The sequence below is a fragment of the Nocardia sp. XZ_19_231 genome (assembly GCF_015355705.1).
Lineage (GTDB): Bacteria > Actinomycetota > Actinomycetes > Mycobacteriales > Mycobacteriaceae > Nocardia > Nocardia salmonicida.
On the sequence record NZ_JACUZI010000002.1, the window covers coordinates 1,256,749 to 1,312,970 of the forward strand.

51 protein-coding genes and 2 tRNA genes (2 of these 53 only partly in view) are annotated in these 56,222 nt (G+C 67.6%); 23 read left to right on the top strand and 30 right to left on the bottom strand.

Annotated features, from left to right (window positions below; translation table 11 throughout):
- The 4 genes from IBJ82_RS12880 to IBJ82_RS12895 form a co-directional block, all read right to left on the bottom strand.
- Positions 1 to 3,467, bottom strand: partial view of a non-ribosomal peptide synthetase gene (locus tag IBJ82_RS12880; protein ID WP_194826084.1) — the start only. It extends 4,108 nt beyond the left edge of the window; 3,467 of the gene's 7,575 nt are visible here — the first part of the coding sequence; it begins with the start codon at positions 3,465 to 3,467; the stop codon falls past the left edge of the window.
- A 67-nt stretch (positions 3,468 to 3,534) separates the two neighbouring features.
- Complete coding sequence (locus IBJ82_RS12885; protein ID WP_194826085.1) at positions 3,535 to 4,371, bottom strand: ABC transporter ATP-binding protein; 837 nt, start codon at positions 4,369 to 4,371, stop codon at positions 3,535 to 3,537.
- Positions 4,372 to 4,383: 12 nt separating this feature from the next.
- Complete coding sequence (locus tag IBJ82_RS12890) at positions 4,384 to 5,430, bottom strand: iron chelate uptake ABC transporter family permease subunit (RefSeq protein WP_194826086.1); 1,047 nt, start codon at positions 5,428 to 5,430, stop codon at positions 4,384 to 4,386.
- Positions 5,427 to 6,425 carry an iron chelate uptake ABC transporter family permease subunit gene (locus IBJ82_RS12895; protein WP_194826087.1) on the bottom strand — a complete coding sequence of 333 codons (999 nt, stop codon included), beginning with the start codon at positions 6,423 to 6,425 and terminating at the stop codon, positions 5,427 to 5,429. The genes IBJ82_RS12890 and IBJ82_RS12895 overlap by 4 nt, the downstream gene beginning before the upstream one ends.
- 156 nt (positions 6,426 to 6,581) lie before the next feature.
- Between IBJ82_RS12895 and IBJ82_RS12900 the strand changes: the two genes are divergently transcribed.
- Positions 6,582 to 7,295 carry a hypothetical protein gene (locus tag IBJ82_RS12900; RefSeq protein ID WP_194826088.1) on the top strand — a complete coding sequence of 238 codons (714 nt, stop codon included), beginning with the start codon at positions 6,582 to 6,584 and terminating at the stop codon, positions 7,293 to 7,295.
- Positions 7,296 to 7,412: 117 nt separating this feature from the next.
- Here the strand turns inward: IBJ82_RS12900 and IBJ82_RS12905 are convergent, their stop codons facing one another.
- Positions 7,413 to 8,972, bottom strand: a complete 1,560-nt coding sequence (locus tag IBJ82_RS12905; RefSeq protein WP_370585286.1) for an MFS transporter — start codon at positions 8,970 to 8,972, stop codon at positions 7,413 to 7,415.
- Positions 8,973 to 9,068: 96 nt separating this feature from the next.
- Here IBJ82_RS12905 and IBJ82_RS12910 point away from each other — a divergent pair, with 96 nt between their 5' ends.
- The gene (locus IBJ82_RS12910) at positions 9,069 to 10,226 is read left to right on the top strand and encodes a DUF5925 domain-containing protein (RefSeq protein WP_194826257.1); all 1,158 of its coding nucleotides are present in this window, start codon (positions 9,069 to 9,071) and stop codon (positions 10,224 to 10,226) included.
- Here the strand turns inward: IBJ82_RS12910 and IBJ82_RS12915 are convergent.
- From IBJ82_RS12915 to IBJ82_RS12925, 3 genes are read right to left on the bottom strand one after another with little or no spacing between them, the layout of a single operon-like run.
- Positions 10,223 to 10,459, bottom strand: coding sequence for a hypothetical protein (locus IBJ82_RS12915; RefSeq protein WP_194826090.1), 237 nt, complete (start codon positions 10,457 to 10,459; stop codon positions 10,223 to 10,225). The two genes, IBJ82_RS12910 and IBJ82_RS12915, sit on opposite strands and share 4 nt — an antisense overlap.
- A 19-nt stretch (positions 10,460 to 10,478) precedes the next feature.
- Positions 10,479 to 11,696, bottom strand: a complete 1,218-nt coding sequence (locus IBJ82_RS12920; protein WP_194826091.1) for an MFS transporter — start codon at positions 11,694 to 11,696, stop codon at positions 10,479 to 10,481.
- Between the two features lie 26 nt (positions 11,697 to 11,722).
- Positions 11,723 to 12,568 carry an NAD(P)H-binding protein gene (locus IBJ82_RS12925; protein ID WP_194826092.1) on the bottom strand — a complete coding sequence of 282 codons (846 nt, stop codon included), beginning with the start codon at positions 12,566 to 12,568 and terminating at the stop codon, positions 11,723 to 11,725.
- A 95-nt stretch (positions 12,569 to 12,663) separates the two neighbouring features.
- On the opposite strand from IBJ82_RS12925, the gene IBJ82_RS12930 reads away from it, so the two are divergent.
- Positions 12,664 to 13,596, top strand: a complete 933-nt coding sequence (locus tag IBJ82_RS12930; RefSeq protein ID WP_194826093.1) for an AraC family transcriptional regulator — start codon at positions 12,664 to 12,666, stop codon at positions 13,594 to 13,596.
- 7 nt (positions 13,597 to 13,603) lie between these two features.
- Positions 13,604 to 14,020, top strand: coding sequence for a thioesterase family protein (locus IBJ82_RS12935; RefSeq protein WP_194826094.1), 417 nt, complete (start codon positions 13,604 to 13,606; stop codon positions 14,018 to 14,020).
- Between the two features lie 129 nt (positions 14,021 to 14,149).
- Here the strand turns inward: IBJ82_RS12935 and IBJ82_RS12940 are convergent, their stop codons facing one another.
- From IBJ82_RS12940 to pdhA, 7 genes are all read right to left on the bottom strand, one after another.
- Positions 14,150 to 14,368 carry a hypothetical protein gene (locus IBJ82_RS12940; protein ID WP_056817977.1) on the bottom strand — a complete coding sequence of 73 codons (219 nt, stop codon included), beginning with the start codon at positions 14,366 to 14,368 and terminating at the stop codon, positions 14,150 to 14,152.
- A 126-nt stretch (positions 14,369 to 14,494) separates the two neighbouring features.
- Positions 14,495 to 15,298, bottom strand: coding sequence for an SDR family oxidoreductase (locus IBJ82_RS12945; protein WP_194826095.1), 804 nt, complete (start codon positions 15,296 to 15,298; stop codon positions 14,495 to 14,497).
- Positions 15,299 to 15,532: 234 nt separating this feature from the next.
- Positions 15,533 to 16,900 carry a uracil-xanthine permease family protein gene (locus tag IBJ82_RS12950; protein ID WP_194826096.1) on the bottom strand — a complete coding sequence of 456 codons (1,368 nt, stop codon included), beginning with the start codon at positions 16,898 to 16,900 and terminating at the stop codon, positions 15,533 to 15,535.
- A gap of 85 nt (positions 16,901 to 16,985) precedes the next feature.
- Entirely contained in the window at positions 16,986 to 17,444 is a 459-nt protein-coding gene (locus tag IBJ82_RS12955) for a hypothetical protein (protein ID WP_194826097.1), read from the bottom strand.
- Between the two features lie 356 nt (positions 17,445 to 17,800).
- Entirely contained in the window at positions 17,801 to 19,138 is a 1,338-nt protein-coding gene (locus IBJ82_RS12960) for a dihydrolipoamide acetyltransferase family protein (protein WP_194826258.1), read from the bottom strand.
- Entirely contained in the window at positions 19,138 to 20,112 is a 975-nt protein-coding gene (locus tag IBJ82_RS12965; RefSeq protein WP_194826098.1) for an alpha-ketoacid dehydrogenase subunit beta, read from the bottom strand. Before IBJ82_RS12965 ends, IBJ82_RS12960 begins: the two co-directional genes overlap by 1 nt.
- The gene (gene pdhA / locus IBJ82_RS12970) at positions 20,109 to 21,191 is read right to left on the bottom strand and encodes a pyruvate dehydrogenase (acetyl-transferring) E1 component subunit alpha (protein WP_194826099.1); all 1,083 of its coding nucleotides are present in this window, start codon (positions 21,189 to 21,191) and stop codon (positions 20,109 to 20,111) included. Before pdhA ends, IBJ82_RS12965 begins: the two co-directional genes overlap by 4 nt.
- Before the next feature lie 172 nt (positions 21,192 to 21,363).
- On the opposite strand from pdhA, the gene IBJ82_RS12975 reads away from it, so the two are divergent.
- Entirely contained in the window at positions 21,364 to 21,858 is a 495-nt protein-coding gene (locus IBJ82_RS12975; RefSeq protein ID WP_194826100.1) for an Lrp/AsnC family transcriptional regulator, read from the top strand.
- Between the two features lie 13 nt (positions 21,859 to 21,871).
- Here IBJ82_RS12975 and IBJ82_RS12980 read toward each other — a convergent pair whose 3' ends face one another.
- The gene (locus IBJ82_RS12980; RefSeq protein ID WP_194826101.1) at positions 21,872 to 23,074 is read right to left on the bottom strand and encodes a benzoate/H(+) symporter BenE family transporter; all 1,203 of its coding nucleotides are present in this window, start codon (positions 23,072 to 23,074) and stop codon (positions 21,872 to 21,874) included.
- 264 nt (positions 23,075 to 23,338) lie between these two features.
- Here IBJ82_RS12980 and IBJ82_RS12985 point away from each other — a divergent pair, with 264 nt between their 5' ends.
- A complete protein-coding gene (locus tag IBJ82_RS12985) occupies positions 23,339 to 24,157 on the top strand; it encodes a sulfurtransferase (protein ID WP_194826102.1) in 819 nt (272 codons plus the stop codon).
- Between the two features lie 25 nt (positions 24,158 to 24,182).
- Here the strand turns inward: IBJ82_RS12985 and IBJ82_RS12990 are convergent, their stop codons facing one another.
- Entirely contained in the window at positions 24,183 to 24,869 is a 687-nt protein-coding gene (locus IBJ82_RS12990; RefSeq protein WP_194826103.1) for an HNH endonuclease family protein, read from the bottom strand.
- A gap of 89 nt (positions 24,870 to 24,958) precedes the next feature.
- Positions 24,959 to 25,321: a hypothetical protein gene (locus tag IBJ82_RS12995; protein ID WP_194826104.1), complete on the bottom strand. Its 363-nt coding sequence runs from the start codon at positions 25,319 to 25,321 to the stop codon at positions 24,959 to 24,961.
- Between the two features lie 199 nt (positions 25,322 to 25,520).
- Between IBJ82_RS12995 and IBJ82_RS13000 the strand changes: the two genes are divergently transcribed.
- A complete protein-coding gene (locus tag IBJ82_RS13000; RefSeq protein WP_194826105.1) occupies positions 25,521 to 28,349 on the top strand; it encodes a DEAD/DEAH box helicase in 2,829 nt (942 codons plus the stop codon).
- Positions 28,349 to 29,098 (top strand): SWIM zinc finger family protein, encoded by a 750-nt coding sequence (locus IBJ82_RS13005; RefSeq protein ID WP_194826106.1) that lies wholly within the window; start codon positions 28,349 to 28,351, stop codon positions 29,096 to 29,098. Before IBJ82_RS13000 ends, IBJ82_RS13005 begins: the two co-directional genes overlap by 1 nt.
- 51 nt (positions 29,099 to 29,149) lie before the next feature.
- On the opposite strand, the gene IBJ82_RS13010 is transcribed toward IBJ82_RS13005, so the two are convergent.
- The 3 genes from IBJ82_RS13010 to icmF form a co-directional block, all read right to left on the bottom strand.
- Positions 29,150 to 29,557 (bottom strand): DUF3224 domain-containing protein, encoded by a 408-nt coding sequence (locus tag IBJ82_RS13010; protein ID WP_194826107.1) that lies wholly within the window; start codon positions 29,555 to 29,557, stop codon positions 29,150 to 29,152.
- A 53-nt stretch (positions 29,558 to 29,610) separates the two neighbouring features.
- Positions 29,611 to 30,678: an amidohydrolase gene (locus IBJ82_RS13015; protein WP_194826108.1), complete on the bottom strand. Its 1,068-nt coding sequence runs from the start codon at positions 30,676 to 30,678 to the stop codon at positions 29,611 to 29,613.
- 81 nt (positions 30,679 to 30,759) lie between these two features.
- Positions 30,760 to 33,969, bottom strand: a complete 3,210-nt coding sequence (gene icmF / locus IBJ82_RS13020) for a fused isobutyryl-CoA mutase/GTPase IcmF (RefSeq protein WP_228536869.1) — start codon at positions 33,967 to 33,969, stop codon at positions 30,760 to 30,762.
- A gap of 136 nt (positions 33,970 to 34,105) precedes the next feature.
- Here icmF and IBJ82_RS13025 point away from each other — a divergent pair, with 136 nt between their 5' ends.
- Positions 34,106 to 35,080: a DUF2157 domain-containing protein gene (locus IBJ82_RS13025; protein ID WP_194826110.1), complete on the top strand. Its 975-nt coding sequence runs from the start codon at positions 34,106 to 34,108 to the stop codon at positions 35,078 to 35,080.
- Between the two features lies 1 nt (position 35,081).
- Here IBJ82_RS13025 and IBJ82_RS13030 read toward each other — a convergent pair whose 3' ends face one another.
- A complete protein-coding gene (locus IBJ82_RS13030; protein WP_194826111.1) occupies positions 35,082 to 35,633 on the bottom strand; it encodes a hypothetical protein in 552 nt (183 codons plus the stop codon).
- Positions 35,634 to 35,729: 96 nt separating this feature from the next.
- Here IBJ82_RS13030 and IBJ82_RS13035 point away from each other — a divergent pair, with 96 nt between their 5' ends.
- Both IBJ82_RS13035 and IBJ82_RS13040 read left to right on the top strand, forming a co-directional pair.
- Positions 35,730 to 36,800, top strand: coding sequence for an enoyl-CoA hydratase/isomerase family protein (locus IBJ82_RS13035; protein ID WP_194826112.1), 1,071 nt, complete (start codon positions 35,730 to 35,732; stop codon positions 36,798 to 36,800).
- A gap of 85 nt (positions 36,801 to 36,885) precedes the next feature.
- Entirely contained in the window at positions 36,886 to 37,680 is a 795-nt protein-coding gene (locus tag IBJ82_RS13040; protein ID WP_194826113.1) for an enoyl-CoA hydratase, read from the top strand.
- Here IBJ82_RS13040 and IBJ82_RS13045 read toward each other — a convergent pair.
- From IBJ82_RS13045 to IBJ82_RS13060, 4 genes are all read right to left on the bottom strand, one after another.
- On the bottom strand, positions 37,677 to 38,729 hold the full coding sequence (locus IBJ82_RS13045; RefSeq protein WP_194826114.1) for a hypothetical protein: 1,053 nt from the start codon (positions 38,727 to 38,729) through the stop codon (positions 37,677 to 37,679). The genes IBJ82_RS13040 and IBJ82_RS13045 overlap by 4 nt on opposite strands.
- Before the next feature lie 25 nt (positions 38,730 to 38,754).
- Positions 38,755 to 39,342 (bottom strand): MarR family winged helix-turn-helix transcriptional regulator, encoded by a 588-nt coding sequence (locus IBJ82_RS13050; protein ID WP_194826115.1) that lies wholly within the window; start codon positions 39,340 to 39,342, stop codon positions 38,755 to 38,757.
- Positions 39,343 to 39,381: 39 nt separating this feature from the next.
- Positions 39,382 to 39,453 (bottom strand) — tRNA-Cys (locus IBJ82_RS13055).
- A 115-nt stretch (positions 39,454 to 39,568) separates the two neighbouring features.
- Complete coding sequence (locus tag IBJ82_RS13060; protein WP_228536870.1) at positions 39,569 to 40,195, bottom strand: hypothetical protein; 627 nt, start codon at positions 40,193 to 40,195, stop codon at positions 39,569 to 39,571.
- Positions 40,196 to 40,578: 383 nt separating this feature from the next.
- On the opposite strand from IBJ82_RS13060, the gene IBJ82_RS13065 reads away from it, so the two are divergent.
- Positions 40,579 to 41,610, top strand: a complete 1,032-nt coding sequence (locus IBJ82_RS13065) for an alpha/beta fold hydrolase (RefSeq protein ID WP_194826116.1) — start codon at positions 40,579 to 40,581, stop codon at positions 41,608 to 41,610.
- Here IBJ82_RS13065 and IBJ82_RS13070 read toward each other — a convergent pair.
- Positions 41,546 to 42,178, bottom strand: a complete 633-nt coding sequence (locus tag IBJ82_RS13070; protein ID WP_194826117.1) for a maleylpyruvate isomerase family mycothiol-dependent enzyme — start codon at positions 42,176 to 42,178, stop codon at positions 41,546 to 41,548. The genes IBJ82_RS13065 and IBJ82_RS13070 overlap by 65 nt on opposite strands.
- Before the next feature lie 73 nt (positions 42,179 to 42,251).
- Here IBJ82_RS13070 and IBJ82_RS13075 point away from each other — a divergent pair, with 73 nt between their 5' ends.
- From IBJ82_RS13075 to IBJ82_RS13095, 5 genes are all read left to right on the top strand, one after another.
- Positions 42,252 to 42,860: a TetR/AcrR family transcriptional regulator gene (locus IBJ82_RS13075; RefSeq protein ID WP_194826118.1), complete on the top strand. Its 609-nt coding sequence runs from the start codon at positions 42,252 to 42,254 to the stop codon at positions 42,858 to 42,860.
- Positions 42,861 to 43,277: 417 nt separating this feature from the next.
- A complete protein-coding gene (locus IBJ82_RS13080) occupies positions 43,278 to 43,919 on the top strand; it encodes an SgcJ/EcaC family oxidoreductase (RefSeq protein ID WP_194826119.1) in 642 nt (213 codons plus the stop codon).
- Positions 43,916 to 44,629 (top strand): SDR family oxidoreductase, encoded by a 714-nt coding sequence (locus IBJ82_RS13085; protein ID WP_194826120.1) that lies wholly within the window; start codon positions 43,916 to 43,918, stop codon positions 44,627 to 44,629. The genes IBJ82_RS13080 and IBJ82_RS13085 overlap by 4 nt, the downstream gene beginning before the upstream one ends.
- A gap of 12 nt (positions 44,630 to 44,641) precedes the next feature.
- Positions 44,642 to 45,082, top strand: a complete 441-nt coding sequence (locus IBJ82_RS13090) for an SgcJ/EcaC family oxidoreductase (protein ID WP_194826121.1) — start codon at positions 44,642 to 44,644, stop codon at positions 45,080 to 45,082.
- Positions 45,079 to 45,702, top strand: a complete 624-nt coding sequence (locus IBJ82_RS13095) for an NAD(P)-dependent oxidoreductase (protein ID WP_194826122.1) — start codon at positions 45,079 to 45,081, stop codon at positions 45,700 to 45,702. The genes IBJ82_RS13090 and IBJ82_RS13095 overlap by 4 nt, the downstream gene beginning before the upstream one ends.
- 133 nt (positions 45,703 to 45,835) lie before the next feature.
- On the opposite strand, the gene IBJ82_RS13100 is transcribed toward IBJ82_RS13095, so the two are convergent.
- From IBJ82_RS13100 to IBJ82_RS13110, 3 genes are all read right to left on the bottom strand, one after another.
- Positions 45,836 to 45,908, bottom strand: a tRNA-Arg gene (locus IBJ82_RS13100).
- A gap of 112 nt (positions 45,909 to 46,020) precedes the next feature.
- Positions 46,021 to 46,746 (bottom strand): DUF305 domain-containing protein, encoded by a 726-nt coding sequence (locus IBJ82_RS13105; protein WP_194826123.1) that lies wholly within the window; start codon positions 46,744 to 46,746, stop codon positions 46,021 to 46,023.
- Positions 46,746 to 47,633 (bottom strand): DUF3105 domain-containing protein, encoded by an 888-nt coding sequence (locus IBJ82_RS13110; RefSeq protein WP_194826124.1) that lies wholly within the window; start codon positions 47,631 to 47,633, stop codon positions 46,746 to 46,748. Before IBJ82_RS13110 ends, IBJ82_RS13105 begins: the two co-directional genes overlap by 1 nt.
- Before the next feature lie 89 nt (positions 47,634 to 47,722).
- Here IBJ82_RS13110 and argS point away from each other — a divergent pair, with 89 nt between their 5' ends.
- From argS to rho, 6 genes are all read left to right on the top strand, one after another.
- Positions 47,723 to 49,384, top strand: a complete 1,662-nt coding sequence (gene argS / locus IBJ82_RS13115) for an arginine--tRNA ligase (RefSeq protein WP_194826125.1) — start codon at positions 47,723 to 47,725, stop codon at positions 49,382 to 49,384.
- A 34-nt stretch (positions 49,385 to 49,418) separates the two neighbouring features.
- Positions 49,419 to 50,840, top strand: a complete 1,422-nt coding sequence (gene lysA / locus IBJ82_RS13120; RefSeq protein ID WP_194826126.1) for a diaminopimelate decarboxylase — start codon at positions 49,419 to 49,421, stop codon at positions 50,838 to 50,840.
- A complete protein-coding gene (locus IBJ82_RS13125) occupies positions 50,837 to 52,177 on the top strand; it encodes a homoserine dehydrogenase (protein ID WP_056817919.1) in 1,341 nt (446 codons plus the stop codon). The genes lysA and IBJ82_RS13125 overlap by 4 nt, the downstream gene beginning before the upstream one ends.
- Entirely contained in the window at positions 52,174 to 53,268 is a 1,095-nt protein-coding gene (gene thrC / locus IBJ82_RS13130) for a threonine synthase (protein WP_194826127.1), read from the top strand. Before IBJ82_RS13125 ends, thrC begins: the two co-directional genes overlap by 4 nt.
- Before the next feature lie 25 nt (positions 53,269 to 53,293).
- The gene (gene thrB / locus IBJ82_RS13135) at positions 53,294 to 54,220 is read left to right on the top strand and encodes a homoserine kinase (RefSeq protein ID WP_194826260.1); all 927 of its coding nucleotides are present in this window, start codon (positions 53,294 to 53,296) and stop codon (positions 54,218 to 54,220) included.
- A 268-nt stretch (positions 54,221 to 54,488) separates the two neighbouring features.
- Positions 54,489 to 56,222, top strand: the 5' portion of a protein-coding gene (gene rho, locus IBJ82_RS13140; RefSeq protein ID WP_194826128.1) for a transcription termination factor Rho. Its footprint extends 438 nt past the window's final position; the window shows 1,734 of its 2,172 coding nt (coding positions 1-1,734); the start codon lies at positions 54,489 to 54,491; its stop codon lies off the right edge, out of view.

Below are 56,222 nucleotides of genomic sequence, written 5' to 3' on the forward strand. Positions count from 1 at the left end.
GCCGCCGCGCGGCCACCGATCACGGAACCACTGTCGATCGATGCCCCCACCTGGGTGGCCGACTCGGGCGAGCCGACGCCGGGCTCGGTGCCGCGTGACCTCGGTGAGCCGCTCGACACCGGGGTCGATGGCGTTCCGAAACTCGGCGACGAGTCCTGGGTGGCGCCGAGGAGAACTCCTCCGGCGGCGGGGATCTCAACGGTCTCCGCTGCGTCGGCGGCCAACACCGCGAGGCTGCGGCGCGTCAGGAGTTGCTGGGGGAGCAAGGTCAGGCCCTCGGCCCGCAGGGCGCTGCTGACGGTGATGGCGGTGATGCTGTCGCCGCCGACGGCGAAGAAGTCGTCGTCGATGCTCACAGTGTCGAGGCCCAGGGCGGTCGAAACTGCTTGGTGGACAGCATGTTCAGCGGCAGTGGTGGGCGCGCGTCCGGTCTCGTCGGTCAAGGGGTCCGGTAGCGCGGCGCGGTCGAGTTTGCCGTTGACCGTGGTCGGCAGGGCATCGAGGACGACGAGCCGTGCTGGCACCATGTGCTCCGGCACGAGGTCGGCCAGGCGGGTGCGCGCGGCCGTGGTATCGAGTTCGCCGGTCGCGACGACGTAGCCGATCAGGGTGGGGCGGCCGGCGACCTCACGGATATCGGCTGCCGCGGTACGGATCTCGGGCAGACCTTCGAGTGCCGCCGCCACATCGCCGAGTTCGACACGGTGGCCCCGAATCTTCACCTGGTTGTCGACCCGCCCCAGGTACTCATAACCGAGTCCGGGAACCCAGCGCGCCCGGTCGCCGGTGCGATACATCCGCGCTCCCGCGGGCCCGTACGGATCGGCGACGAAAGACTGCGCGGTAGCGGCGAACCGGCCGAGATAGCCGCGCGCGATCTGCGGACCGGCGAGATACAGCTCGCCCACCTGCCCATCGGCGACGATCTGCAACCCGTTGTCCAACAGGTGAACTCGTGAGCCGGCCAACGGCAGCCCGATTCGCGGACCAGCCCCGTCGATCGGCGCACCGAGCACGTCCACCGTCGCCTCGGTCGGTCCGTACAGATTCACCGCGGCGAACCCACCGCGCTCGATCGCACCCCACAGCTCGGCCGAGCAGGCGTCGCCGCCGATCGCCAGCGTCAGTGGCGCCGCGCCGACACCGCTGGTCAAGCCGTGCTCGAGCAGGGCGGCGATCAACGACGGGGTGCCGTCGACGACGTCGACGCCGTCCCGGGCGAACGCTTCGACCAGGGCGGCCGGGTCACGCCGGGTGTCGCTGTCGTACACGTGGATGCGATGTCCGGCGGTCATCCACAGCAGAGGATCCAGCGAGGCGTCGAAGGCGAAGGACGTGGTGTGCGCGATGGTCAGTGGGCGATCACCCGCGCGCGCCGCGGCGGCACCGTAGATCCCGTGGCGGTGTGCATCGACGAGCGCGGCCAGCGAGCCGTGCTGGACGACAACGCCTTTCGGTTGCCCGGTCGATCCGGAGGTATAGATGACATACGCCGCGTGCTCGGGCCGCACCGCGTTGTCGAGCGTGTCGAACCGGTCATCAGTGGTGTCCTGTGCACGGCCCGATCGGCGCAGGCCACGGTCGGACACCTCCAGCCTCGCGCGGAACTCCGCATCGTCGATCGCGACGGCATCGTCACCGAGCCGACCCGCCAACTCACCCGCGCTGAGCACCACAACGGGTGCCGCGTCCGTGATCGTCGCGCGCAGCCGGGCGACCGGATGTTCCGGATCCAACGGCAGATAAGCGCCACCGGCCCGCCAGACGGCGAGCAACGCGACCACGAACTCCACATCGCGGGGCAGTGCGAGGCCGACGATCGCATCGGGCCCGACCCCGGTGGCACGCAGGAATCGCGCGAGCCGGTCCACCCGAAGCCGCAGTTCGGCTGCGGTGTATTCGGCCTGCGCGGAACTCAGAACCACCGCCTCGGGTCGACGCGCGAACAACTGCTCGAGGATGTTGGGCACCATCGCCGTCGGTTCGCCGATGTGGGTGACCGGTGCCGGGAATCGCCTGCCGGGTTCGGTGTTCGGCCTGTGCGCGTCACCGGCAGGTATCGGATCCGGTGGTGGCAGAGGAGGCTCACACCCTGTGAGTAGCATCGGAGTGGATCGCTGATCCAGCAGCCGCGTGCGCTCGGCCTGGTCGAGCAGTTCGAGTGCCCCCACCGCGATCTTGTCCGACCCGGTGAACCCCTCGATCACCCGGACCAACCCGGCGATCCGCCCGCGCACCGTATCCGCGTCGTTGGTCCGCGCGTCGGATTCGAATCCGAGTAGCACCGTGCCGTCGGGCAGCGGGGTGACGGTCAACCCGAGGTCCTCGGGGGGCCCGCCCGCCACATTGCGCAGGACGCCGCGCGCACCGTCGAAATCGAGGGTGAAGTCGAAAACCTTGAGGTTCATGCCGATTCCGTGCAGGAGTTCGCCCGCGCCGTGGCCGTGGAAGTCGCGGGCGAGATCGTCGCCGCTGTAGCGCTGGTGTTTGCGGACCTCGCGCAGGGTGTCGGCGATACGCGGGCCCAGCTCACCGAGTCGGTCGCCTGCGCTCACCGATACCCGCAGGGGAAGCACGTTCACCGCCATGGCGGGTGTGCGCAGGGCGGCGCGGCCGACGCGACCCATCAGCAACATCGAGACCACCACGTCGCCGGTGCCGAGAAGTCGGTGCAGGAACGCGGCGTAGCAGGCGACGAGCGCGTCGGCCCAGGTGATGCCGTGCCGTTCGGCGCTGTCACGCAGCGTCGCGAGCATTTCCGCGGTGAGAATCGCTTCGGCGCGGATAGTCCGCTCGACCGCACCACCCAGGTGGCGACCGCGACCGTCGAGGTCGGGCCACGGGGTGAGCTGGTTACGCCAGTAGCTGCGGTCGGCCTCGAATTCGGGCCCAGCGCGATAGGCCTGTTCCTCGGCGACGAGTTCGGCGATGGTGCCGAAAGTTTGTTTCGGCGAGGGGGTTCCGCGCCTGAGTGAGGTGTAGTGGGCGGCGACCCGGCGCGAGAGCAGCGCCGCGCTGTACCCGTCGACGATGAGGTGGTGGTAGAGCTGCACGCACCAGACCACGCAGTCGGAGATCCGGATCAGCGTGTAGTTGTACAGCTGCCGGTCGACCATGCCACGACACCGCTCGGCGGCCTGCGCGCGCTCGAGTGCGACAGCCTCGTAGGCCAACGCCATCGGCTCCGCCGCCGCGCGCAGATCGACGGTCGGCCGCAACACCGTCTCGGTCTCGCTCACGAATTGCCTTGGGCCGTCGGCAGTTTCGACGAATCGAAGCCGCATGTTCTCGGCTTCGGTGACGGTGCGACGGATCGCCTCGCTCAGCAGCTCGACATCGATCGGCGCGTCGCCGGTGATCTCGAGTACCTCGCCGACCAGGTAGCGCCCGGACTCGGGATCGAAACGCTGGGCGTTCCAGATGCCGAGCTGCGGTCCGGTCAGCGGCAACGCGAGACCATCGGTCACGGCAACTCCCTCCCTCATCACATACACAATCAGTTAGGTTAGCCTAACTTAACTAATAGCGAAATACCTACCTTTTCCCGATCGCATCGGCGCAGGTCCAGCGCACCTTCGCGGCGTCCTCGGCGAGCGGAATCACCAGTGGCGTACCGGTTTCGGGGTCGTCGACGATCCGGCACCGCAGCGAGAAGACCTCGTCGACGAGATCGGCGGTCACGATGTCGGCGGGCGCGCCTGTCGCGACCACTCGCCCGTCGCGCATGGCGATGAGGTGATCGGCGTAGCGGAAGGCGTGATTGAGATCGTGCAGCACGGCCACGACGGTGCGCCCCGACTCCCGGTTCAGCGACCGGCACAGGTCCAAAAGCTGGATCTGATAGGCGATGTCGAGGTAGGTCGTCGGCTCGTCGAGCAGGATCAGCGGGGTGTCCTGGGCGAGCACCATAGCGATCCACACCCGCTGGCGCTGACCGCCCGAGAGTTCGTCGACCATCCGTGCCGACAACTCGGTGATACCGGTCGCCGCCATCGCCGACGTGACCGCTTCCTCGTCGGACTTCGACCACTGCCGCAGCAGCGTCTGATGTGGATAACGGCCGCGCGCGACGAGATCGGCGACGCGGATGCCGTCCGGCGCGGTCGAGGTCTGCGGTAGCAGACCGATCTGCCTGGCGACCTGCTTGGCCGAATAGGAGTTGATCGGTTTGTCGTCGAGCAGCACGGTTCCCGAATCAGGGGTGAGCAGCCTGGCCAGCGCGCGCAGCAACGTGGACTTGCCGCACGCGTTCGGGCCGATGATCACCGTGAACTTGCCGTCCGGGATGTCCACCGACAGCTGGTCGCTGATCGTGGTGCCCTTGTAGCCGAGGCGAATCCGGTCGGCGCGCAGCCGTGAAGTGTCGTTCATCTTTTCGCTTTCCTAGTTCCGTCGCGCCTCGGCGACCAGCAGATACGCCAGATACAGGCCGCCGACCGAGACTGTGACGAGGCCGACCGGCACCGTCGTCGGCGCGAACGCGTGCTGGGCGATCCAGTCGCAGGTGATGAGCAACATCGCCCCCATCGCGGCCGAGGGCGCGAGCGCGATCGACGGCGTGCGAGCCAGCCTGCGCGCCAGATGCGGTGCGGCGAGCGCGACGAACGCGATCGGGCCCGCGACCGCCGTCGCCACCGCGGTGAGCGCGACGCTGAGCACGATCAGCCACAGCATCGCCCGGCTGACGTTGAGGCCGAACGCGCGGGCGGTGTCGTCACCGAGTTCGAGGATCTGCAAACGCGGGGCCGCGGGAACGAGCGCGATCGCCAGCAGGGCGAGGATCACCACCGCGGGACCGACCTGCGGCCACGAGAGTCCGTTGAGCGTGCCCGCGCCCCAGGCCGCCGCCGACATCGCCGCGTCCAGGTCGGCGCGCAGGATCAGCCAGGTGTTGATCGAGGCCAGCATGGCGCTCACGCCGATGCCGACGATGATCAGCCGGAACCCGGTGACGTTGTGCCGGAAGGCGAGTAGATGGATGACCAACGCGGCGCCGAGCCCGCCGATCACCGCACCCGTCGCGGTCTGGAGGTGCCCACCGCCCAGGGTCAGGATGGCGATCAGCGCGCCGGTGTAGGCGCCGGTGTTGAACCCGACGATGTCCGGGCTGCCCAGCGGATTTCGGGTCACCGACTGGAGAATGGCACCGCTCACGCCCAGCGCCGCGCCGAGGATCAAGGCGAGCAGGATGCGCGGCAGCCGCCAGTCCCACACCACCAGTCGGTCGAACCGCTCGTCGCCGATGACCAGCGCGCGCAGCACCCGCAGCGGCGGGATCAGATAGTCGCCGCTGCCGAGCGCGAGAATTGCCGTCACCAGCGAAATCGTCAGCAGGACAGCGCATACCACGAGGGTGCGCACACCGATCCGGGCCGAGATTCGTGATCCGGGCGGCCGAACCACCAGCATCGTGCGTCCGAAGTCGATCATGTGGCGGCACCTACTCTCGCGCGACGGGCCAGCCAGATCAGCACCGGCGCGCCGAGGAACGCGGTGACCAGGCCGGCGGGTACTTCATCGGGACGAATGACGAGGCGGCCCAGGATGTCCGCCGACAGCACGAGAATCGGCGCGAGGATCAGCGAGTACGCGAAGATCCAGCGCTGATCGGGCCCGATCAGCCACCGGGCTACATGCGGAACCGCGAGGCCGACGAACGCGATCGGGCCCACCGCGGCGGTCGCGGTGCCGCACAGCAGCACCACCGCGAGCGCGGTGAACAGGCGGGTGCGACCCACGTGCACACCCAGCGAGTGCGCGAGATCGTCGCCGAGCGCGACGGCGTTGAGCGAGCGCGCGCACAGCGCCGCGATGATCAGGCCGACCACGATGAACGGGGTCGCGCCGAAGAGGATGTCGAATCCGCGCCCGGTCAGGTTGCCGGAATCCCACTGGCGCATCTCGTCGAAAGCCTTGGGGTGCATCAGGATCAGGCCTCGGGTCAGGCCGCCGAGAACCGCGGTGGCGGCGACGCCTGCCAACGTCAGCCGCACCGGATCGGTGCCGGATCGGCCTGCGGTGCCCACGCGGTAGACGACCACCGACACCAGTGCGGCGCCGAGGAACCCGAACCAGACGTAGGAAGTGATCTCACTCACACCGAACACCGCGACCGCGATGGTGATCGCGAAGGCGGCGCCCGCGTTGACGCCGAGCAGTCCGGGGTCGGCAAGGGGGTTGCGGGTCAGGCCCTGCATCAGGCAGCCCGCGACGCCGAGCGCGAGCCCGACGAGCAGGCCGATCAGGGTGCGTGGCACCCGGTACTCGGTGATGGTCACGTGGTCAGGGGTCGTGCTCACGCCGAAGAGCGCCTGCCAGACATCGCCGATCGCAATAGCTTTCGTGCCGACCAGCAGGCTGAGTGCGCAGACTCCGACCAGTACGAATACGGCAAGAAGCCACCCGCACCAACGCGGATTTCTCATCAGGGTTCTCTCTCGCGGCAGAAACTCGGTCGCCTTGGAGGTTAGCCTAAGCAAGGTCTTGATAGGTGAGGCTTACCTAGCTATGGTCACATCTCGTTCGGACCACAGCTTGTGCGCCGCGCATCTCATGATGAGGAACACGAAAGGTTCACCCCCGTGAAAATCACAAAATTCGCTCTGCTGGCATCCACCGTCAGCGTTGCCCTCGGCATCGCCGCCGGAACCAGCCACGCAGCACCCGCGGCGGATGAGCCGATCAACTACACCTCCACGACCACCGAGACCTCGACGATCATCGGTACGGACGCGGGCTCGATGGTGGTCGAGGACGGCGTATTCAAGATCAAGGCGGCCAACGGCACCACCGTCGCGGGTACCGAATTGTCCTTCCGGGTAGACGAATTCGTCTTCCCGATCGCCGCCGACATCTCCGGCCGCACCGCCACGCTGACCCCGCAGTTCGACCTGGCGCACGCCACCTACAAGCCGGTCGCGCTGCCTTACGAGAACGTGGCTCCGTGGAAGAGCGAGTACGACCGTGAGCAGGCCGCGTGGAGCCGCATGACCGGCACCATCTCCCTGGGCGCCAGCATCGCGACCCTGGTCGGCGGCCTCGGCGGCGGCGCGATCGGTTGTGTGCTCGGCGGCATCGCCGGCGCCACTATCGCCTCGGCCACCATCGTCGGCATGTTCGGTCCGTTCATTCCGGCCGCGGCAGTCGGCTGCATCGCAGGTGTCATGGCCATCGGCGCGCTCGGCACCCTGGCGGGCCAGATCTTCATCACCGCTCCCGTCGCGATCATGGCTGCGGTGCAGTACTTCACCACGATCAACTCCCCGATGCCGAACAACCCGGCCCCGGCCAAGTAGGCGAAAGACCTCGGCCGAATCGGCCGAACCGAACCTCGCGGAGGGGACAACTCAGCGAGAAACGAACCCGCCCGGAATCAGCACCGGGCGGGATTCGTTGTGTCCGCACCGCACCGGTCAGTCGGCTGCCTTCTCGTTCGGCGCGGGGATGTGGCGCAACAGCGTCATGACCAGCACGGCGGCGACCGCGGTCAGCCCGATGCCGACCACCGAATTCACTTGCAGCGCATGGGTGTAGGCCTCGCGGGCGATCGTGGTCAGCTCGTCGCCGAAGGGTTCGGGCAGCGCTGACGCGACGTACAGGGCGCCCGCGAGCGTGTCCTCTGCGGTGTGGGTGATCTCCGGCGGAAGTCCGGCGGGCAGTTGCTCTGTCATCTGTCCGCGGTAGACGGCCGTACCGATGCTGCCGATCACCGCGACGCCGAGGGCGGCCGAGAGTTCCTGACCCGTTTCGGAGATGGCCGAGGCGGCACCGGCGCGTTCCGGGTCCACCGCGCCGACGATCAGGTCGAGCGCGAGCACGAACATCGGGCTCAGGCCGAGCGAGAACACGACCATGCCGGTAACGATCAACGCGAGGTCATCGCTGCCCGAGAGCTGGGTGAAGATCGCGTACCCGGCCATCGCGATCACCAGGCCGCCTGCCATCAGATACGCCGGGCGGATCTTGGGAGCGAGCGCGCTCACCACGCCCGCCGCCAGGACCATCGCCACCGCCTGCGGCACGGTCCACAGCCCGGCCTCGAACGCCGAAAGGCCGAGCACCAGTTGCAGATACTGCGAGAGCAACAGGAACAGCCCCCCCATCGCCAGCATGGCGACCATCAACGCGACCAACGAACCGCTGAACCGGACATTGCCGAACAGCTGTAGGTCGATCAGCGGGTTGGTCAGGCGCTTCTGGCGCAGGACGAACACCGTGCCGAGCACCAGACCGGCGACCAGGACACCGACGGCCTCGATCGACCAGCCGTCCTTGGCGAGCTCCTTGATGCCGTAGATGACAGCCATCACCGACAGCAGCGACAGCACCGCACTGAGAAGGTCGAGCTTGCCCGGATTCGGGTCCTTGTATTCGGGCAGCAGGAACGGGCCGGTCGCCAGCAGCAACACCATCGCGGGCACCGCGACCAGGAACACCGAACCCCACCAGAAATTCTCGAGCATCGCGCCACCGACGAGCGGTCCGATCACCATGCCGACCATGAAACTGGTCATCCACACGCTGATCGCGGCGGTGCGCTGGCGGTCGTCGTGGAACATGTTGCGGATCAGCGCCAGCGTGGACGGCATCAGCGTCGCGCCCGCGATGCCGAGCAGCGCGCGGGTGCCGATCAGCATGTTCGCGCTGGTCGAGTACGCGGCGATCACCGAGGCGATGCCGAAGGCGAGCGCGCCGATCATCAGGAGTTTGCGGCGGCCGATGCGGTCGCCGAGGGTGCCCATGGTGATGAGGAAGCCGGCGACGAGAAAGCCGTAGATGTCGAGGATCCACAGCAGTTGTGAACTGCTTGGTTCGAGCGCTTCGCTGATGCTGGGGATCGCCAGGTAGAGCACGCTCATGTCCATGGAGATGAGCAGCGTCGGCAGGGCGAGGACGGCGAGCCCGATCCATTCCTTGATCCCGGCCCTCGTGGTGGATTCCGGCGGGGACTGGTCGTGCTGAGTCGACGTCACACTACGACCGTACCGACGGGTACACCTCCGGTGCCAGTGAGTTTCCGGCAGTGCTCGCCGTAAGTCATTGGACATTCCCGGCGGAGGGCCACGATGATGGGCTCGGTGTCCACACGTAACGAACAGCTCAGGCTCGTCGATTCGCCGCGTCGACCGGAGGATCAGGGCGAGCCGTTCCCGTGGTCGGCGACCATCGACTCCACCTACTCGACCCGCGATGCGATCGACGCGTTGGCCCTTGCCCCGTTCCTGCGCGGCGACCAGCCCTTCGCCCGCCAAGCCCACCTGGACCGAGTGCGTCCTGACGCCCCGCTGCGGCCCACCGACTCGCGGATCGTGCGCTCGGTCGCCGACGACGACAGCAGTGCGTTGCTCGCGGCCGGTGACGGCTGGGCGCTGCGGGCCGTGCGGTGGGCGAGTGGTTCGGCCACGATCGAAGTGACCGCGGTGAGCGACGAACTCGCCGTCGAAGTGCTGGCCACGGCTACCGAAGGCGCGGCACTGTCACGTGACAGTGAAGCCACGGTCGAGATGGGGTTCTGGCACATGGACGTGCGTCGCCCCGCACGCAGACGCCGCCAGATCGCCGCGCCCGCCTGGTCGGAGATTCGTGGGAACTACACCGGCGGGGTGGCCGCGGGCATGGAGCGATTGATGGGGCTCGGTGTCGCCGATATCAAGGGTCGGCTGGTGCTGCTGCACGGCGAGCCCGGCACCGGCAAGACCACCGCGCTGCGTGCGCTGGCGCGGTCGTGGGCGCCGTGGTGTCAGGTCGACTGCGTCGTAGATCCGGAAGAACTGTTCAGCAATCCCGGCTACCTGATGGAAGTCGCGGCGGGTGCCGACGGCGACGACGAGGACGGCCGCTGGCGGCTGCTCGTACTGGAGGACTGCGACGAACTCATCCGCGGCGAGGCGAAAGAAGCCGCGGGCCAGAAGCTTTCGCGTCTGCTCAATCTCACCGACGGCATGCTCGGCCAGGGCCGCAATGTGTTGATCGCGATCACCACCAACGAAGACCTCTCCCGCCTGCACCCCGCCGTCGTGCGGCCGGGCCGCTGCCTGGCCCAACTCGAGGTGGGCCGGTTGTCGGCAGCCGAAGCCCACGAATGGCTCAGCCGCCAAGACGGTGTTCCCGCCGCGCCGAGCTTTCCCGACGGCGCGACCCTCGCCGAGTTGGTCGCCCACCGCGATGGCGGCATCCAGATCCAGTCGACCATCGACCACTCGACCGACGTCGGCATGTATCTCTAGCGATCGGCACCGCGTGCTTCGACGACATCCCTGGCCTCGACCAACGAGGCGTCGGGCCGAAGTTGTCGATACGCCCTGATCGCCTGGATCTTCTTGCCCTGGCGCACGAGATCATCGACCTCACTGAGGTCCAGCTCCGATGCGGGATCGGTGATTCCCAGGTGCCGCATGATCAGATCGAGCTTGCGTTCGATCCTCAGCAGTTTCGCTTCGTGCCTGTCTTGGGCGAACATTCCTCCAGGGTAGGTGATTTCAGCGGCGGACAACCGGCGCGGCGACGGCGCAGGCGAGGGTGAGTACGAGGGGTACGAGCAGCGCCGCGGTGAGGGGGACGACGGCGGTGAGCCAGCCGATCATGGCGGGGCCTGCCAGTAGGCCGAGGTATCCGATCGTGAAGACGCGGGACATGTCGGTGGCGGCTGTCGTGCCACCGAGATTGCCCGCAGTCGAGAAGATCTGGGGAACGCCGCCGGCGAGGCCGAGCCCGCACATCGCCCAGCCGAGGAGGGTGAGCGGGAGCCAGGGGGAGGCGATGACGAGGGCGAATCCTGCTGCGGCGAGCAGGCTTCCGTAGCGGACGACGGCTACCGGACCGAAGGCGCCGCTCATTCGGTCGGCGAGGAATCGGCCGAGGGTCATGGTGGCGGAGAAGGCGCCGAACGCGAGGGCGGCACCGGCCTCGGACGTGCCGAGGCGTTCGCGAACCTGCAGCGCGCTCCAGTCGGCTGCGACACCTTCCGCGAGCAGGAGAACGAACGCGATGCTCCCGAGCAAGAACACTTTTCGTGTCCGCTCGGTGCGGAGCCGAGTGGAATCGGCGGGATCGGCCTCGTCGGTCTTGTCGTAATGCTCTGCATGCGAGGGTGATTCAGCCCCTTGGCGGCCGACCAGGTGTGGTACCAGCACCGCAGTGACGAGCAACCCGCAGACCGACGCACAGGTCAGTGTCACCTGTGGCGCCCAGCCGGCGTGCAGAGCAGCCGCGCCCAACAGCGAACCGGCGAACCCGCCCGCCGAGAACATCGCATGAAACGCGGACATGATCGGTCGGCGATACGCCCGTTCGACCTGCACCGCCTGGGCATTCATCGACACATCGAGCGCGCCGTTGCCGATTCCGAAGCAGGCCAGAGCGATCGCCAAGGTGATCGGATCGGTCGCCAGTCCCGGGCCGACCACTGTCACCGAAATGGCGGACGCGGCCAGCAGGACGAGGGTGCGGCTGCCGAACCGGTCGGCGGCGGGGCCCGCGAGCCGCATACCGACCAGCGCGGCGCCCGCCATCAGCAACACGAGCAGGCTGAGCGTCGACGTCGACACCCCCGTCCGGCCGGTGATCGCCGGAATGTGGACTACCCACATAGCCAGCAGCAGCCCGTTCAGCGTGAAAGCCGCGAACACCGCCCCCCTGGCCAGCCGAAGAGGGCGGTCGATCGCTGCTGAACTCACCGCTTCGACGGTACCGGGCATCACCCAGGACTCGCCGTCGCGTTCTTCTACTGCTGGGGTGTCCAGGCTCCGGTGGCGGCGGTCTCCTTGGCGTAGTCGGTGAAATCGCGGGCTTCGCGGCCGAGGGCGCGGCGGACACCGTCGGCGGTGGGGGTGTTGCGCCCGTCGAGGATGGTGCCGAAGAGGTAGTCGAGCAGGCTGATCACGTCGTCGGGAACCTGGTACTCACTAAGGGCCGCAACGAATTCCGGCCGTGACACGGGGATGAAGGCGATCTCGCGACCGGTGGCAGCGGCGATCTCGCCGACCGCATCGGCGAAGGTCAGGGCGCGTGGGCCGGTGAGCTCGTAGAGCTGACCCTCGTGGCGAGGGTCGGTGAGCGCGGCGGCCGCCACCTCGGCGATGTCGTCGACGTGCACGAACGGCTCCGGCACATCGCCGTTGGGCAGCGCCACCGCACCGGCGAGCACGTCGTCGACGAAGGCGCCTTCGCTGAAGTTGTGGGCGAAGAAGGAGCAGCGCACGATGGTCCACCTCAGGCCCGAATCCCGCACGATCTCTTCGCATTCCACCGCTTCGGGTTCGCCGCGACCGGACAGCAGCACCACCGAGCGCACGCCCGCGGATCGGGCGGCGGCGGTGAACGCGCGAATGGTGTCCGGTGCGCCGGGAACGGCCAGATCGGGCTGGAAGGCGAGGTAGACGGAGTCGACGCCGGTGAGCGCCGGTGCCCAGGTCTCGCGGTCGGTCCAGTCGAAGGGGATTGCGGCAGTACGCGAGCCGTGGCGGACCGGCCGACCGGCGGCTTCGAGGAGCGCCGCCACTCGGCTGCCGGTCTTGCCCGTTGCGCCGGTGATGAGGGAAAGCTGCTGGTGAGAGGCTGTGTTCGTCATGAGATAAGTACACCGCCGCGCGGCTCGCGGCAACATCGTCGTGCCGCTCACGAACATGCGTTGTCGTCTACGCGTTGTCGTCTACTGTGGAAGGGATGGATGCGTTAGCCGGTCTGCTCGAAGGTCCACGCGCCCGCGGCGCGTTCCTCATGTGTTCGCTGTTGGACCCGCCGTGGTCGCTGCGCGTGCAGGATGAAGCCCCGCTCACGGTGCTCGCGATGATCCGCGGAAAGGCATGGGTGAGTACGGATTCGATGCCGCCGCGGCAACTCGGCGCGGGCGATGTCGCCGTTTTCCGTGGGCCGCAGCCGTATACGGTGGCCGACGATCCGGCGACCGAACCGCAGATCGTCATCCAGCCGGGGCAGGTAACTACGACGCCCGACGGTGAAATCCTTTGCGAGACATTGAGTCTCGGTGTCCGTCAGTGGGGCACCGATCCCGATGGTGAGACGCTGATGGTCACCGGAACCTACGAATCGGCGGGTGCGGTGAGCAGGCGGTTGCTGCGCGCGCTGCCGCAGGTCGCGGTGCTGCCGCGCGGCGAGCTCGATTCTCGACTGCTCGAGCTACTCGTCGACGAGGCGACCAAGGACCTGCCCGCGCAAACCGCCGTCCTGGACCGTCTGCTCGATCTGCTGCTCATCGCCGCCTTGCGCGCCTGGTTCGCCCGTGACGACGCCCCCGCCTGGTACCACGCCTACAGCGACCCGCTGGTCGGCAAGGCTCTGCGCCTGCTCCAGCACAATCCGGCGCATCCGTGGACGGTGGTGGCCTTGGCCGAGGCCGTCGGCATGTCCCGCGCCGCGCTGGCCCGCCGGTTCACCGAGTTGGTCGGGGAACCGCCGATGAGCTTCTTGACCGAATGGCGGCTCTCACTCGCGGCCGATCTGCTCGCCGAATCCGATGCGACGGTGGAATCCATCGCCCACCAGGTGGGGTACGGCAGCGCGTTCGCGCTCAGCACCGCCTTCAAACGGCACTTCGGGGTGAGCCCGCGCGATCACCGGCAGAAGAGCGCGGCATGATGGCCCGATGAGCTATCCCGTCCTGTGGCCGATGCCGACCCGGTGGGCCGACAACGACCAGTACGGCCACGTGAACAACGTGACCTACTACTCCTACTTCGACACCGCCGTGAACGCCTGGCTGATGCGCGCCACCGGCGCCGACATCACCGCGCTGCCCGCGCTCGGCGTCGTCGCGCAGACTTCGTGCCGGTTCCACGGATCGGTCAGCTTCCCCGACCAGTTGCAGGTGGGGCTGCGGATCGCCCGCCTCGGCAACTCGAGCATCACCTACGATCTGGCGATCTTCCGCGAGGGCGACGCCGGTCTGGAACTCGCCGCGACCGGCGAATTCGTGCACGTCTATGTTGACGCCGACACCCGCAAACCGGTCGCGATACCCGAGGTAGTGCGGGCGGCGGCAGCAGAACTCGTCACCGAGTAGCGCTCAGGACGCTATGACTCCTACCTCGGGGCATCGACTGCTCTGGAGCCCGTCGCGGTGTAGCGCTCAGGACGCTATAACCCCTACCTCGGGCCATCGACTGCTCTGGAGCCCGTCGCGGTGTAGTGCTCAGGACGCTATAACCCCTACCTCGGGCCATTCGCTGCCGCGGCGGGCGCGCAGGATGATCTGGCCCGCCGGCGAGTAGCCCGGCGGTCCGGGTAGCGCGGCGAAGGTAGTTTTGTCGATCACCACCGACGAGTCGAGTTGTTCTCGGCTCGGTCCCCAGTGGTACTCGACCTCGGTGCGCTCGTCGCGAACCTTCTTGAAATACATCAGGTGTGCCATCGCCGGATCTCCGCGTAGACCTCCACCGGGCAGCGGATCGTGACCGGCGGCTACCGACCATCGTGGCAGGAATCGAGCGATCTCGCCGCTACCTCGCCGAATTTTTTCTCGCGGACCGACCGGTTCTCATGCTCTGAGCATGGACTGGTATCGGCGCATGCCGGAAATCCACCGGTCGTAGTCGGAACCTTTGTTGCGGTACATCTGCAATACCTCGGGGTGCGGCAGGATCAGGAAGTGTTCTGCGGCCATCGCTTCGATGACGGTGTCGGCGACTTCCTCGGGGGAGAGCACCGCGCCCGCCGTCTTCACGGCCTTGATCGCCAGCGCGCCTGCCTCCGGGTCGTCGGGGATGAGGCCACCGGTGAGCAGCTGGGTGTCCACGCCCATCGGACACAGGCAACTCACGCGAATACCTTTGTCGCCGTAGGTGACCGAGAGCCATTCCGCGAAGCCGACGGCCGCGTGTTTGGTCACCGAGTAAGGGGCGGAACCGATTTGCGTGAGCAGGCCCGCCGCCGACGCGGTGGAGACGAAATATCCGCTGCCGCGCTCGAGCCAGCCGGGGACGAGCAGCTTGGCGGCCCGCACGTGGGCCATCACGTTCACCTCGATGGTGCTCGCCCACTGGGCCTCGGTGCTGTCGAGGCCGGGTCCGCCGCCGATGCCGGCGTTCGCGAAATACAGGTCCACCGGCCCGAATTCGCGTTCGGCGGTGGCGATCAACTCCGCGACGACCAGCTCATCGGCCACATCGCCACCGACCGCGATCGCCTTGTCGCCGAGTTCGGCCGCCACCTTCGCCGCGCTGTCCGCATCGAGATCGGCGACGACAACCCGCGCGTCACCGGCTACGAGACGATAAGCGAGAGCGGCACCGATGCCCGCACCCGCGCCGGTGACGATCGCGACCTTGCCTGCTATCTCCATGCCCGCAGCTTATATTTTTGGAGCGCTGGCGCGCTCGAGTTCGCGCCCCCGGCGGTCCCGTCGATCAGGCACCGTTGCTTGCTCCTTCGTCGCCTACACAACGGCACCTGATCGACGGGACGGGCGCGAACCGCCGACTGCGTCGGCGGACCCTCCTCGAGGTCGGGTCGTTCGGGCTGGGAATGAGGTCATGGCAGGGAGTGGATACGGTCGGGACTCGTTCTTTCGGCTCGATCAGGCGGTGACGGCGGGTTTCGGGGTGCTGGGCAGGGGTGGCGGTGGTGTGGTCGTGGCGCGAGCGAGGGTACCCAGACGGGTGTGGTTGAAGACCAGGTTGAGCAGGAACGCGGTGGCCGCGCCGAGGGTGACGCCACTGTCGAGAAGGATCTGGGCCGAGGTGGGGAACTTGTCGAACATGTCCTTGGTGAACACCGGCAGCAGGCCGATGCCGATGGCGGTCGCCGCGACGGTGGCGTTGACCCGGTCCGTCAAGTCGGCTTTGAGTAGCGTCGTGACGCCGACAACGGCCACCGTCGCGAACAACACCAGCCCGACCCCGCCGACCACCGGCTTCGGAATCACCGCGACCACCTCGCCGATGCGTGGCACCAGCCCGAGCACCACCAGGATCGCACCGCTCACCGCGGTCACATACCGGCTGTAGACCCTGGTCGTGGAGACCGCGCCCACATTCTGGTTGAAGATGGTGTCGACGAACGCGGTGAAGATACCGCCGAGCACGCCCGACAGACCGTCGCCGACCAGGCCGCGCGCGAGATCGCCTCTGCTGAGCGGTTTGCCGGTGATCTCGCTGATCGCCAGCATGCTCGCGGTCGACTCGGCGAACACCACGGCCATCACGATGCTCATCGCCACCACCGCGGTCACCGGGAACTGCGGTGACCCGAAGTGGAACGGCTGCGGGATGCCGATCCAGTCGGCAGTACCGACTCCGGCGGTGTTGACCAGACCCATCGGCAGCGCGATCACGATGCCCGCGACCAACGCGATCAGCACGCCGAGCTGCGACCACACGCCGCGCCCGAGGCACACGAAACCGACCGCGATCAGCACGACCACCGCGGCCAGCCCGATATTCGACGGCGAGGCGAAGCTCGACGACTTCGGATCGGTCCCGATGATCAGGCCACCGGCGACCCCGATCAGCGATACTCCGACCACGGTGAGCACGGTCCCGGTGACCAGCGGCGGGAAGAACCGCACCACCCGAGCGAACGGCCAGGCCAGCGCGACACCGACCACACCGCCGATCAGCATCGACCCGTACACAGCGTCGAGCCCGTATTCCTTGGCGATCAGGATCATCGGATTGAGCCCGACGAACGTGGCGCCACACACGATCGGCAGTCGCGCACCGGCCAGCTTGCCCACACCGAGGCTCTGCACCAGCGTGATGATGCCCGCGACCAGCAGATCAGCACTGATCAACAGCGCGATCGTCGCCCGGTCCAGCCCGGCGGCCGCACCGAAGACCAGCGGCACGGTGATGCAGCCGGTGTACATGATCAGGACGTGCTGAATGCCGAAAGCCAGTTGCCGAGCGAACGGCAGCCGGGTGTCGACGGGATGTGCCTCACTCATGTAACAGGTTGTAGTCCCCGTTTTTTACCGTGAGTGAGCGCCGTGTTTCGTCGGCGTTGCGGGTCGGATATATCACCCGCAGCGATTAATACCGCTGGTAATTGCCTTGCGGGTAGCTCGGTCGCTGCCGTGCCGCCTGGATCCAGCCTCCAGTTGACGGTGCGGCAGCCAGGGCGAGTAGCAATAGCGAGAGAAGGGGCTGAATTAGACCGATAAAGGGTCCATACGTTCCCTCAGGGCCGACGAATGCGGGTGTGAAGGTTCCGAAACCGACGAGTGCACTGACAGCCCCGACGATTATGACGATCACCCGTCCCGCCATCGTCCGGAGGAACAGCAGAATAGAGCCGACGAGAAGCAGCAGTGTGATGATTGCGGAGGCCACGATGTATGCGGTCGCCTCAGGGCGGAATGCATCGGTCGCACCCGAGCACCCGAAGGTGCCGTCCGGCTTCGCGACGAGTCGACCGGTGCACCAATCGAGCGCGGCGGTCGATTTGTAGGTGACCACAGCGCCGACCACGGAGAGCAGCGAAAGCAGCACGGCCAGAACGGCAGCGGTGATCGCAGCGGTAGCGCTGACCGGCCGCCGCGGGGCACCGTAGCCGGACCCGCCGTTCCCCGGAGCGCCGTAGCCGGGGACAAGCGTTCCGTACCCGGGCACACCGAACCCGGGAGCGCCGGGGCCTGGCGCTCCGTATCCGGGAGCGACCTGGCCGCCGTAGGGGTTGTAACCCTGTTGGCCTACAAGCGGATAGCCCGGACCTTGCTGCTGCCCATGCGGATACCCCATGACGCCCCCATTTGTATTCGTATACACCTGCCGACATTCGTTCGCGCGGTGTGTGGTCCGATCGAACTGCGTACCGACCCGAACTATACGGCCGATTTCCGGCGCTCTCAGATGCGGCTGAGTAGGGTCAGCGGGTCCTCCAGGAAGCCTGCCGTGGTGGCGAGGAAGCGGGCGCCGAGTTCGCCGTCGACCATGCGGTGGTCGAAGCTGAGGCCGAGGGTGGTGACCCAGCGGACAGCCAGTTCGTCACGGAAAACCCAGGGGCGCTTGCGGATCGCGCCGATGCACAGGATCGCGGCTTCACCCGGATTCACCAGGGGGACGCCGCTGTCGACGCCGAAGACCCCGACATTGGTGAGGGTGAAGGTACCCCCGCGCAGGTCGTTGGGGGTGGCGTTGCCGGAGCGGGCGGTGTCGGCCGCCCAGGTGATCTCGCGGCACAGTTCGCGCAGGCTCAGCGCTTGCGCTTCCTTGAGATTGGGCACCATCAGGCCGCGATCCGAGGCGACCGCGATCCCCAGATTCACATAGTGCTTGGTGACGATTTCCTGGTTTTGCTCGTCCCACGCGGTGTTGATCCCCGGGTACTCCGCGATCGCCGCCAACGTGGCCTTGGCGACCAGCGCCAGGGGCGTGAGGGTGAGGTTTTCGAAGGACTTCGTCGTGCGCAGGTGGTCGAGCAGTTCCATCGACGCGGTGCAGTCGACGGTGACGAAAGTGCTGGCCTGCGGGATCGTGCGTGAACTGGCCTGCATCGCGGCGGCGGTGCGTTTGCGGATACCCGTGATGGGAGTGCGTTCTTCGCGGGCGGTCGGCTCGATGAGCCCGTCGGCATCGGTGCCGTGGCCGTTCGACGGCCGCGCCGGCGCGATGTCACCGAGGCGGGCGGGGGTGCGCGGCTGTGTCACCGGCACGGCCGAGCGCACGTCGTCGACGGTGACCGCGCCCTCCGGCCCCGAACCCGCGACGAACCACAGGTCGATGCCGAGTTCCTTGGCCAGTTTGCGTGCCGCGGGGGTAGCCGCGGCGCGATGGGTGCTCGGCGTGCTCGCCGCCATCGACGGCGTGGCTTTCCTTCTCCTCGACGTCGATTCGGCCTCGGGGCCGTAGCCGACCAGCACGTCCGTGCGGGGCTCGGCGGTCGGCGGCGCCGCCACCTCGAGGTCGTTGCGCACCCGGATCAGCGGCGCGCCGACCGGCACGGTGTCGCCGGGCTCGGCCAGCAGTTCGACCACGACCCCGGAGAACGGCGACGGCAGCGCCACCACCGCCTTCGCGGTCTCCACCTCGGCGATGGTCTGGTTCAGTTCCACCGTGTCGCCGACCGCGACGGCCCAGGAGACCAGGTCGCCGTCGGCCAGTCCTTCGCCCAGGTCGGGGAGGCGGAACTCGAGAACATGACCGTCGTCGGTGTCGGCTGGTTCCGGCACGAGGGCACCTTTCATCACGCGGTGAGGCAGCGGTCGACCGCCGCCAGAATGCGGTCGGGGTCGGGCAGGTGGTGCTTTTCGAGCTTAGCCGGGGGGTAGGGGATGTCGTAGCCACCGACGCGCAACACCGGCGCCTCGAGGTGATAGAAGCAGCGTTCGGTGACGCGGGCGGCGATCTCGGCGCCGAGCCCGGCGAACACGGGCGCCTCGTGCACGATGACCAGCCTGCCGGTCTTGACCACCGACTCGGCGATCGTGTCGACGTCGATCGGCGAGAGACTGCGCAGGTCGATCACCTCGAGCGAATGTCCTTCCTCGGCAGCGATCTTCGCCGCGGTGAGCGCGGTGGCGACGGTGCCGCCGTAGGCGACGACGGTGGCATCGGCGCCGCGGGTACAGACCCTGGCCTTGTGCAGAGGCAAATCCGGTTCGCCTTCGAAATCTACGTCGGCCTTGTCCCAATAGCGACGTTTCGGTTCGAAGAAAACAACCGGGTCGTCCAGTGAGATGGCCTGGCGAATCATCGAATACGCGTCGGCGGGCGTACTCGGTGATACAACGCGAAGCCCCGCGGTGTGCGCGAAATACACCTCGGGCGACTCCGAATGGTGTTCGACCGCGCCGATGCCGCCGCCGAAGGGAATGCGGATCGTCAACGGGGCCTTGATCTTTCCGCCGGTACGGTTGTGGATCTTGGCTACCTGGGAAACGATCTGGTCGAAGGCCGGGTAGACGAAACCGTCGAACTGGATCTCCACCACGGGCCGGTATCCACGCAAGGCCATCCCGAAAGCCGTTCCGACGATGCCGGATTCGGCCAGCGGCGTGTCGATGACGCGGTTGTCGCCGAAATCCTTCTGCAGGGTGTCGGTCACGCGAAACACGCCACCGAGCCGGCCGATGTCCTCGCCGAGCAAGACGACCTTGGCGTCGTCTTCCATCGCGTTGCGCAGGCCGGTGTTGAGGGCGGCGGCGAAGGTGGTGATCATGACTGCGCTCCTTCGGCGAGGTAGGCCGAGAGCTGTTGGCGCTCTTCGGTCATCAGCGGGTGCTCGGTCGCGTAGACGTTGTCGAACATCCGCTCGGGATCGGGGTCGGGCATCTCGATCGTCGCGGCGCGCAGGCGGCGGGCGACATCGTCGGCCTCGTCGGTGACCTGCTGGGCGAGCTCGGGGGAGAGGTGGCCTTCGCGCTCGAGGAGTAGCCGCACGCGGTCGATGGGGTCGCGTTGGGCCCAGTACTCGGTGTCGGCGGCGGTCCGGTAGCGGGTGGGGTCGTCGGCGGTTGTGTGCGGGCCCATGCGGTAGGTCATCGCCTCGATGAAGGTGGGGCCGCCGCCGGTGCGGGCGCGTTCGAGGGCTTGCCGGGTGACAGCGAGGACGGCGAGCACATCGTTGCCGTCTACCTGGACTCCAGGGATGCCGTAGCCGTCGGCCCGGCGCACCAGCGGAACGTTGCTCTGAACGGTGACGGGCTCGCTGATCGCCCAGTGGTTGTTCTGACAGAAGAACACCACCGGCGCGCTCCACGCCGCGGCGAATCCCAGCGCCTCGGCGATATCGCCGGTGCTGGTCGCGCCGTCTCCGAAGTAGGCGATGGTCGCGATGTCGGCGCCGTCGAGGTGGGCGGCGTAGGCGTAACCGGTGGCGTGCAGGCCCTGGGAGCCGACGACGATGTTGGCGTTGGTGACGTTGAACTCGCCGGGGTCCCAGCAGTGGTGGGACACGCCCCGCCACAGGGCGGTGAGTTGCTCGGGCGGCACGCCACGGCAGTAGGCGACGGCGCTCTCGCGGTAGGAGCAGAAGGCGTAGTCGTCGGGGTGCAAAGCGTGTGCCGAGCCGACCTGAGCCGCCTCCTGGCCCAGCAGCGGCGGCCATAATCCGAGCTGGCCTTGACGTTGCAACGCGGTCGCTTCGACGTCGATCCGGCGGGTGACGACCATGTCCCGATACAGCTGCCGTAATCGCGCCGCATCGATATCGGCCACCAGCGCGCCGTGCGCCTTGTCGAACACCCGACGGCCGTCGGGCTGCACCAGCTGGACCGGGTAGGTCTGCTTCTGCGACATCGTGATCGCCTCCTCGTCACCGTGCCTTGTGGGCCGATGCAGGTACGCCACGCCGCTGAGCGCGATGTGTATCACTTCAGCATCCCCCATAACGCGGTGTGCGCAAGCGATACGCGCGCAAGTGAGCAGAATGCATGGTCTGCGGGGGTCGTGCGCTGTCATACTGCGTTGTATGACCAGTGGCGAACCCGACGCAGTGACACTCGACGCCACCGACGCGCGGCTACTGCGTGAACTGGTCGCCAACCCACGGGCCACCGGGGTGGAGCTCGCGGCGCGCCTCGGCCTGTCGCGCAACACCGTGCAGGCCCGCCTGGCCCGTTGGGACAGTGGCGGGGTGCTCGGCAGCTTCGAACGCCGGGTGGAACCCCGCGCTCTCGGCTACCCGCTGGCGGCGTTCGTCGCGGTCGTGGTCGACCAGCACCGACTCGACCCCGTGGTGGACGAGCTGGCCGACGTCCCCGAGGTCACCGAGGTCTGTGGCATGACCGGCGCCACCGACCTCACCGTCCGCATAGTCGCCCGCGACGCCGACGACCTCTACCGCATCGCGGGCCGAATACTGAAGATCCCGGGTGTGGAGCGCACCAACATGGCTCTGGTCATGCGCGAACTCGTCGGCCCCCGAACCGGACCCTTACTCGACCGGCTGGCCGACCCGAGTTGAACTCCACGAACCGTCAGGTGCCGGTGGGCAGGATGCGGCGGACGACGAGGCCGGCCACGAGAGCCCAGAAGGCGCCGCCGATGCCGAACAGGGTGGTGCCGGAGGCTGCTACGAGGAAGGTGACCAGGGCTGCCATGCGATGGGCGGGATCGCTGAGGGCGCCGGTCAGGGCAGCGGCGAGCGTGGCGAGCAGGGCAAGACCCGCGACGGTTTCGATGGTGCCCGCGGGAGCGGCGGCGATGAGGGTGACCAGGGCGGCGGACGCGAGCCCGAGGACGAGATAGGTGGCGCCCGCGGTGGCCGCGGCGATCCACCGGCGTTTCGGGTCGGGGCTGGCGGTGGGGGCGGCGGCCAGGGCGGCGCTGATGGCGGCGAGATTGATCGCGTGGCCACCCGCCGGGGCGCCGATGATGGTGCCGATGCCGGTGACGAGCATGGCGGGCCGCCACGGGACCTGGAAGTCGAACGAGCGCATCACCGCGACGCCTGGGATGTTCTGTGAAGCCATGGTGACGATGTAGAGCGGGACGGCGATGCCGATGACGGCCTGCCAATGCCATTGGGGGACAGTCCATTCCACCGTCGGAACCATGGCGGACAACTCCAGGTGCCGGTTGTTCACGACGATGTCGATGCCGGTGCCGACGGCCGCCGTGGCGAAGGCGACGAGCACGGCCCATTTGGGTGCGAACCGTTGCAGGACCAGCCACACCACGATGACCGGGACGACCACGGCGGGCGAGGTGCGCAGCGCCTGCACCGGAGCCAAACACAGCGGCACGAGGACACCGGCCAGCATCGCCTGGGCGATCGGCACCGGAATCGCGGCGACCAGCGAGCCGAGCCGTTGCCACAGCCCGGTGATCACGATCAACACGCCCGTCACCGCGAAGGCCGCGACCGCGCCGGGCCAGCCGCCCGCGACAAGCCCCGTGCTCGCGAGCAGGGCCGCGCCGGGTGTGGACCAGGCCAGGGTGATCGGGATCCGATACCGCGAACTCAGCAGCAGAATGCCGATGCCCTGCGTGAAGCACAACACCAGCAACCCCGACGCCGCCTGCGCCGGACTCGCCCCCACCGCGCGCAGCCCACTCAGCACCACCGCGAACGAACTGGTGAACCCGACCAGTGCCGTGATCGCACCAGCGCCGAGAGGCTGCGCGATTCCTGCCGGTTCGTCGGCGATATCGGGGGGCGTGGTGGAGACCTGCGACATTGTGCCGATATTGCCCGATGAATCCACCCTCGTCGCCTACCAGTCCCGCGATAGTGGACTGATTCATCAGCACCGCTCGTCGGTCCAGTTCCGTCGACCGGCCTCAGCAGACCTCGGGTCGTGAGGGTGCTGTGTCCGCCCCGGCAGCGTTGCCCGACGGCGCACAGAGAGGGCGGGAAGGGGAAAGTCCCGTGTCGTCGGGCGGCACGGTGCGTAAGGTGGCGGGAACTGTTTCGCAGGTGGGGGCCTCGGTAAGGAGTGGGATTGGGCGCGGTGTTGATTTCGTCGGCGGAGCTTCGGGAAGAGCTGGCGGACAGAGCGATTCATCTACTCGATGTGCGGTGGGCGCTGGGTGACCCGAATGGGCCGCAGCACTATCTCGACGGGCATATTCCGGGCGCGGTGTTCGTCGATTTGGAGACCGAACTGGCCGCGGCGCCGTCGCCTGCCCGCGGCAGGCATCCGCTGCCCGAGCCCGCCACCTTCGAGAAGTGCGCGCGCAGTTGGGGATTGAGCGATGGGGAGCCGGTGGTGGTCTACGACGCGACCGGCGCGACCGCGGCCGCGAGGGCATGGTGGCTGCTGCGGTGGGCGGGTGTGGACAACGTGCGCATCCTCGACGGCGGGCTGCCCGCCTGGATCGCGGCCGGTGGGGAACTCGCGACCGGCGCCGAAGTGGACCCGGTCGGCGGTGACCTGGTGGTTCGTCCCGGCGGGCTGCCGGTGATCGACGCCGACGCCGCCGCGAAGTGGCCGGGTGTGCTCCTCGATGCGCGAGCCGGCGAGCGCTATCGCGGCGAGGTCGAACCAGTCGACCCGCGACCGGGACATATCCCTGGCGCGGTGAGCGCGCCGACCGCCGAGAATCTGGATGGCACAGGACATTTCCGCAGTGCCGACGACCTGCGTGCTCGCTTCGCGGGGTTCGGCGAAGGTCCGGTCGCGGTGTATTGCGGATCCGGCGTCACTGCCGCCCACCAGATCGCCGCCCTCGCCGTCGCGGGTATCGACGCCGTGCTCTACCCGGGCTCGTACTCGCAGTGGTCGAACGACCCGAAGCGGCAAGTGGCCACCGGAGCGTGAGCGCCGGGGCAGTCCACGGCGTTTCTCACGGACAGCTCCGGGCGATGTCGTGGAGGGCGGCGTTGTCGGCGGCGGTGATCGGTAGGTCGTAGTCGACCGCGACGGTGAGGTACTTCGCCGCGTAGAAGCAGTGGTTCGGCCGCGCGGGTGGGAGCCATTCGGACGGGGTGTCGTCGCCTTTGGACTGGTTGGTCGCGGCGCCGGTGGCCAGGAGATTGATCGCGAGATCGTTGGCGAAGCGGCGGCGCTTGTCGGGGGTCCAGGCAGCCGCGCCCATGTCCCATGCGGCGGCCAGTGGGTAGACATGGTCGATCTGGATGCGGCCGCCGTCGGACTTGCTGAAGGCGATGTCGGTGCCGGTGTACGGGTCGGTGAGTATGCCCTCCACGACCACGCAGCGGCCGCGATGGACGACCTGGCGCAACTGGATGGCCAGGACGTTGTTGCGGGTGTCGCAGCCGTCGTGGCTGCCGGGGGCGTCGGAATCATCGGTCCAGGCCGGGCCGAAGACGCAGGCCTGGCCCGTCTTGCAACCACGTTCGTAGCCGCCCGGTCGAGCACGCGAGGCGATGACGCGCACCGTGTCGAGCAAGGCGGTGACCTCGGCGCGCGTCGGGCTGCCGGGTGCGGGAGTGACCGGCTCAGTCGGCCCGATCACCCCGCATCCGGCAATCGCGAGCATCAGCACGAGCAACCACGCCGCTTTCCCCATACCCGCAGGTTGTAGTCGGTGGCACCGACAACTACCGCTGATGGGTCAGTTCTGGGCGGGCGAGGCCGTATTTCGCGGAGCGGACCGACCTATAACCAGGCTCGGGCAAGCAGGTCGTCGGCGGCAAGTCCACTGGCGATCGGCGGGAAGCGCGTCGCTGCGATCGAGGAGACGTGGGTGCCGTCGTGGCCGACCAGCCAGGAACCGCCACGGTCTTCGCATTCGGCGATCTTGGCGAAGACGGTGAGCAGGAAGGTGATGGATTCACTGGGGTCGATGGTGTGGGCCAGACGCTGGGATTCGCCGGGCCGTGACAGATCGAGCCAGACGCCGGCTTGGCCGTCCAGGCGCATGCCGAGAATTTTCGTGGTGTCGATGAAGGTGAATTTGCGCCGTTCCCAAGGGGTATTGGGTGTGTAGCTCTGCTCGAGAACCTGGAGCAGAATCGTCATCGCTGCCCTCCGCACGAATTACAAGGGGTCATCGGCCGAACCGGATCCAGTCCGGCTCGCCTGGGTGAGTATGGAGTTGTCGCCGGTGGGTGTTCCGGCCCATGACCAGGGGTTATTTAATTATCCGCCCGTTGCGGCGAGAAATCCAGAGGTATGGCGGCCGTGATCGGTGTCGGTGCCGCCTGCTTGGATGGTGCCCATGCTGCACGGTCTGTGGTCCCCCGAATCGGGCCTACTGCTGTGGCACGACGCGGAGCCGGTCGCCGTGGGGTCGGTGCTCGGCGACATCTTGGACCGCGCCAGGTTCCGCCACCGTGCCGAGGTGCTCGTCGTCGATGCCGCGGGGCAGTCGGGCACCGCCGAGGTTCGCGCGCACGCGCTCGCGCCACCGACGGCGGCCGTCGTGCTGCGCAGCCGACTCCCACGCGAGAACATCTCGGGCGATCTACGGTTCCTCGCGCACGTCGCGCGCGGCATCGAACGGTGGGTGCGGGCCGGACGGGTGGTGCCCCAGATCGAGCGGGCCGACGGTCAGTGGTGGGTGCGCTGGCGGCTGGTCGGCGGACAACGTCAACGGGCGTGGCTGGCCGAGTTGGCCGCCGCGATGCCGCCGGCGCTGCGGGTCGCCGGTCCACCTGCCGCCGTGCTCGATGATCTGTGCACGCATCTCACCGACCCGATCGCCCGCGAATATCTCACGCACCGCACGATGACCCACCCGCTGCTGGCCGCGCTGATCGCCGACACCCCGTTGGAAGTCGGCTCTTATCGACTGTCCGAAACGCTGACGCAGTGGCGCGAAGGCTATGCCGCCGACGAGCCGGAACTCGTGCTGCGCCTGTGCGAGCCCGACGGCGAATTCGGTACCGCCGACGAATCGGTGGCGCTGTGGCGGCTACAGGTATGCCTGCGCCCGGTAGACGACGCACCCAAACCCATTGTCTTCGACGATGATCCGGTGCTCGTGCGGACAGCGGCGGAGAAACTCGGCCAGGCGCGCAAGGCCTACCCGCGCCTGCGTGACCTGCCCACCGATCCGCGCGGCCTCGACCTGCTGCTCCCCACAGAGGTGGTCGCCGACCTGGTGGCGCACGGGGCGCATGCCCTGCAGGAAGCCGGAATTCGACTACTCCTGCCGCGCGCCTGGAACATCGCCGAACCGAGTATGCGGTTGCGGGTGAGCAGCCCCGCCGCCGCCGAATCCACTGTCGGCCTCAGCGGACTGCTGTCCTACCGCTGGGAATTGGCGCTCGGCGATCTGGTGCTCACCCCGGCCGAGATGCACCGGCTCATCAGCAGTAAATCCGACCTGGTCCAGTTGCGCGGCGAGTGGGTGCAGGCCGACCACCGAGCACTGGCCGCCGCCGCCCGCTATGTCGCGCAGCACGCCGACGACAGCCCGATCACCCTGGCCGACATGATCGGTGAACTGGCCGCCGAACGGGTCGACAATGTCCCGGTCACCGAGGTCACCGCCGACGGGTGGGCGGCCGAATTGTTCGCCAGGGAAAGCGAACCCGAGCCGGTTCCGGTGCCGGTCGGCCTGAAGGCTCAGCTGCGTCCGTACCAGGAGCGAGGGCTGAGCTGGCTGGCCACCATGAGTCGACTGAACTGCGGCGCGATCCTCGCCGACGACATGGGCTTGGGCAAGACCGTGCAGGTGCTCGCGCTGCTGGTCCATGAGCGCGAGGCCGGCCTGGCAGGCGTGCGGCCGATGCCGACGGGCGAGTCGGCTGTCGGACCGACGCTGCTGGTGTGTCCGATGTCGGTGGTCGGCAACTGGCAGCGGGAGACGCAGCGGTTCGCGCCCGACCTGCGCGTGCTAGTGCACCACGGACCCGGACGGCTCACCGGTGCGGAATTCGCTGCGGCGGTAGCTGATTCGGACATGGTGATCACCACCTACGCACTGCTCGCCCGCGACGTCACCCTGCTGAGCGAACAGCAGTGGGAGCGAATCGTGCTCGACGAAGCGCAGCACATCAAGAACGCGGTGACCAGGCAAGCCCGCGCGGCCAGGGCGCTGAAAGCCCGACATCGGCTGGCGCTCACCGGAACTCCGGTGGAGAACCGCCTGGAAGAACTGCGTGCCCTGTTCGACTTCGCCATGCCGAAACTGCTCGGCAGCCCGCAATCATTTCGCGCAAAGTTCGCGGTGCCGATCGAACGCGAGCGCGATCAACAAGCCATCGACAGACTGCGCCTGATCACCGATCCGTTCGTGCTGCGCAGGCTCAAAACCGATCCGACGGTGATCAGCGACCTGCCGGAGAAGCTGGAAATGACAGTGCGGGCCAACCTCACCGTCGAGCAGGCGGCGCTCTATCAAGCCGTTGTCGACGACATGCTGGACAAGCTCAAAGACGCGAAAGGCATGGCGCGCAAGGGTGCTGTGCTCGGCGCGCTCACCAGGCTCAAGCAGGTCTGCAACCACCCCGCGCACTACCTGGGCGACGGGTCGCCGATCCTGCGTCGCGGCGGTCACCGCTCGGGCAAGCTGGCGCTGGTCGAGGACGTGCTCGACGCGGTACTCGCCGATGGCGAGAAAGCCCTGCTCTTCACCCAGTTCCGCGAATTCGGCGACCTGATCCTGCCGTATCTCACCGAACGATTCGGCACCCCGATCCCGTTCCTGCACGGTGGTGTGGCCAAGCAGCGCCGCGACGACATGGTGACCGGCTTCCAACGCGAGAACGGCCCGCCGCTGATGTTGCTCTCGCTCAAGGCGGGCGGCACCGGCCTCAACCTCACCGCCGCCAATCACGTGATCCACCTGGATCGTTGGTGGAATCCGGCCGTCGAGAACCAGGCCACCGACCGCGCGTTCCGGATCGGCCAGCAGCGTGCTGTGCAGGTCCGCAAGCTGGTGTGTGTCGACACCATCGAGGAGCGGATCGACGAAATGATCAACGGGAAGAAGCAATTGGCCGATCTGGCCGTCGGCGCGGGGGAGAACTGGATCACCGAGATGAGCACCGACGAACTGCGCGAGCTGTTCACCCTCGGCGCCGAGGCGGTGGGTGACTGATGGCCGACTTCAGCCAGTTCGGTCCGCGTAAACCGGTCCACGGCGGCGCGCAAGCGCGCGGCGGTTTCGGGCGGACCTGGTGGGGCAAATCGCTGCTCGACGCGGTGGAGAAAGTGGCCGACGCGGGCAGGCTCTCGCGCGGACGCACCTACGCCAGGGTCGGACAGGTGGTGAACTACCGGATCGAACGCGGTGCGGTGACCGCCGAGGTCCAGGGCAGCCAACCCAGCCCCTTCACCTCGGTGCTGTCGATCCGGCCACTGCGCGAAGACGAGGTCGACCTACTGCTCGCCGAGATCAGGGAGGCGCCCGGCATGCTCGCCGAGATCGCCTCGGGCGCGCTCCCACCCGCGCTCGGCCCACACCTGCTGCCGACCACCGCCTCGGAGCTGGACTTCACCTGTAGCTGTCCGGACATGGGCTGGCCGTGCAAGCACGTCGCCGCGGTCTGCTACCTGCTCGCCGAGCGTCTCGACGAACAGCCCAGCGAGATCCTCACCCTGCGCGGACTCGACCTGGACACCCTCATCGGCGGCGTCGAGAGGTCAGCGCGCACCGCCGATTCCGATGACCCGTATGGGGATCAACTGGTCCTGCCCGAGCTGCCCCGCGTGGAATTCCACGCCGTGATCGAAGACCTCGACGCGATCCCGCTGCGTCGCGCGCTGCGGATGTCCACCGAGGACGAGCCGACCGCGGCAACCGGACTACGCGAATTGCGCTCGCTCTATACCGAATTCGACGCCTGAGTCGCGCTGGGTGAGGCAGCGGAACTGCCCCGCCGTTCGAGCCGGAGCGGTTCAGCTCAGCTCGTACTCGAACCAGATGTGGTGTCCGCCTTCGGCATCCACGTACAACGCGCCGGTCCCGGTGATGCCGGTCAATTCCCCGGTGCCGCTACTGGGGACGATGTGGAAGAACTCGTCGGTGCGGTCGGAACCCGCGGTGGTGGCGGAGTGGACGAAGTTGAACGCACCGGCCTTGCCGTTCAGCGCACCCTCGAACGACTCCATCGCGAGGTAGGTGCCGGCGCCGGTGTCCATGTCGAAGGCGGCGGTGAACAGCGTGGCCGAGAGTCCTTCGATCTCACCCGCGAAGGACTTCGTCATAGTCGAGATGCCGACCGGCATCCCGGTGACGATGGGGGGCTGTGGCGTCAGCTCGGTGGGATCGAACGCGGTGACCTCGAAGGTGCCGATGGCTTTCATGCGCCGATGCTAAACCCGCCCACCGACAGAAACGGGCGAGCGTGCGCGGCGATTCAGGCGGTCGGCTCGATCCGATAGAACCGGATGGCATTGCCGCCGAACACTTTCCGCAGGTCGTCGGTGCCGGCACCCGCCTCGCTCAGGCCGGTGGCCACGGTCTCGGCTGCTCCACCGAGGCTGGTGATGGGCTTGTCGACGGGAAAGTTCGACCCCCAGATCAACCGGTCGGCACCGAAGACCGACAGTGCGTGCGCCAGTAGCGGCCGCACCCGCCCGAGCAGCGTCGGCACCGGGGTCGGGGTGCCGCGTGGCGGTACGGGATGGCCGAGCACCGGCATCATCAGCCCGCTCACCTTGGCCACCACGTTCGGCTGCGCGGCCAGATCGGTGAGGTCTTCGCGCCACCGATCGAACACGGCTTCCCGCTGTCGGGCGGTGTGTCCGGTGTTCTTGCCGACTGGTCCGAAGATGCCCGCCGGGGTCCCCAGATGATCGAGCACGATCGGTACCTCGGGAAACCGTTCGGCCAGCGCCGTCACCTCGGGGAGCTGCCCCGAGTACACCCACGCGTCGAACGAGAGCCCCCGCTCGGCGAGCTGCCCGAAGCCGTTCAGGAAGGCGGGGGCGGTGAGTGCGCCGTCGTGCCCGGCGAACGACTTCACGGCGGGATCAGGGTGATGGGCGACCATCGTCCGAATGCCCCGGAACAGTGGCGACGCGGATTGATGCGCATCGAGCACCGCACCGAAGTCCGCGGCGGCGGGGTCGGCCGAGCCGATGATCGTGGCCAAGGCGGGTGTGTCGACACCGAAGGGCAGGCTCGCCACCCAGCGCGTCTCGTCTGGCTTCCAGCCCGTCCATTGCACCTCGATTTCCACGATCGATTCGACCGGCGTATTCCCCCGGTCGGCGCGGTAGTCGGCCGGCAGATAAGGCTGCAGGTAGGCGCTCGGGTCGCCGACGAATTCGCGGTCCCCACGCGGGGCCAGCTTTGCCGCGATATCGACCGGCACGGGCAGATAGCGCATCAGTTTCGCCAGCTTGCTGAACTCGCGTGGCGTGGCATGTGGATCCCACTGGTGAATATGGGCATCGACGATGTCGAAGTCGGTCAGATCCATGCTGTGCGTCCCGTCTTCGCCGCCGGCATTGTTCTCGGCGATTGTCACACGTCAGCGGCGCGAAGCGACGGATTACGCTGCTCACACTGTGCGCCGATACTGCCCTCCCACCGCGAAGAAGGCATCGGTGACCTGCTGCAATGTGCACACCCGCGCCGCCTCCATGAGCACATCGAAAATATTGCCGTCGGTGTGGGCGACCTCGGTCAGCCTGGCCAGCGCGAGATGGGATTGTTCGGCGTGATCGGCTTGGAAACTGTGCAGCCGGTCCAGTTGGGAGCGGCGTTCGGTTTCGGTGCCGCGGGCCAATTCCATCGGTGCGTGCTCGGTGTCGTCGTCGCGGCCGCGGAAAGTGTTCACCCCGACGATCGGCAACGATCCGTCATGTTTGCGCTGTTCGTAGCGCATGGACTCGTCCTGGATGCGACCGCGCTGGTAGCCGGTCTCCATGGCGCCGAGCACCCCGCCGCGTTCGCTGATCCGCTCGAATTCGAGCAGCACCGCCTCCTCGACGAGATCGGTGAGTTCGTCGACGATGAAACTGCCCTGGAGCGGATTCTCGTTGACGGCCAGTCCCCATTCCTTGGCGATGATGAGCTGAATCGCCAATGCGCGGCGCACCGAATCCTCGGTGGGGGTGGTCACCGCCTCGTCGAAAGCATTGGTGTGCAGGCTGTTGCAATTGTCGTAGACCGCGATCAGCGCCTGCAGGGTGGTGCGAATATCGTTGAACTGCATTTCCTGTGCGTGCAGCGAACGACCCGAAGTCTGCACGTGGTACTTGAGTTTCTGGGCGCGTTCGCCCGCGCCGTACCGGTCGCGCATCGCGATCGCCCAGATCCGCCGAGCGACCCGGCCGATCACCGTGTACTCGGGGTCCATGCCATTGGAGAAGAAGAACGACAGATTCGGGGCGAAGTCGTCGATCGCCAGCCCGCGCGCGAGATAGGTCTCCACATAGGTGAATCCGTTGGCGAGGGTGAAGGCGAGTTGGCTGATGGGGTTCGCACCCGCCTCGGCGATGTGATAGCCCGAGATCGAGACCGAATAGAAGTTGCGGACGTCGTTGCGCACGAACCACTCCTGTACATCGGCCATCATGCGCAGACTGAATTCGGTGGAGAACAGGCAGGTGTTCTGGCCCTGATCCTCCTTGAGGATGTCGGCCTGCACGGTGCCACGCACGGTCGACAGCGTGCGTGCCCGGATCTCGGCGGCTTCGCCGGACGTCGGCTCGCGGCCCTCGGCGTCGGAGAAGCGTTGCAGCGCTTGGTCGATGGCGGTGTTGAGGAAGAAGGCGAGGATGGTCGGTGCGGGTCCGTTGATGGTCATCGAGACCGAGGTGGTCGGGGCACCGAGGTCGAAACCGTCGAACAGGGTGCGCATGTCCTCGACGGTGGCCACCGAGACGCCCGAGGTGCCCACCTTGCCGTAGATGTCGGGGCGCTGCGCCGGATCGTGGCCGTAGAGGGTCACCGAGTCGAACGCGGTGGACAGGCGGGTGGCTTCGGCGTGGGCGCTCAGGACCTTGAAGCGACGATTGGTCCGGGCCGGATCGCCCTCGCCCGCGAACATTCGGGCGGGGTCCTCGTTCTCGCGCTTGAATGGGAAAACGCCTGCGGTGAAAGGGAATCGGCCGGGCAGGTTCTCGGCGCGCAGGAAGCGCAGGAGTTCGCCGTCGTCGGTGAAGCGCGGCAGGGCGACGCGGGGAATGCTGGTGCCGGAGAGGGACTCGCGACGCAGGGGTGTGCGCAGTTCGCGGTCGCGGATGCGGACCACCTGTTCGTCACCGCGATAGCTTTCGGCGACCGTCGGCCATTCGGCCAGGGCTTCGGTCGAACTCGGCGAGAGCGTGGGACGGGCCAACGTGAGCAGGTCGGCGACCGCCGCGTCGTCGGGGAGTTCGTCGTGGACCAGCGCCAGCCGTTGAATCCGCTGGGCCGCCGCGACTTCGCGCTGAGTATCGACGTGGTAGCCGCGGACCGTGTCGGCGATGTCGGCCAGGTACCGGACCCGCGACGGGGGGACGAGCTGGGCGAAGCGCGTGGAGACCGAGGTGTCGACGCGGGGCAGCACGCCGGGTTCGAGCGTCAGGCCGTGTTCGGTGAGCAGGCCGGTGAGGTGCTGATACAGCGCGGTGACGCCGTCGTCGTCGAAAGTCGCGGCACTGGTGCCGAAAACGGGCATGTCAGCGGGACTCGCGCCGAATTGCGCACGGTTGCGGATCAATTGGCGCGCCACATCGCGGACCGCGTCGGCCGCGCCACGGCGTTCGTACTTGTTGATCGCGACGACGTCGGCGTAGTCGAGCATGTCGATCTTCTCGAGCTGGGAGGCGGCGCCGAACTCCGGCGTCATCACATACAGCGCCACATCGACGTGGTCGACGATGCCCGCGTCACCCTGGCCGATACCAGGGGTCTCGAGGATGACCAGGTCGTGACCGGCGGCCCGGCAGGCGGCGATCATGGTGTCGATATCGTCGGGCAGTTCGTGATTGCCGCGGGTGGCCAGTGAACGGAAGTACACGTGATCGCCGTCGAGGGCGTTCATCCGGATGCGGTCACCGAGCAGGGCGCCGCCCGCTCGTCTGCGGGTCGGGTCGACCGCGAGGACGGCGATGCGCAGTTTGTCCTGCTGGTCGGTGCGGAGTCGGCGCACCAATTCATCGGTGAGGGAAGACTTTCCGGAGCCGCCGGTGCCGGTGATGCCAAGCACGGGGACGCGCCGTGTGGCGGCCGCCGAAACGATCGCGGCTCGGTCGGCTGCTGACATTGCGCCCTGCTGCAAGCAGGTGATGGTGCGCGCCAGCGCGTTTCGGTCGCCGGTGTAGAGCGCGTCGAGGTCGGGGGCGATGCGCGCGGGGTCGACATCGCAGAGCTGGATCAGCTCGTTGATCATGCCGGGCAGACCGAGGCGCTGGCCGTCCTCGGGGGAGAAGATCCGCACGCCGCTCGCCGCGAGCCGCTCGATCTCCTCGGCGACGATCACCCCGCCGCCGCCGCCGAAGATCCGCACATCATCCGCGCCCGCCTCGCGCAGCGCCTGCGCCAGGTACTCGAAGAACTCGATGTGCCCGCCCTGATACGAGCTGATCGCGACGCCCTGCACGTCCTCCTCGATCACCGCGTCGACGATCTCGCGCACCGACCGGTTGTGTCCGAGATGGATCACCTCGGCGCCCTGGGCCTGCAGAATCCGCCGCATGATGTTGATCGCCGCGTCGTGTCCGTCGAACAGGGCCGCCGAGGTCACGAACCGCACCGGATTCACAGGAACATGCAGGTCCATGACTGCCTCCGCCATGTAGTAGAGCGCCCGATACTAGGACATCAAAGTAATTATAGTGTGAACCGCGTCACTCCGTCGCGAAACGCCCCGCCCGAGGTTCGGCGGAATCGTCGCCGCAGGTCGACATACTCGACGGATGGTTCGCGAGCATCGGGTGGGTGTGGCGTTGGAACGGTTGGTGGCCGCCGGGGTGATCAGTGGGGAGCAGCGGGCAGCGGTGCTGCGGGCGGTCGACGAGCAGGAGCGGACCGTGCGCGCGAGTGGGGGATGGGTGGCTGCCGAGATCGTGGCGTATGTGGGGGCCGGGTTGGTGGCGGCGGGTCTGGGGTTGTTCGTCGACAAGGCGTGGGCGCAGGTGGCGCAGTCGGGGCGGGTGGTGCTGCTGGTGGTCGTGGTCGGGTGCGCGATGTGGGGAGCGGTGGCGTTGGCCGGTGGATGCGTGGGGCTGTACCGGCGGGTGCCGATCGCCTCGGCGGGGCGGGTCAGGTTGGCAGCGGTGCTGCTCGTGCTGGCGGCGGTGGCGATGACCGGAGCCGTGGCGACGGCGTTCGACCGGCACCACGGCGACGAAACGGCGGTCGCGGCCGCGGTCGCGGGACTGCTTGTCGCGACACTGGGGTATCTGCTGGTGCCGAGCGTGCTCGGCATGGTCGCCGTGGCCGGGTTCGGTATCGCGAGCATCCTGAGCGTGACCTCGGAGCTGTTCGATATCCGCTCGCCGTGGCAGGGGCTCGCGCTGATGATGTTCGGCGCGTTGTGGTTCGGCCTCGCATGGGCTCGCCTGCTGGTGGCCGAAGGGGCCGGATACCTACTCGGCGGGGTGATCGCGGTGATCGGGGCGCAGACGCTGACGCTCGGCGAATCGCTGTGGCGGACCGGCCTCACCGCGCTGATCGGGGTGGTCTGCTTCGTGCTGTACGCGATGCGGCGCGACGCCGTGCTGGTGCTCGGCGGGGCCGCGGGGACTGCGATCGCGGTGGTGCAGGTGGTGGCCGACTACACCGCGGGAGGTCCGGTCGCCGCGAGCATGGTGCTGGCGATCGGCGCGCTCGTGCTCATGGTCGGACTGGTCGTGCTGCTCACTCGGCAAGGACCCCTGCGACCGGGGTGAATCAGCGGATCAGGGTGGTTTCCTGGGCACGGATCGTGCGGAAGAAGCGCGGGCCCACGTCGGCGCCGTCGTGGTTGTAACTGTCGATGATCTCGGCGAGTTCGTCGGCGAGTCGGCGCAGGTCCTCGGTGGCGATGATGCGGTCGAATTCGTCGGGTTCCCAGCCCCATGAGGGCGGGATGCCGGTGATGGTGACGACGATCTGGTCGGCGAACGGGGTCGTGACGGCCACGGTGAGCTCGGCGGGAGCCGCGGCGAGGGGGCTGTGGACGGTGACCTCGCCGGGGGCGCCCGCGGCGACGAAAGTGCGGGCGAAGGCGATGTCCTCGCGGACGAATTCGACGATCGACGCGGTGCTCGCGTGCCTGCCCGCACGGTGATGGCGCGAACCGTAGACGCGGTCAGGGGCGGCGCCGGAACCATTGTGGCCCACCGATTTTCGGAGCAAACGCTCGAGCATGCGCTCCGCGGTGGCGCGCTCGCCCGCGCCGGTGTTCTCGTGGTCGATCAGTGCCCGCAGGCGGGTGATCCGCACGAAGTGGTCGCTGCCCATGCCCTGATTGTGCCGCAAATCGGACGCGGTGGAATGCGTCACAGACGGCGCGCCACAGTTTCGGATACGCCGATATCCGACTTTATCGTGACGGGCATGAGTGAAGCGGAAGTGCTGTTCGAGGTGCGTGGCGGGCTCGGTCTGATCACGCTGAACCGGCCGCGCGCGATCAACGCGCTCAACCACTCGATGAGCCTGGCCATCACCGAGAAGCTGCGGGCATGGGTCACCGATCCGGCGATCCGGACCGTCGCGGTCGTCGGCGCGGGCGAGCGTGGCCTGTGTGCCGGCGGCGACATCGTGGCCATCCATCGCGACGCGAAGACGATCAACGACGGCGGCGCGGATGTACCCGCGCCGATCGACACCGCGTCGGCGGCGTTCTGGCGTGACGAGTACCTGCTCAACGACCTGATCGGCAGCTACCCGAAGCCGTACGTGGCGGTGATGGACGGCATCGTGATGGGTGGCGGAGTCGGCTTGTCGGCGCACGGCAGCCACCGCATCGTCACCGAGCGCTCGCAGATCGGCATGCCGGAAGTGGGCATCGGCTTCGTGCCCGACGTCGGCGGCACCTATCTGCTCTCGCACGCCCCCGGCGAGCTGGGCACCCACGTGGCGCTCACCACCGCGCGGATGGGCGCGGGCGACGCGATCGTGGCCGGTTTCGCCGATACGTTCATCGCCTCCGAAGACCTGCCCGCCCTGCTCGACGCGCTGCGCACCACCCCGGCCGACGAGGCGATCGCCCGATTCGCCACGCCCGCACCGGAATCCGAGCTCGACGCCCAGCGCGACTGGATCGATACCTGCTACGCCGCCGACACCGTCGAACAGATCGTCGAGGCGTTGCGCGCGGCAGATTCGCCCGAAGCGACCAAGGCCGTCGATGACCTGCTGTCGAAATCCCCGATCGCGCTGAAAGCGACCCTGCGCGCGCTGCGCGCTGCCCGCGACCTGACACTGGCCGGGGCGCTGAACGCCGAACTGCGGATCACCGTGGCCGCGCTGAGCACCCACGACCTGGTCGAGGGCATCCGCGCGCAGGTGATCGACAAGGACCGCACGCCGCACTGGTCGCCCGCCACTCTCGCCGATGTCACCGATGCCCAGGTCGACGCCTACTTCGCCGCGCTCGGCGAGCGCGAGCTGGGACTGCGGGCCTGATCGCCGGCGGTACGCCGCACCGGGCAGCGACATGGCTCGGTATCGTCAGCATGATCCGTGACCGTTGATTGACAAGAGGGTGGCCGTGACCGAATTCGAGACGATTCTGCTGGAGCGCAAGGGCGGCACCGAGGGGAAGGGCGGGGTCGGCTGGATCACCCTGAACCGGCCCAAGGCGCTCAATGCCCTCAACGCCCAGGTGCTCGACGACGTCATCGCCGCGCTCGACGAACTCGACGGCGACGATTCCATCGGCGCCGTCGTGATCACCGGCTCGGCGAAAGCCTTCGCGGCGGGCGCCGACATCAAGGAGATGGCGCCCAAGTCGTACATGGACATGTTCCTGGCCGACTACTTCGCCCGCTGGGACCGGCTGGCCAACTTCCGCAAGCCCACCATCGCCGCCGTCTCGGGCTACGCGCTCGGCGGCGGCTGTGAGCTGGCGATGCTGTGCGACATCCTGATCGCCGCCGACAACGCCAAGTTCGGTCAGCCCGAGATCACGCTCGGCGTCATCCCCGGCATCGGCGGCTCGCAGCGTCTCACCCGCGCGATCGGCAAGGCCAAGGCGATGGATCTGATCCTGACCGGCCGGATGATCGGCGCCGAGGAAGCCGAGCGTTCCGGGCTCGTCTCGCGGGTGGTGCCGGCCGACGAACTGCTCGACGTCGCGCTCGAGGCCGCGCAGACCATCGCGTCGATGTCGCTGCCGGTCGCGATGATCGCCAAGGAGGCGGTGAACCGCTCGTTCGAGACCACTCTCGCCGAGGGGCTGCTGTTCGAACGTCGAGTGTTCCATTCGCTGTTCGCGACCGAGGATCAGAAGGAAGGCATGGCCGCCTTCGTCGAGAAGCGGCCGCCGAACTTCAGCAACCGCTAGTTCGGTTTCCAGCGCGGCGCACCGTCGATGAAGTGCGCGGTAGTCGGCGCGGTGCCCTCCTCAGGGGACCGCGCCGAGGTGTTTTCGTTGCTGAGCAGGCCGACGACGGTGCCACCGAGGGTGGCCGTCACCGCGACCGCGGCGAGAAGTTTTCGGCGGCTCGCGCGCGGCGCGACGCCGATGATGCCCGCACCTCGTCGCGGCATGCGTAACCGCGCCGAGGGACGGCGGGCACACAGCAGCACCGCACCTCGAGCCGAAACATATTCCGGCTCAGGGTCATACACGATCGGCAGACCGATCAGCCGGCCCAGATCCGCGCGCAGACTCGGGTTGCGGGTGCAGCCACCCAACAGCGCCAGCGCTCCCGGCTGCACCCCCGTCTCCTCGATCAGCAAGCGCACGAACGAGGCCGAATGATGCAGTCCCGCTTCGCATAACGCGGCCAGGTCGCTGCGGGTCAGTACCGTGCGGCCGCCGGTGTCGGCATCGGCGGCGGTGACAATCCTGGTGCGGCTCAACGATTCTCGGTGTTCGCGGCTGGCATGCGCGTCGGCCGAGATGCCACTGCGCGCGAGTTGCCAGCGCAACAGTGCGTCGTAGCCGTTGCCGCTGAGGACGGTGCTGCGTTTGCCCGCGATGATGGTTTCGGTGCGGCAATCGGCGTGGGTGATGGTCAAACCGGAACTGCCCAGGTCGTAGAGCATGACCGAGTCGGCGGCGGGCAGTAGGCCGGTGAAACGCAGATAGCGCAGTTGGGCGAGCGGTTCGTCGACGATCGCGAAGTCGGCCTGGCCCGCGGCCGCTCTGATCGCGTCGGCCTGTAGCTCGCTGCGGCAGGTGACAGCCGTGCCGGAGATGTACTCGTCGCGTTCCGCCGCCGCCGCGCGCATGCGGTGGATCGCGGTGAGCACCGATTCCTCTACCGAGCCCCCTGCCCGGCGTGGCACGTGGATCCGGTCGATGGGCGGCATGTGGGGCTGATCGGAATGGGTCAGCACGGCACGGGCTCCACCCGCGCCCGCCGATACCCCCAGGATCAGCACCATGGGCTACAGCTTGGACCTTTTCGCGCTAGCTGCCAAGGGGATCGGCCGAAGATTCCCCCGTTGGTTGCCAGGTCGCGTGGAATGCGAGGTTTTCCGGGTCGTCGATGTCGAAATCGCCCGCGGCGTGTCGGAACTGTGCCAGCAGCCCGATCAGGTCACGACCCTGTTCGGCAGGCAGACCGGGTTCGGCGAACACCTCGGCGTTGAGCGCCTCCGTGGCCTCGGACACGGATTTCCTTCCCGCATCGGTGATTTCGATGAGAGTTGCCCGGCGATCGCTGGGGTGCGGGACCCGAACAACCAGCCCGGCGGCTTCGAGCCGATCGACGGTATTGGTCACGCTCGTCGGGTGTACCTGCAGACGCGCACTCGCCTTGGCCATCGGCAGCGCGCCGGTGCGGCTGAAACTGAGCAGTTGCAGGAGTTCGTAGCGGGAGAACGTCAGGCCGGAAGGTTTGAGGGCCTCGTCGACGCGCGCCATCACGATCTGCTGCGCCCGGACCAGCGAGGTCACCAGGGCCATTCCGTCGGCGACCGACTCCCAGCCGTGGGCCACCCACTGCCGGTACGCCTCGGCGATGGGGTCATGGGAGAGCGGTCTGGGCCGTGACATGAATCCGATCATTCCACGACCCAGCCGCTTTCCCCACAGAGCGAGCGGCGGGAATTGAACCCGCGTTAACGGCTTTGCAGACCGTTGCCTCAACCACTCAGCCACGCCCGCCTCGCCATTGATACTGCCGTGCACCGATGTGCACGGCCAGGGTTGGGATCAGTGTGATCGCAATGGTCCCGGTGTCGAGGCCGAGGATGCGCGGGGTCGCCGAGGTGGTGTTCGATCAGTGTTTGTTGGCCGGTGCCGAGCAGATCTTCCAGGTGCCGTCTTCCTTGGTGAGGTGCTCCTCGGTGCTGGACTCGGTATCGGGCTCCTCGCCCTCCACCGACAGCGTCAGCTGGCCGGTCACCGTCGCCTTCGCATCGTCGCCGGTGATGACGATGTCTTTGACGTCATCGATCGTCACCTGCACCGTCGCCCGCTCGAACTGTGCGCGCTGCTCGGTGGTGAGATTGTCGATCTCCGTGCGATCGGCCTGGCAGGCCAGCTGCGCGGCGGCGATGAAACCGTCGGAGTCGAGCGTGTCGTAGAAGTCGCGCACCGCGACATCGATCTGCTTCTCGTCCGACGACAACGGCGTACGACCCTGCAACGTGAGCACCACGCCCGTCACCAGCGCGCCTATCACCACCAGCGCGACAACACCGAGCGCGACGAACAACCCGGTCCGCTTCTTCTTCGGCGCGGGCGGCGGTATGAAAACGTCGGGTCCATCCGGATATTCGGGCCCCGGCGGCCCACCCGCCCCGAACCCTGCGTGCGGATACCCCGGCGGCCCGGATGGCATCCCCGGCTCGACCGGCGGCTGCTGACCGAAGGGAGGCTGCTGTCCCTCGGGCGGATTCGTCATGGCAACGCTCCTGATGTCATCGGGGACGTTGGCCCCCAAAACGTATGGAACCGTGCGAGATCAAACCAAAATGAACTGTGTCCTCGGCGGGAATCGAAACTGCGGCCTTCTGCTCCGAAGCAGCCTCGCCCTGTTCGTGCGGGTACACCAAGCTTTCGGCGTACGGTAACCCGCCGATCCGGTCCGGCCAAATTTCGCCGATTCTCCGCCACGCCGCGCGAAACCACACTTTGTCATTCCGTGCGCGCCCGGCTGTCGGCGCTGGATCGATCACGGCTACTCGCTGCCTTCGCTGTGGTCTGTACCTATTCACAGTCAGCACCAGCAGGTGGGCACCTCCTTGGCCCTACTGTCTCGATCAGTAACAACAAAGGAGTTGTCCGATGCTTGCCTTGCTGGCGACGGCGTGGACGGGCATATCCAGTGCTCTGTTCGACGCTCACCGCGCGAACTTGCGGTCCCGTTCCTACACGACCGCCGCGTTCAATCCGCCTACCGTCGCCCGCCGGGTCGTCCCGGTGACCACCAGGGACGGAACCCGGCTGCGCGTGCACTCCTACGGCCCCGAGAACGCGCCGGCCATTGTGTTGGTGCACGGCTGGACCTGCGCCATCGAATACTGGAATGCCCAGATCAACGCGTTCGCCGGTGAGTACCGCGTCATTGCCTATGACCAGCGTGGTCACGGTGGAAGCGAGTTCGGCCCGAGCAAGCTCAGCATGGACTTGCTCGCCGACGACCTCGCCGATGTGCTCGACGCGACCCTGGACGCCGGGCAACGCGCGGTCCTGGTCGGCCACAGCATGGGCGGTATGACTCTGCAAGCCTGGGCAGGTCGCTATCCGGAACAGGTTGCGGCACGAGCGCATTCGGTGCTGCTCGCCAATACCGCGGCCGCGCACCTGATCTTCGAGACCACCGTGGTGCCGCTGTTCAACCGGCCGTCCCGGCTGCTGAAACTCAAAGTGCCGCTGCCGTTCCTGGTGGGCCGCGTCGGCATCGGTTTCCCGATCGTCTTCCCGCCGATCGCCCCGGTGGAATGGCTGTTCGCCCGGCAGATCATGAGCACCGCCGCCAAGGGTGACCTGCTCGACTTCGGCATGAACATCGTCCGATCCTGTCCGGCGCTGGTCCGGGCTCGCTTCGGGTTGCTGGCCGCCGACATGGATCTGGGCGAATCCGCGCGAAAACTGGTGGTGCCCACCTCGATCGTCGCAAGCTCCTTCGATGACGTGATTCCGGTCGCCCATTCCGATCGAATTTCGGAAATGCTGCGTGAGACAGGCAGTTTCGTACGAATGGAAGTTCTGCCGACCGGTCATCTCAGTAACATCGAAGCCCAGCCGGAATTCAACGCGGAACTGACGCGATTGGTCGAGGCCGCCTACCACCGCCCGAAGGAGGCTGTCGGCTAGACACCGGCGGCAGTCTCACGGCCTCCAGCGGGTTTCGACCCAAAAGTGCTGCGATAGTGTCCATTACGGGCAATGTTCGATCGATTTCGACCCGTGGTCGGTAGGAGCCGCCCGGGCCGTTGAATGCGCTCCCGGGTGCGGTGATCGCTTGGGCGATCGGCAAGGCGGCATCGAGGAGTCGATCAGGGACCGGGCAGGGGCGCGAGAGCGCGCGGGACAGGTCCCAGCGGTGCACGAGCATGTCGACGAAATGAATCGACAACACCGTGTCTGTGGCGAGCGGGCCGCGCTCGGGCAGGTCGACGGTCGCGCCGGTTTGTTCCATCGCGACTACCCATCGTGCGGCTGTGTGCGGGAATCCGTGACGAGGATCGTCGGCGCCGTGGTCGATCGGGGCGAGCACGGACGTGATGACGTCCTCGTGACGCTCGTTCATGTGATCGATCAGGTCCATGACCGTCCATCCGTCGCACGGAGTCGGGGCGTCCAACTCGGCATCGGAAACCGTTGTCACATCGTGTGCGATCAGCGCCAAAGCCATGGCATCCAGTCGTAGTAGATCGCTCATCCAGCTAGCTCCTTCTATAGCGTCCGTTCGTTCGCTAAAACTATAGCGAACGAACGGACGCTATACTCGGGTGATGTCACCGCGTAATTCGGTCGCCGAAGCGGCGCGCACCCGAGATCGGATCGTGCGGGCCGCGGTCGAGGAGGCCTCGCGTCTCGGCTTGGAAGGACTCACGATCGGTGCACTGGCCGACGGGCTCGCAATGAGTAAGGCGGGGGTCATCGGGCCCTTCGGATCTCGCGAGAACCTGCAGAACGCAGCGCTCGAACAGGCTGGTCGAGTCTTTCGGGCCGCGGTTCTCGCCCCACTGGCGCAGACGCCTCCGGGCGTGGTGCGCCTGGGTCTGCTGATCGACGCTTGGATCGAGTACCTCGCCGAATGTCCTTTTCCCGGCGGATGTTTCGTCACCGCGGCGTCGACCGAACTGGATGGGCGCCCTGGCGTGCTGCGGGACCGACTGCGGGACATCGTTGCCGACTGGCGCACATTCCTCACCGCTGAAGTTGCTGCGGCACAAGAGGAGTCGTCTGGCACACGGCCTGACCCCGAACAGGTCGCCACCGTGCTCATCGGCATCTCCATGGCGGTCAACCAGGAAATTCAGCTACTCGGGGACTCATCCGCTGCCGAACGCGGCCGTGTGGCCATGCGCACGGCCGTCGGACTGGCCCTGTCACCGTAATTCCGTCGAAAAGCGGGATCTTGCGCGACTCCGAGCGTCGGCCAGGGTCCGATTACAGGCGCTCGAAGAGCCGCTCGACGACGACCGCGACCCCGTCTTCCTCATTCGATGCGGTATGTCCGGCCACCGCCCGGTGGTCAGGCCCGTCCGTGTGCCGAGCTCGCCCGGGGTCATCGCCCTGTTGAGGCTCAGGATATTCAGCGCGTAAAGGTCGGTAGCCCCAGTCCGACTGCTTCGCGCTCGCTCGAGTATGCGGCACAACGGCACTCGGGTACCGGCGGAAGAACAGGCCGACATCGGTTTCGCGTTCGCCTGTTGACAACGGCTCACCCTTCTCATAATCTCTTCTTTAACAAAGATACTGCTTCTAGGCATTAAAATCTTACGAGCAGGTAAGATTACGAGAGAGGTTCCTCCATGAACGCGACTATCGGCGATGCCGAATCGACCACCACTCCCGCCAGGAATCGCCGTCGCACCATCGTGCGAGCACTGGGTGCGACCACCCTCGCGCTCGGCGTCGCCGCCGGCGGCGGTTACGTGTGGCTGAGTCAGACCTCGGATGTGCGCGACACTGGCGTCGCCGAGTGCACCGGCGTCGCACCCGACGGGGGCACCGTTGCCGATCTGCAGGGGGTGTGCGCCACGCTGTCGGAGATGACCGCCGCGTGGGGTCGCAACGACGCCGACGCCTACGGCGCGACCTTCACTGAAAATGCCACGTACACCACCTTTGTCGGCACCCATTACGCGGGCCGTCAGGATCTCACCGAGGGGCATCGAGCCCTGTTCAATGGATTTCTGAAGGGCACAAAGCTTGCCGACTCGTACTTGGACGTGCGCTTCTACGGCGGTGACGTCGCGATCGTCACCAGCCGGGGCGACCGCTACGACGACGAGCGCCCCGCCGAGCTATCCAAGACACAGACCTACACGATGGTGCACGAACCGGACGGCAAGTGGCGTATCGCCAGCTTCCACAACACCCAGCGGCAGCGGGTCATGGAGCGCATCTCCTACCTGTTCGATCCGGCGACCAAGCCTGCGGCCGAACGATGAGGGCGCTCATCACCGGGGCCAGCGCGGGCATCGGCCGGTCCTTCGCGATATCGCTTGCCGAGCAAGGCTATTCGGTCACCGCAGTGGCCCGCGGAATTGCCGACCTGGACCACCTGATGTCCGAACTCGGTGCGGGGCACGACTATCTCGTCGCGGACCTCGCGACCACGGAGGGGCTGCGCGCGACCACCACACTGCTCCGGAGCGGCGGCTACAGCCTGCTGATAAACAATGCGGGAACCGCGACGCACGGTGACTTCGCCGAGCTTTCGCTCGAATCCGCGCTCACTGTGATGGATCTCAACTGCCGGGCGGTCGTCGTCCTGGCCCACGCGTTCCTCGATCACGCTGTGGTCGGCAGCGCGCTGGTGAACGTCTCCTCCACGCTCGGTTACACCCCGAAGCCGGGAATGAGCGTCTACAGCGCCTCGAAGGCCTTCGTCACCACGTTCTCCGAAACGCTGTGGCACGAACAGAAATCCTGCGGCGTGCATGTCCTGGCGCTGTGCCCGGGCGTCACCGGCTCCCGAACCGGCGCCGATGTGCCGCCCTGGCTGGTCCAGACGCCGCAGCAGGTCGTGGACCGTGCCCGGAAAGCCCTGTCCGACAAGGCCGGTCCGGTAGTCCTCACCAACCGGACCAATCGACTGTTCACCGCCGCGCTGCGGCTGCTACCTCGCAAGACCGCACTGGCCATGCTGGCGCACTGAAGGGAAACAATCATGGACACCGACAACACCGCCATCCGCGCTCTCGTCCAGCGCAGCCAGGACGCTTGGAACCGTGGCGACGGCGCCGCCTACGGTGCGTGCTTCACCGCCGACGCCACCGATGTCACCTTCGTCGGCACCGTCTACCACGGTGGCGTGGAGATCGGCCGGGCGCACCAGGCGCTGTTCGACAGCTTCCTGAAAGGCACCCGCCTCACCGTGCAGATTCTCGAAATCCGCAGGTACGGAAACGATTCTGCCATCGTCGTCACGCGAGGTGAATCCTCGAAGGGCGATGCGAAGAAGCTCGGCAAACTCGCGACCTACACCGTGATCCGCGACGCCGACGGCCAGTGGCACATCGCCGCGGTGCAGAAGACCCAGCGCAAGCCGCTGATGGAGGCGGTCTCCTTCAGATTCCAGCCCGCCACGCGACCCGGCGCGCACCGATGACCACCATCGCCGTGGTCGGAGCCACCGGGCGCACCGGGCGGGCGGTTGTCACCGAGGCCCTGGCCCGCGGCAATCGTGTCACCGCGATTGTCCGTTCGGCCGGAAGCCTCCCGCCTGCACCGGGATTGACCGTGATAGTCGCCGATCCAACCGTGCCCGGATCCCTCGTGGGTCTGCTCGACGAGCACGATGCGGTCATCTCCGCACTCGGTGCCCGCGACCGTGGACCCACCACCGTCTACTCGGCCGGCGCCACCGAGATCATCGCCGCCATGCCGCCCAGTGGGCGACTGCTGGTCGTCTCTTCCGCCGGGCTGGACCTTCCGTCCGACGCGGGACCGGCGACCCGATTCCTCGCCCGTGCACTGCATCGAATCATGCGCTACACGTACACGGACATGGCGCGCATGGAACAGCTGCTCGCACGCAGCGAATTACGCTGGACCGCCATCAGGCCCACCCGGCTGACCGACTGCCCTGCCACAAGTAGGCCGCGAATCCTTCTGGGTACGAACACAAAAGCCGGCCCGCGAACCTCACGAGCCGACCTGGCAAGCTACCTACTCGACGCCATCGACGACCCGCGGACCCACGGCGCCGCGGTGGCGATTTCGTCCTGACCTGGCCGGCTCCACGATGCTCGCCATACCTGCGGCACGACGATGCGCCTGCGCAAGGTTCCGATGGCCGTGATCGCGCCGACGAAAAAGGCCCCCGCCAGCTGGAGTGCTGGTCGGGGGCCTTCTTCGTGTGTGCCCTCGGCAGGAATCGAACCTGCGGCCTTCTGCTCCGGAGGCAGACGCTCTATCCCCTGAGCTACGAGGGCGGGATAGATGCCGGTCGCGGTGAGGCGATCGGGCAGCGACAGCGTATCGCATCGAGTGCGGTGCGCCAAAAACCGTGCCGGACCGGGGGATGGGCCGGTCCGGCGGCGGGGGTCAGTTGAGGGGGAGGGGAGTGGCGTTGCGGGTGGCGAGCATGCTCGTCATGAGCTGGGATTCGCCCTCTTGGGTTTTCGACATGGTGGCTGCCAGGGTGCGGACCGCGGTGGTGTCGGCGTGCTCGGCGGCGTAGTCGAGCATCGGGACCCCACCCTGGTGGTGGCGCAGCATCAGTTGCAGGAACATCGTGTCGAGGGCGGGGCCGGTGGACTGGCGCAGCGCGGTCATCTCTTCCTGGCTCGCCATGCCGGGCATCTGCTGCATCGGGCCCGACATCGCGGGTTCGGCCGCACTTCCGCCGTGATGGCCCGCGCTGCCGTGGTCGTCGGTCATCCAGCCCATGTAGCCGTCGACGTTCTGGTTGGACTCGCCCCACAGCTGCAACCAGGCCTGCATGCGGCCGATCTGGTTCTGCTGGGTGGTCAGGATGTCGTAGGCGAGTCGGCGCACGTCGTTGTCGGTCGAGGCGATCAGCGCCACGCCTGCCATGTCGACGGCCTGGGCGTGATGGGCCGCCATGTCCTGGCTGAAACCGATGTCGACAGCGCTGGGCTCGGGTTCGGAGTTCTTCTCCAGCGGCATCCGCAACAGCACGCCCGCCACCGCGCCCAACAGCAGCAGACCGATCGCGCCGAGGACGAGCACCGCCCCGGCCGGGCGCCGCGCGCTCGACTCGGGTGCGGTGTCGTCGGGTTCGACCGTGCTCTCTCCCTGCCCGCTCACTACTGACCCGAGGGCAGGCCGCCCGGCATCGGGATGTTCGGCAGGCCGGGGATGCCCGAGCCGGTGCCGCCGCCGCCGAGTTCGGTCGCGTCGGGGGTCAGGCCCTTACCGTCCATCGGCACCGCTTCCGGACCGTAGGGCGAGGAGTCGAACGGCGGCGGGTTGTTCGCGTCGAAGATCGGGTTCGAGCAGCTCGCGCCGACCTCGGGGTAGGCGTAGGGGTTCTCGCGCAGGGCGGAGATGAACTGCTTGATCCGCGCGTCGTCGGCGTTGTCCAGCTTGAGCTGGTGGCCCCACGACTGCAGCGAGACCGCCGAGTCCAGGCCCGGGTACGGCGACATCAGCGAGTACTGACGGCCCTTGACGAAGTTCGACAGCTTCTCGACACCGGCCGCGTCGACCTTGTCGGGGTTGTAGGCGATCCAGACCGCACCGTGCTCGAGCGAGTGCACCGCGTTCTCCATGCGGATCGGCTTGGCGTACACCGTGCCCGTGCAGTTCGCCCAGGCGCCGTCGTGCGGGCCGCCGAAGGCGGGGGTCTTGTCGTAGGCCACGCGCTGGCTGGCGGTCACGTGCAGACCGGCCGGGTACTCCGATTTCACGACGCCATCGATCTTCGCCGACGGGTCCTGGTTCTCCTTGGAGGGCACCCATTCCTTGAGATCGGTCTGGGCTTCCCGGATCGCGGCCTGGTCCATGTACTTGGGGACAATGCTGTAGGCCAGCAGGCCGACCAGCGCGACGATGGCGAGGCCCGCGCCGAGCAGGGCCCATGGCGTGTCCCGTTTCTTGCCCGGAAGGTTGCCCTTGCGGGTCTTGCGGGACGGAGACGACTTCCCCGCGGCCCGCACGGCCTTGGCTGATGTGGCGCTGGTCCTGCTAGGCATCGCTCGTTGTGCTCTTTCGACGTGTGGATCGGTGGGTTCGTGGCGGGCGGTAGTGGTTGCAAGGGGCCCAGCCAATAGGATAGAGACTCGTGACTCCAGCTGACCTTGCAGATCTCCTTCGTACCACCGCGGCGAAGGTGCTTGTCGAACGCGGACTGGACTCGTCGGTCCTGCCCGAGCAGGTCACAGTGGAGCGCCCGCGCAACCCCGAACACGGCGACTATGCCACGAATGTGGCGATGCAGGTGGCGAAGCGGGTCGGAACCAACCCTCGCGAGCTGGCCGGTTGGCTGGCCGAGGCGCTGTCGGCGACCGAGGGTATCGATGTGGCCGAGATCGCCGGGCCCGGATTCCTGAACATTCGCCTCGCCGCTTCGGCGCAGGGCGTGATCGTGAGCCAGATTCTGGCCGCGGGTGAGATCTACGGCACCGGGTTCGCGCTGGCAGGCACCAAGATCAACCTCGAATTCGTCTCGGCGAACCCGACCGGTCCGGTGCACCTCGGTGGCACCCGCTGGGCCGCCGTCGGTGACGCGCTGGGTCGCATCCTGGCAGCTCAGGGCGCCGACGTGACGCGCGAGTACTACTTCAACGACCACGGCGCGCAGATCGACCGTTTCGCGAAGTCGCTGGTCGCGGCCGCACTGGGCGAGCCGACCCCCGAGGACGGGTACGCGGGCGAGTACATCGCCGAGATCAGCGCGGGCATCGTCGCCGCGCATCCCGAGGTGCTCACCCTGCCCGCCGACGAGCGTCACGAGGTGTTCCGCAGCGAGGGCGTACAGCAGATGTTCGCCCAGATCCGGGCGGATCTGCACGAGTTCGGCACCGATTTCGACGTGTACTTCAACGAGAGCGAACTGTTCGCCTCCGGCGCCGTCGAACAGGCCGTCGAGCAGCTCAAGAACTCCGGCAACCTGTACGAGAAGGACGGTGCGTGGTGGATCGCCAGCACCGAATACGGCGACGACAAGGACCGCGTGGTCCTCAAGAGCGACGGCAACGCCGCCTACATCGCCGGTGACATCGCCTACTTCCAGAACAAGCGTGGCCGCGGCTTCGACCTGGCCATCTACATGCTCGGCGCCGACCACCACGGCTACATCGGCCGGCTGAAGGCCGCCGCGGCCGCGTTCGGTGACGACCCCGACACCGTCGAGGTGCTGATCGGCCAGATGGTGAACCTGGTGCGCGACGGCGTCGCCGTGAAGATGAGCAAGCGCGCGGGCACCGTGGTGACCCTCAACGACCTGGTCGAGCAGATCGGCGTCGACGCCGCGCGCTACGCGCTGGTGCGGTCCTCGGTGAACTCGAGCATCGACATCGACCTGGATCTGTGGACCAAGGCGAGCAGCGAGAATCCGGTCTACTACGTGCAGTACGCGCACTCGCGGACCAACAGCATCATCGGCAACGCCGCGAAGTACCCCGAATTCGCTTCGGTGGCACCGGATTTCGCGCTGATGACCTCCGGCCGCGAAGGCGACCTGATCCGCACCCTCGGCGACTTCCCGCGCGTGGTCGCCACCGCCGCCGATACCCGCGAACCCCACCGCATCGCCCGCTACCTCGAAGAACTGGCCGGTGTCTACCACCCGTTCCAGTCCGACGACGACATGCGCGTGCTCCCCAAGGGTGACGACGCCGTCACTCCGCTCAACGCGGCCAGGCTCGAACTGGTCAAGGCGACCCGCCAGGTGCTGGCCAACGGTTTGGCCCTGCTCGGCGTGAGCGCACCGGAGCGCATGTGAACACCGGCAAGCTTTTCAGGAAGGACGCACCGAGATGAGTGCACACCCGGCCGGTCCCCGGCACGCAGAGATCCCGCACGCCCCGAGTCTGGCCGAGCGCCCGACCGACCCGAGGGAGATGATCGATCTCCCCGCGAACGTCTGGCCGCGCAACGCCTCGCGCGCTGACGACGGTGTGGTCCGGCTGGCGGGCGTGCCCGTCACCCAGCTCGCCGAGCAGTACGGCACGCCGCTGTTCGTGATCGACGAGGACGACTTCCGCTCGCGCTGCCGCGACATGGTGGCCGCGTTCGGGGCGAACGCCCGCGTGCACTACGCCTCCAAGGCGTTCCTGTGTGGCGAGATCGCGCGCTGGATCCGCGACGAGGGCCTTTCGCTCGACGTGTGCTCCGGCGGCGAGCTCGCGGTGGCGCTGAACGCTGGTTTCCCGGCCGAGCGCATCGCGCTGCACGGCAACAACAAGTCGGTGCCCGAGCTCGAAGCGGCCGTGGCGGCCGGTGTCGGGCACGTGGTCGTCGACTCGCTGTACGAGATCGAGCGGCTCGAAGCGGTCGCCGGTGCGGCGGGCGTGGTGCAGGACGTGCTGGTCCGCGTGACCGTCGGCGTCGAGGCGCACACCCACGAGTACATCTCCACCGCGCACGAGGACCAGAAGTTCGGCTTCTCGATCGCCGGTGGCGACGCCATGGAAGCGCTCGCGCGCGTCTTCGAGGCCGACAACCTGCGTCTGGTCGGTCTGCACAGCCACATCGGCTCGCAGATCTTCGAACTCGACGGCTTCGAGATCGCCGCGCGCCGCATGCTCGGTCTGCTGCGCGAGGCCATCGACAAGTTCGGCATCGACCGCACCGCCCAGATCTCGACCCTGGATCTCGGCGGCGGTCTCGGTATTTCCTACCTGCCGAGCGACAACCCGCCCCCACTGGGCGAATTCGCCACCAACCTGCGCGCCCTGGTCGCCGCCGAGGCCACCCGTGCCGGGCTGCCGGAGCCGACCATCGCCGTGGAGCCGGGCCGCGCCATCGCGGGTCCGGGCACCGTCACCCTGTACGAGGTCGGCACCATCAAGGATGTCGAACTCGACGGTGGCGCGCGCCGTCGCTACGTGAGCGTGGACGGCGGGATGAGCGACAATATCCGCCCCGCGCTGTACCAGGCCGACTACGATTGCCGTCTGGTCTCGCGCTCGTCGGACGCCCATGCGGTCGTTGCCCGCGTGGTCGGAAAGCATTGCGAGAGTGGCGATATCGTCATTCGTGACACCTGGATGCCCGCCGACGCGGCCCCCGGTGACCTGGTAGCCGTGGCCGCGACCGGTGCGTACTGCTATTCGATGTCGAGCCGCTACAACCTGCTCACCAGGCCCGCCGTGGTCGCGGTGCGTGACGGTGCGTCGCGACTGATTCTGCGCCGGGAAACGGTGGCGGACCTGCTCAGCCTGGAGGTGGAAGAATGAACGGCACCAAAGATGCGGGGCGTCCGCTCGGCGTAGCCGTGCTCGGGATGGGCACTGTCGGTACCGAGGTGGTTCGCGTGCTGCGCGATCACGCCGATGACCTGCGTTCGCGCGTCGGAGCACCGCTCGTGCTGCGCGGTGTCGCGGTGCGCGACATCAGTAAGGACCGCGGCCTGCCCGCCGAGTTGCTCACCACCGACGCCGCCGCGCTCGTCGCTCGCGACGATGTCGACCTCGTGGTCGAGGTCATGGGCGGTATCGACCCCGCCCGCAAACTGATCGGCGACGCGCTCAACGCGGGCAAGTCCGTCGTCACCGCCAACAAGGCGCTGCTGGCCGACTACACCGGTGAACTCGCCGCCGCTGCTGAAGGCAGCCGCGCCGACCTGTACTTCGAGGCCGCGGTCGCCGGTGCGATCCCGGTGGTCCGCCCGCTGATCCAGTCGCTGTCGGGTGACCGGGTGAACAAGGTCGTCGGCATCGTCAACGGCACCACCAACTTCATCCTCTCCGCGATGGACGAGACCGGCGCCGCCTACGACGATGTGCTCGCCGAGGCCACCGCGCTCGGCTACGCCGAAGCCGACCCCACCGCCGATGTCGAGGGCTACGACGCCGCCGCCAAGGCCGCGATCCTGGCCTCGCTGGCGTTCCACACCCGGGTGACCGCGGCGGACGTCTACCGCGAGGGCATCTCCAAGATCACCGCCGAAGACCTCGAGACCGCGTCGGCCGTCGGCTGCACGGTGAAGCTGCTCGCCATCTGCGAGCGCGTCTCGGCCGGTCCGGGCGAGCCGACGCTGGAACAGGGCGGCAAGGATCGCGTCTCGGTGCGCGTCTACCCGGCGCTCATCCCGCGCAAGCACCCGCTGGCCTCGGTCAACGGCGCGTTCAACGCGGTTGTCGTCGAAGCCGACAACGCCGGTCGCCTGATGTTCTACGGGCAGGGCGCCGGTGGCGCCCCCACCGCGTCGGCCGTGCTCGGTGACCTGGTGATGGCCGCGCGCAACAAGTTCTACGGTGGTCGGGCACCCGGCGAATCGGTTTATGCTGAGCTGCCGATCGCGCCGATCGGTGATACTCCCACCCGCTATCACGTGAACCTGCAGGTGGAGGATCGTCCCGGCGTGCTCGCCGCTGTCGCCGACACCTTCGCCCAGCACGGGGTGAGCATCTCCACCGTGCGTCAGCAGGGCCACGGCGACGGCGCCCGACTCGTGGTCGTCACCCACCATGCGGTGGAGTCGTCGCTGGCGGATACTGTCGCCGTATTGGCGGACATGGAATCCGTCACCGCTGTGACCAGCGTTCTCAGACTGGAAGGCACAGAAGAATGAGCTCCACCGGCATCGCCCCCCAGACCGGCGTGCACTCGCGCTGGCCCGGTCTGATCGCTGCCTACCGCGACCGCTTGGCCGGTGCGGCCGACTGGGAGCCGGTGACCCTGTTCGAGGGCGGTACCCCGCTGGTCCCCGCGCCGCACCTGTCCGCGCTCACCGGGTGCGAGGTGTACCTCAAGGTCGAAGGTGCCAACCCGACCGGTTCGTTCAAGGACCGCGGCATGACCATGGCGATGACCGACGCCAAGTACCGCGGTCAGAAGGCCGTGCTGTGCGCGTCGACCGGTAACACCTCGGCCTCGGCCGCGGCGTACGCCACCCGCGCCGGCATGGAATGCGCGGTGCTGATCCCGCAGGGCAAGATCGCGATGGGCAAGCTGGCCCAGGCCGTGATGCTCGGCGCCAAGATCATCCAGGTCGAGGGCAACTTCGACGATTGTCTCGAGCTGGCGCGCAAGGTGACCGCGGAGTTTCCGCAGGTCGGCCTGGTGAACTCGGTGAACCCGGCGCGTATCGAAGGCCAGAAGACCGCCTCGTTCGAGATCTGCGACGTGCTCGGCAAGGCGCCCGATGTGCACGTGCTGCCGGTCGGCAACGCGGGCAACATCACCGCCTACTGGCGTGGATACCGCGAATACCACGCCGACGGCATCACCTCGGTGCTGCCGCGCATGCTCGGCGTGCAGGCCGCCGGTGCGGCGCCGCTGGTCAACGGCGCGCCGGTAAAGGACCCGGAGACCATCGCGACCGCCATCCGGATCGGCGCCCCGGCGTCGTGGAACGGTGCGATGGAGGCCAAGGAGCAGTCCGGCGGCGCCTTCCGCGCGGCCACCGACGACGAGATCCTGGCCGCCTACCGCCTCGTCGCCGCGAAAGAGGGCGTCTTCGTCGAGCCCGCCTCGGCCGCGAGCGTGGCCGGTCTGCTGGCCGCGCGCAAGGAAGGCTGGCTGGATTCGGGCCTGACCGTCGTGTGCACCGTGACCGGCAACGGTCTCAAGGACCCCGACAACGCGCTGGCCGGAATGCCGGCGGTCAAGCCGATCGCGGTCGACCCGGTCGCCATCGCCCGCGAACTCGAGCTGGCCTGAGTTGACCGCACCCGAGCCCACGCTGATGACAGCGACGCTGCCCGCCGGTCTCGAAGTGACCGTGCGCGTTCCCGCCTCCACGGCCAATCTCGGTCCCGGATTCGATTGTCTCGGAATGGCATTGGGCATCTACGACGAAATCGTGGTGCGCACCACCGAATCGGGACTCGGCATCCGCGTCGAGGGTGAAGGCGCCGACGACGTGCCTTGGGGCCCAACACATCTGGTGGTCCGCGCGATCGAGCGTGGACTGGAATCGCTGGGTGTGTGGGCCGACGGTCTCGATGTGGTGTGCCGCAATGTGATTCCGCACTCGCGTGGGCTGGGTTCCAGCGCGTCGGCCGTGGTCGGTGGACTGGCCGCGGGCGCCGGGCTGGCGGCGAAGTTCGACCCCGCGCTGCGCATGGACGACGACCGGCTGGTGCAGCTCGCCTCGGAGTTCGAAGGCCACCCCGACAATGCCGCTGCCAGTGTGCTCGGGGCAATCGTGGTGTCGTGGACCGAAACCGATGCCGCGCAGACCCGCGCCTACCGGGCCGTGCGGCTCACCCCGGCGTCGGCTCTTCGTCCGGTGGTGCTGATCCCACAGGAACGCTCCTCCACGGCGCACACCCGCGGGCTGCTGCCCGAGCAGGTGCCCCATGGCGACGCGGCGTTCAACGTCAGCCGGGCGGCGCTGGCCGTCGTCGCGCTGACCGAACGCCCCGATCTGCTGATGTCGGCCACCGCCGACCGGTTGCACCAGACCCAGCGTGCACCCGCGCTACCACTCACCACGAAGTGGATCGAGCTGCTGCGCGCTGCGGGAATCGCGGCGACGGTTTCGGGCGCCGGCCCGACGATTCTCGCGCTGACCACCGAAGAATTCCCCGATGACCTGCGCAAACAGGCCGAATCGGACGGTTTGCGCGTGGTCGAGCCCGGCATTGCCGCCGGAGTATCGATCGACTGACGGCGTGCCTGCCTTGCCGTTGTTCGCAATAGGCAGCTATTCTGAGCAAGTCCGTACATCGTGCGCATCAGACGCCGGTGCTTCATCAGGGCAATCGCTCCCCTCACCACTGTCTTCTGGTGGCGAAGGCCTCCGGTCCTCCCGCGGCGGGTAGTACGGCACAGGCGTCGAACATGGACGCATAATCCGAGCTCGGCATATGTTGCCGGGTCTACGGAACGGAACCCTCGAATCAGCACACGGCATTCGAGGGAAGGAAAGGACTTCCGTGACAGAAACGGACCTGCTCGCGACACCCGGGGTGGATTCCAACCCTACGAACTCGGGCAGCCGCGAAAGTGAATCCGGACAGATTTCGAAAATGAGCGAACAAACCGACGTCGCACGATCGGGGCTGACTGGAATGCTGTTGCCGCAGTTGCGCGCACTGGCGGGGGAGCTCGGTATCCGAGGTACCTCCGGAATGCGTAAGGGCGATCTCATCGCCGCTATCAAGGAAAATCAATCCGGAGCGCCGGCCAAGGGCGACAAGCCCGCCGCCGTGACGGCCGCCGCGCCTGTCGCGAACGAAGCGCCCGCCAAGAGCGAAGCGCCCGCGACGAGCGAAGCGCCCGCGAAGGTGGAGAAGTCCGCCAAGGCCGAGAAGCAGGCCGCGCCCGCCGAGAAGCAGGCCGCGCCCGCCGAGAAGCAGGCTCCCGCCGAGGTCAAGGCCACTGAGGCCAAGACCGTCGAGGCGCCGGCCGAACCGGCCGCGACCGAGCAGGTCAAGACCGATGCCCCCGCCGACGCAGGCGAGGATTCCGGTCGCGATGGTGGTCAGCGTGGTCGTGGCAGGCAGCGCCGTGGGCGTGACCAGGCCCGTTCCGGTGGTGGCGACAATGCCCCCGCCGAGAACCGCGCCCCCGCCGAGAATCGCGCCGAGGAGACCAAGCAGGCCGATAAGGCCGAGGGTGGCGACCAGGGCGAACGCCGACGCGATCGTGGCGACCGCAACGGTGCCGAGCGCAACGAGCGCAACGGCAACGACCGTGGCGGCAACGACCGTAGCGGCAACGACCGTGGTGAGCGCACCGGTGGCGACCGTAATCAGAACGAGCGCAACCAGAACCAGAGCCAGAACGGCAACACCGGTGGTAATCGCGGTCCCCGCGACGACCGCGGTGGTGACGACGAGGAAGGCGGCCGCGGTCGCCGGGGTCGTCGATTCCGCGAGCGTCGTCGTGGTCGTGACCGCGATGGTGGTCCCGTCGGCGGCGGCCAGACCGAGGCCCGCGATTACGACATTCGCGAGGACGACGTCCTGCAGCCGGTTGCAGGCATTCTCGATGTCCTCGACAACTACGCGTTCGTGCGGACCTCCGGCTACCTCGCCGGCCCCAACGACGTGTACGTGTCGATGAACCTGGTCCGCAAGAACGGCCTGCGCCGCGGTGACGCGATCACCGGTGCGGTGCGTGCCCCGCGCGACGGCGAGCAGAACAACCAGCGACAGAAGTTCGACCCGCTGGTTCGCCTGGACACCATCAACGGTGGCGAGCTGGAAGCAGCGCGTCGTCGTCCGGATTTCCAGAAGCTCACCCCGCTGTACCCGAACGAGCGGCTGCGCCTGGAAACCGCGCAGAACAAGCTCACCACGCGCGTGATCGACCTGATCATGCCGATCGGTAAGGGCCAGCGTGCCTTGATCGTGTCCCCGCCCAAGGCGGGTAAGACCACGATCATGCAGGACATCGCCAACGCGATCTCGATCAACAACCCCGAGTGCTACCTCATGGTTGTCCTGGTCGACGAACGTCCCGAAGAGGTCACCGATATGCAGCGTTCGGTGAAGGGTGAGGTCATCGCCTCCACCTTCGACCGCCCGCCGGGTGACCACACCTCCGTCGCCGAGCTCGCCATCGAGCGTGCCAAGCGTCTGGTGGAAATGGGCAAAGACGTTGTGGTGCTGCTCGATTCGATCACCCGATTGGGTCGTGCGTACAACAACTCCTCGCCTGCCTCC

Excerpts from the sequence above, each read along its gene's own strand:
- IBJ82_RS12885 (WP_194826085.1), bottom strand. The coding sequence starts at position 4,371 with ATGAACGACACTTCACGGCTGCGCGCCGACCGGATTCGCCTCGGCTAC.
- IBJ82_RS12890 (WP_194826086.1), bottom strand. The coding sequence starts at position 5,430 with ATGATCGACTTCGGACGCACGATGCTGGTGGTTCGGCCGCCCGGATCA.
- IBJ82_RS12895 (WP_194826087.1), bottom strand. The coding sequence starts at position 6,425 with ATGAGAAATCCGCGTTGGTGCGGGTGGCTTCTTGCCGTATTCGTACTG.
- IBJ82_RS12910 (WP_194826257.1), top strand. The coding sequence starts at position 9,069 with ATGGGCTCGGTGTCCACACGTAACGAACAGCTCAGGCTCGTCGATTCG.
- IBJ82_RS12915 (WP_194826090.1), bottom strand. The coding sequence starts at position 10,459 with ATGTTCGCCCAAGACAGGCACGAAGCGAAACTGCTGAGGATCGAACGC.
- IBJ82_RS12920 (WP_194826091.1), bottom strand. The coding sequence starts at position 11,696 with ATGCCCGGTACCGTCGAAGCGGTGAGTTCAGCAGCGATCGACCGCCCT.
- IBJ82_RS12925 (WP_194826092.1), bottom strand. The coding sequence starts at position 12,568 with ATGACGAACACAGCCTCTCACCAGCAGCTTTCCCTCATCACCGGCGCA.
- IBJ82_RS12930 (WP_194826093.1), top strand. The coding sequence starts at position 12,664 with ATGGATGCGTTAGCCGGTCTGCTCGAAGGTCCACGCGCCCGCGGCGCG.
- IBJ82_RS12935 (WP_194826094.1), top strand. The coding sequence starts at position 13,604 with ATGAGCTATCCCGTCCTGTGGCCGATGCCGACCCGGTGGGCCGACAAC.
- IBJ82_RS12940 (WP_056817977.1), bottom strand. The coding sequence starts at position 14,368 with ATGGCACACCTGATGTATTTCAAGAAGGTTCGCGACGAGCGCACCGAG.
- IBJ82_RS12945 (WP_194826095.1), bottom strand. The coding sequence starts at position 15,298 with ATGGAGATAGCAGGCAAGGTCGCGATCGTCACCGGCGCGGGTGCGGGC.
- IBJ82_RS12950 (WP_194826096.1), bottom strand. The coding sequence starts at position 16,900 with ATGAGTGAGGCACATCCCGTCGACACCCGGCTGCCGTTCGCTCGGCAA.
- IBJ82_RS12960 (WP_194826258.1), bottom strand. The coding sequence starts at position 19,138 with ATGAAAGGTGCCCTCGTGCCGGAACCAGCCGACACCGACGACGGTCAT.
- IBJ82_RS12965 (WP_194826098.1), bottom strand. The coding sequence starts at position 20,112 with ATGATCACCACCTTCGCCGCCGCCCTCAACACCGGCCTGCGCAACGCG.
- pdhA (WP_194826099.1), bottom strand. The coding sequence starts at position 21,191 with ATGTCGCAGAAGCAGACCTACCCGGTCCAGCTGGTGCAGCCCGACGGC.
- IBJ82_RS12975 (WP_194826100.1), top strand. The coding sequence starts at position 21,364 with ATGACCAGTGGCGAACCCGACGCAGTGACACTCGACGCCACCGACGCG.
- IBJ82_RS12980 (WP_194826101.1), bottom strand. The coding sequence starts at position 23,074 with ATGTCGCAGGTCTCCACCACGCCCCCCGATATCGCCGACGAACCGGCA.
- IBJ82_RS12990 (WP_194826103.1), bottom strand. The coding sequence starts at position 24,869 with ATGGGGAAAGCGGCGTGGTTGCTCGTGCTGATGCTCGCGATTGCCGGA.
- IBJ82_RS12995 (WP_194826104.1), bottom strand. The coding sequence starts at position 25,321 with ATGACGATTCTGCTCCAGGTTCTCGAGCAGAGCTACACACCCAATACC.
- IBJ82_RS13000 (WP_194826105.1), top strand. The coding sequence starts at position 25,521 with ATGCTGCACGGTCTGTGGTCCCCCGAATCGGGCCTACTGCTGTGGCAC.
- IBJ82_RS13005 (WP_194826106.1), top strand. The coding sequence starts at position 28,349 with ATGGCCGACTTCAGCCAGTTCGGTCCGCGTAAACCGGTCCACGGCGGC.
- IBJ82_RS13010 (WP_194826107.1), bottom strand. The coding sequence starts at position 29,557 with ATGAAAGCCATCGGCACCTTCGAGGTCACCGCGTTCGATCCCACCGAG.
- IBJ82_RS13015 (WP_194826108.1), bottom strand. The coding sequence starts at position 30,678 with ATGGATCTGACCGACTTCGACATCGTCGATGCCCATATTCACCAGTGG.
- icmF (WP_228536869.1), bottom strand. The coding sequence starts at position 33,969 with ATGGACCTGCATGTTCCTGTGAATCCGGTGCGGTTCGTGACCTCGGCG.
- IBJ82_RS13025 (WP_194826110.1), top strand. The coding sequence starts at position 34,106 with ATGGTTCGCGAGCATCGGGTGGGTGTGGCGTTGGAACGGTTGGTGGCC.
- IBJ82_RS13030 (WP_194826111.1), bottom strand. The coding sequence starts at position 35,633 with ATGGGCAGCGACCACTTCGTGCGGATCACCCGCCTGCGGGCACTGATC.
- IBJ82_RS13035 (WP_194826112.1), top strand. The coding sequence starts at position 35,730 with ATGAGTGAAGCGGAAGTGCTGTTCGAGGTGCGTGGCGGGCTCGGTCTG.
- IBJ82_RS13045 (WP_194826114.1), bottom strand. The coding sequence starts at position 38,729 with ATGGTGCTGATCCTGGGGGTATCGGCGGGCGCGGGTGGAGCCCGTGCC.
- IBJ82_RS13050 (WP_194826115.1), bottom strand. The coding sequence starts at position 39,342 with ATGTCACGGCCCAGACCGCTCTCCCATGACCCCATCGCCGAGGCGTAC.
- IBJ82_RS13060 (WP_228536870.1), bottom strand. The coding sequence starts at position 40,195 with ATGACGAATCCGCCCGAGGGACAGCAGCCTCCCTTCGGTCAGCAGCCG.
- IBJ82_RS13065 (WP_194826116.1), top strand. The coding sequence starts at position 40,579 with ATGCTTGCCTTGCTGGCGACGGCGTGGACGGGCATATCCAGTGCTCTG.
- IBJ82_RS13070 (WP_194826117.1), bottom strand. The coding sequence starts at position 42,178 with ATGAGCGATCTACTACGACTGGATGCCATGGCTTTGGCGCTGATCGCA.
- IBJ82_RS13075 (WP_194826118.1), top strand. The coding sequence starts at position 42,252 with ATGTCACCGCGTAATTCGGTCGCCGAAGCGGCGCGCACCCGAGATCGG.
- IBJ82_RS13080 (WP_194826119.1), top strand. The coding sequence starts at position 43,278 with ATGAACGCGACTATCGGCGATGCCGAATCGACCACCACTCCCGCCAGG.
- IBJ82_RS13085 (WP_194826120.1), top strand. The coding sequence starts at position 43,916 with ATGAGGGCGCTCATCACCGGGGCCAGCGCGGGCATCGGCCGGTCCTTC.
- IBJ82_RS13090 (WP_194826121.1), top strand. The coding sequence starts at position 44,642 with ATGGACACCGACAACACCGCCATCCGCGCTCTCGTCCAGCGCAGCCAG.
- IBJ82_RS13095 (WP_194826122.1), top strand. The coding sequence starts at position 45,079 with ATGACCACCATCGCCGTGGTCGGAGCCACCGGGCGCACCGGGCGGGCG.
- IBJ82_RS13110 (WP_194826124.1), bottom strand. The coding sequence starts at position 47,633 with ATGCCTAGCAGGACCAGCGCCACATCAGCCAAGGCCGTGCGGGCCGCG.
- lysA (WP_194826126.1), top strand. The coding sequence starts at position 49,419 with ATGAGTGCACACCCGGCCGGTCCCCGGCACGCAGAGATCCCGCACGCC.
- IBJ82_RS13125 (WP_056817919.1), top strand. The coding sequence starts at position 50,837 with ATGAACGGCACCAAAGATGCGGGGCGTCCGCTCGGCGTAGCCGTGCTC.
- thrC (WP_194826127.1), top strand. The coding sequence starts at position 52,174 with ATGAGCTCCACCGGCATCGCCCCCCAGACCGGCGTGCACTCGCGCTGG.
- thrB (WP_194826260.1), top strand. The coding sequence starts at position 53,294 with ATGACAGCGACGCTGCCCGCCGGTCTCGAAGTGACCGTGCGCGTTCCC.